Here is a 57,671-nt window from a genome sequence, read left to right on the forward strand (position 1 = left end):
TACCGCCGGATAGAGCGGCGGATGGGTATTCACCAGATAGATTCCATCGCCGGCTACGTGCGCTATATCCAGGCGAATCACCAGGAGCTGGAGCTTCTCTTCAAGGAGTTCCTCATTGGCGTGACCAGTTTTTTCCGGGACCCTGCCGCGTGGGAAAGCCTGAAGAACGAGGTGATTCCGGAGTTGCTGACCAGCCACCCGGAGGGGGGGGTGCTGCGGGCATGGTCGGCAGGGTGCTCCACCGGCGAGGAGGCCTATTCCTTGGCCATCATCTTCAAGGAAGTGCTGGAGCAGATCAAACCCAAGGCCCATTTCAGTCTACAAGTCTTTGCCACCGATCTGGACCGGGACGCCATAGACAAGGCCCGGCAGGGGCTCTTTCTTCCCAACATTGCCAGTGATGTTTCCGCCGAGCGGCTGAACCGTTATTTTGTCAAGGACGAGGACGGCTACAGGATCAAGAAGGAAATCCGCGAGATGGTCACGTTCGCCACCCAGAACGTTATCACCGATCCCCCCTTCACCAAGCTCGACATTCTCATCTGCCGCAATCTGTTGATCTATCTGGACGTTGAAATGCAAAAGAAACTCCTCCCCCTCTTCCATTATGTTCTCAACCCGGGAGGGGTGCTGTTTCTCGGCAGTGCCGAGACCCTCGGCGCCAGTGCCGAGCTCTTCACGGCCGTCAGTGCGAAATTGAGGCTTTTCAGGCGGGACAACGGCGTCAGCCGGACGAACCTGGTGTCGTTCCCCTCAACGTTCCCGCTTGCGACGCACCCCCACAAGGAACTCTCGCCCGTGAAACCCGAGATAAACGTCCAGGCCCTGGCCGACCAAATCCTGCTGCAAAAGCACTCGCCCCCCGCTGTTCTCGTGAACGAGGAAGGGGACATCGTCTACATCAGCGCCCGGATCGGCAGATATCTTGAGCCGCCGGTGGGGAAAGCGAACATTAACGTTTTCGCCATGGCCAGGGAGGGGTTGCGTCCCGAGTTGCTCGCCGCATTCCATAAGGCGATGCGGCAAAATGCGCCGGTTACCACGCGGAACATCAGGATCGGCACCAACGGAAGGACCCAAACCATCGACCTCATTGTTCAGAAGATGGAAGAACCGGAACTGCAGGGGATGGCCATGATTATTTTCAAGGACCTGGAAACCTGCCAGGAATCTGCCGTCAAGAAACGCGGCGTCAAGTCGTCGGATGCCGTGAGTGCGCGGATTGGCGAACTGGAACTGGAACTTCAGCAGACCCAGGAAAAACTTCGGATTACCCTGGAGGAGTTGCAGACCACACGGGAGGAGATGCAAACCTCACAGGAAGAGTTGAAAGCCTCGAATGAGGAGTTACAATCAATCAACGAGGAATTGCAGTCCACCAACGAAGAGTTGACCACCTCCAAGGAGGAGATGCAGTCCATGAACGAGGAACTGCAGACGGTGAACTCCGAGCAGCAGGCCAAGGTGGATGAGCTGTCGCACCTGAACGACGACATGCGGAACTTCCTCAACAGCACCGAGGTGGCCACCATCTTTCTGGACGGCAAGCTGAACATCCGCCGCTTCGCCAACGCCTCCAGCAAGCTGTTCAAGCTGATCCCAAGCGATGTGGGGCGTCCCCTCACCGACATCGTCAACGATCTCAGTTACCCGGAGCTGACCGACGATGCCGAAGCAGTGCTCCGGACGCTGGTTTATTCGGAAAAGCAGGTAACCACCAACGACGGACGCTGGTTCTCGGTCCGGATCATGCCGTACCGCACGGTGAGTGACGTGATCGACGGGGTGGTAATCACCATGACCGACATCACGCCATTCAAGAAGTTGGAAGAGGAGCTCAGGGATGAGATCAAAAGACTGCTGCGGGATCGGAAAGAAGCATGATGCCTCCCATGGCGCGCCTCAACCCGTGACGCTCCGCCGCGGCGCGGAGAAACGCCTCAAGGACCTGCCCCTTCAAGGCGCCCTCCCCAAGACGGAAGAGGACACCTTGAAGCTCCTCCACGAGTTGCAGGTTCACCAGATCGAACTGGAAATGCAGAATGAGGAGCTGCACCGGTCACAGGATGAGTTGCGAAGTTCCCGGGACCGCTATTCGCTCCTCTATGATTTTGCTCCGATTGGCTATTTCACCCTCTCCCGTAATGGAACGATCCTCTCCGCCAACCTGGCCGGGGCGAGTCTGCTCAATAGAGAGCGTTACCGGTTGATGGGGCAGAGCTTCGGCCGTTTTTTTGAGGGGCAGCATTACACGCTCTTCAAGGAATTGCTGTTCGAGGTGTTTTCAAACCACGATGAACCGCAGACGCTTGAGCTGCTGATGTCAAAAGAGCTGCGACAGCCGCTGTTCGTGCAGATAGAGGCGACCACTGTCGTCCCTGGCGACGAGTGCCTTCTTGCGGTGGTCAATATCACCCCCCGGAAACGGGCGGAGGATGAACTTCTCCGGGCCAAGGAGGAACTGGAGCAGCGTGTTCTGGATCGGACCGTGGAACTGGCCCGGTCGGTGGACCAGCAAAAGAAGGAAATGACCGGGCGGCTACAGGCAGTGGAAGAGCTCCGGGCCAAGGAACTGCTGTTGGTTCACCAGAGCAGGATGGCCGCCATGGGGGAGATGCTCGCCAATATCTCCCACCAATGGCGGCAATCGTTGAATGTCATGGGACTGTTGATTCAGCAATTGGGTCTGTTCAGCGAATCCGACTGCCTTGACAAGCAGATGGTCGACACTAACGTTGAGAGGGCGATGGGAATCCTCAATCACCTGTCCCAGACCATTGATGATTTCCGGACCCTTTCCGAACCGGACCGGGAAAAAATCCCGTTCTGGATAAACGAGGTCATTGAGAAGACGCTGCAGCTCGTTGGTGATTTCTTCAGGGATCAAGGCATTTCAATCCATTGCGATTTTGTCCAGGATTCGCGGGTGGCGGGGTTCCCCAATGAATTCAGCCAGGCATTGCTCAATCTCCTGTTGAATGCACGGGATGCGCTCGTTGAATCAAAGACGGGCGATAAATGGATACGAGTGAGTTCCCGGCCGGAGAATGGCAGGGCTGTTATTACGGTCACCGACAACGGCGGCGGGGTCGACAAGAATATTATCGACAAGATTTTCGATCCCTACTTCACCACCAAGGAACTCGGCAAGGGAAGCGGCATCGGGCTTTTCATGTCGAAGAACATCATCGAGAGAAGCATGGGAGGGCACTTGACCGTTCGCAATGTCGAGGGATGCGCCGAATTCAGGATCGAGGTCTGACATGGAACCGGCCCGCAATCCCACATCCATCAACATTCTCTTTGTGGAAGACGACCTGTATGCGAGAGAGTTGATTCCGCTCATGATCTCCAACAAATTCCCGGGGTTGCCATCAGCCTTGCCGATAATGGCGAATCAGGGTTGGAACTCTGCCGGGCCAATGAATTCGACATCGTCATAACCGATATCAACATGCCCGACATGGACGGCATCCGGATGGCCGAGGAGATCAGAGGCCTGAAACCGGGCATTAAAATCATCGTCATGTCCGGCCATAGCGAAAAGTGCTACTACGACCAGTTGCAGGATATCGGCGTCACCGACTATATCCTGAAACCGGTAGACACTAAACTCTTGTTCCTCACCCTCGGCAAATTCATTGACCAGGTCATGCTGAAACGTGATAGGCCAGTCGTGATCAACTAACCGGCACAATTCAGGAACCGGGGTTACCAGAGCCCCCATGGAGAAAAGAGGCACCGCAACCAACCGCCGGTGGCTCTTTTTTCATTTTCAGGACCGCCCCTCTTCAGTGAATCGCTCCCTTGCATTAACGCTCCCGTTTGTATAAAGTGGCCCTGTTGCATTTTTGCCACACCAAGGACTCCCCAGCAATGGTTGAAAACCATCACCAACAGCCAGGCATGATTTCACCCCAGGAGTACGAACGGAAAAAGCGGCGGCGGGAAGCGATCATCATCGCCATCTCCGTTCTGCTGATCCTCGTGCTGACCCGGGCCGAGATCCACCTCTCCCGCATCAGCTCCGAAGTCCCCATGGGGAGCAACATCCTCATCTTCGGCATCATCAACATCATCCTCCTCCTCATCATCCTCCTCAGCTACCTGATCTTCCGCAACGTGGCCAAGCTCCTCATGGAGCGACGAAGCAAGGCCATCGGCGCGAACCTTCAGACCAAGCTCGTCATCGCCTTCATGGGGCTGTCGCTGGTGCCGACGATGCTCCTCTTCGTTGTGTCTGCCACCTACGTGAACCAGAGCATCCGCAACTGGTTCAACACCCAGATCGAGAGTTCCCTGTCCGAATCCCTGGAGGTGGCCCAGACCTACTACAAAAATTCGGCCGCCAACGCCCTCTACTACGGCCGGCAGATCAGCACCACCATCCGGGACGAGCGGCTCCTGAACGAGGAAAACCTTCCCCGGCTCCGGGAGTTGGTCCGCCAGAAGCAGCAGGAGTACAACCTCGGCATCGTGGAGGTCTACTCCTCCCAGAACGAGGAGCTCGTGCGGTCGTCGAACCCCAGCGTCCCCCTGGGGGAATTCACGAACCCCTCCTCCGAGGACATCAAGGCAGGGCTCAACGGCAAGGAACTCACGCGGGTCAACACCGTGGGGAAGGCCGACCTGATCCGGGGCATCATGCCCATCTACTCCACCTACCGGGCCGACGAGGTGGTGGGGGTGGTGGTGGTGAACTACTTCGTCCCCTACTCCCTCGTGGAAAAGATGCGGGAGATCACCAAGTCCTACGAGGAGTTCCGCCAGCTCAAGATCCTCAAGAGCCCGATCCGCGCCGGGTACATCCTGACCCTCTTCCTCATCACCATGGTGATTGTCTTCCTGGCGGTCTGGTTCGGCATCTACCTGGCCAACAGCCTCACGACCCCCATCAAGGAACTGGCCGAGGCGACCCGCCAGGTGGCCGAGGGGAACCTGGACGTGCAGCTGGGGCAGCGCTCAAGCGACGAGTTCGGGATGCTCGTGGCCGCCTTCAACAAGATGACCGAGGACCTGCGGAACCACCAGCAGGCCCTGCGCCAGACCAACATAGAGCTTGTCCGGAGCAACCAGGAGCTGGACGAACGGCGCCGCTACATGGAGATCGTGCTGCGTAACGTGGCCGCCGGCGTCATATCCGTTGACAGCCACGGCGTGGTCACCACCATCAACAAGTCGGCGGAAGAGCTCCTTCAGGTCTCTGCCCGCGCCGTGGTGGGGAAGAACTTCCGGGAAGTCCTGAAGCACGACCAGATCGACACCATCAAAGGGCTCCTGCGGGACATGGTTACGGCGAAACAGGACTCCATCAGCCGCCAGGTGACGGTCCCGGTCCGCGACACCAGGGCGACGCTCCTCTTCAACCTGACGGTGCTGCGGGACGAAAGCGGCGAGTTCCTGGGAACGGTGGTGGTCTTCGACGACCTGACCCAACTCATCAAGGCCCAGCGGATGGCGGCCTGGCGCGAAGTGGCCCGGCGCATCGCCCACGAGATCAAAAACCCCCTGACGCCGATCCAGCTCTCGGCACAGCGGCTGAGAAAGCGCTATCTACCCCGCTTCGGCGACGAGGACACCGTCTTTGACGAATGCACCGCCATGATCGTCAAATCGGTGGACGAGCTGAAGACGCTCGTGGACGAGTTCTCCAGCTTCGCCCGGATGCCGGCCGCCAACCCGGCCCCCAACGACCTGAACGGGATCATCCGCGAGGCCCTCACCCTCTTCAGCCAGGGGCACAGGGCCATCTCGTTCGGCTTCCGGGAAGACCGCCGCCTCCCCCACCTGCAGCTCGACCGGGATCAGATCAAGCGGGTCCTCATCAACCTCCTGGACAACGCCGTGGCGGCCGTAGCCGAAGAGGGGGAGATCGAAATCGAAAGCCGCTTCGATCCCGTCCTGAAGATGGCGGTGATCACCGTGGCCGACACGGGACACGGCATCGCGCCCGAGGACAAGCCCCGCCTCTTCGAGCCCTACTTCTCCACCAAGAAGTCCGGGACCGGCCTGGGGCTCGCCATCGTCAGCACCATCATCGCCGACCACAACGGCTTCATCCGCGTGCGGGACAATGTGCCCCGCGGAACAAAATTCATCATCGAACTGCCGGTAGTGACCTAGAAACCTGAAAAATTTCTTGAGTGTTCACCCCGGTTCGACCCCCCTGCTTCGCTTGCGCTCGCTTCCCCCCTACAAGGTAGGGGGGATTGAGGGGGGTCTTTGCTTGCACGATGTCAAATCGACAGATTGAGGTTAAACCATGAACGAAACGATACTCGTCGTCGACGACGAACAGAACATCCGCACGGCCCTGGCCGGAATCCTCGAAGACGAGGGATACCGCCCCGTCTTCGCCAAGGATGGCCTCGAAGCCCTCGACATGGCCAAGAAAGAGAACCCCGACCTGGTGCTCCTCGACATCTGGATGCCGCGGCTCGACGGCCTGGAAACGCTTCAGGCCCTCAAGGAGTTCCACCCCCTCCTGACCGTGGTGATGATGTCGGGCCACGGCACCATCGAAACGGCGGTGAAGTCCACGAAGCTCGGGGCCTACGACTTCATCGAGAAGCCCCTCTCCCTGGAAAAGGTTCTCGTCACCGTGAAGAACGGCCTCGACGTGGGGCGCCTCAAGGCCGAGAACGACACCCTGCGCACCGTGGCCTTCAAGGGGCACGACATGGTGGGGAATACCCCGGCCATTCTCCAGCTCCAGGAGCAGGTGAGGCGCGTGGCCGCCACCAACGCCTCGGTCCTCATCACCGGCGAGAACGGCACCGGCAAGGAGCTGGTGGCCCGGGCCATCCACCACTGGAGCCCCCGCAAGGAGAAGCCCTTTGTGGAGATCAACTGCGCCGCCATCCCCGAGGAGCTCATCGAGAGCGAGCTTTTCGGCCATGAGAAGGGAGCCTTCACCGGCGCCGTGGCCCAGAAGAAGGGAAAATTCGACCTGGCCGACGGCGGCACCATCTTCCTGGACGAGATCGGCGACATGTCCCTGAAGACCCAGGCCAAGGTGCTCCGCATCCTCCAGGAGCGGAAATTCGAGCGGGTGGGGGGAACGAAGACCATCGAGGTGGACGTGCGGGTGGTGGCGGCCACCAACAAGGACCTCCCCGGAGAGATCCGCAGCGGCACCTTCCGCGAAGACCTTTTCTACCGCCTCAACGTGGTCCCCTTCACGGTTCCGCCGCTCAGGGAGCGCCGGGACGACATCCCGCTCCTGGTGAATCATTTCCTCGCCATCTTCGCCAAGCGGGAGGGGCAGGAGCGCAAGAAGGTGCTCCCGGAGACGGTGGAACTCCTCAAGGGGTACGACTGGCCCGGCAACGTGCGTGAGCTGCGCAACATCATCGAGCGCCTCGTCATCATGACGCCGGGAAAGGTCATCACCCCCGACCAGGTCCCCGACTCCATCGGCGGCGCGGCAGCCGGCCGCGAAGGGGAGCCGCAGCGCCCCGGAGCTCCCCTTGAGCTCAACTCCCTCAGGGAAGCCCGGGAGGGATTCGAGCGGGAATTCATCCTCCAGAAACTGGAGGAGAACGGCTGGAACATCTCCCGCACCGCCGAGGTTATCGAGCTGGAGCGGAGCAATCTCTACCGGAAGATGAAGAGCTACGGGATCGACGCCAGGAAATGAGCTCTGGGTGTCGCACAAAGAGAAAAGGGCCGTCTCCGCGGAAGGGGACGGCCCTTTTCTCTTGAATGAAAGCGTTTTTTTCTTACTTCTGCTGCAGCACGCAGTCGATGATGGCGTTGATCCGCCGGTTCATGGCACGTCCCTTCGGGTCGGAGTTGTACCCGATGGGGCGGGTATAGCCGTACCCCTTGGCGGAGAGGCGGGATCTCTCGATGCCGAACTTGTCGGCCAGATAGTTCACGACACTCTCGGCCCGGCGCTGGGAGAGCTTCATGTTGTAATCGTAGCTGCCAACGCGGTCGGTGTGCCCTTCGATCACTGCGGTTGTCGTGGGATTCTGTTTCATGAACTCGCCCACCTTGGCGATTTCATCATGGTACTGGGGCTTGATGTTGTACTTGTCGGTGTCGAACTGGATGTTGAGGCTCACACAGAGCCGGTCCGGAAGCTTGGCGATAACCTTGGGATCCTCCAGGGCGCAGTCGATGACCGCCTGGATCCTGCGATTCTTCTGTTTTCCCGCCTCGGTGGCGTTGGAGGTAAGGGGCTGGGTCTTCCCGTACCCCTTGGCGGAGAGGCGTGAACGGTCAATCCCAAAATCATCCACCAGGGAATTCACAACGGCTTCGGCCCGGCGCTGGGAGAGCTTCATGTTGTAGTCGTCGCTCCCCACGTCGTCGGTATACCCTTCGATGACCGTCGTAGTGTTTGGATACTGCTTCATGTAGTCGGCGACACGCTTCACCTCGTCCTTGTACTGGGGCCGGATGTCGGCCTTGTCGATGTCGAACTCGATCTTGAGATCGATGCAGTATTTCATGAGGTTAGGGCGCGGCTCGGCAGCCATGACTTCGGGAGGGGCCTCGGGTGCCGGGGCCGCTTCAGCCGGCGCAACCGCCGCAGGGACTACGGGAGCGACGGCCTTCGTCTCGCCGCCAAACAGGAAGCTGAGGCCGACGGTATATTCCCAGTTGCTGAGCGTCCGGCTCAGGTCGAGGATGTAGCGTCCATCGGTCCGCACCGCAAGCGCCTCGTTGATGAAATACTTGAGGCCGCCACCGGCCGTGACGATGCCGTCGGTACGGCTCTTTACCCCGGCGCCCTCACTGTCGATGGTGATTCCGCCGCCGCCAACGGCCAGAAACGGAACAAGATCCTTTTCCGGCATAAAGTGATAGAGCCCTTCAAGGCGGTAAGTCATGACGTCGACATCTGACTCGCGCTTTGTCTGCTCGGTGGGGGTGTACCCGAAGACCCCTTCGAGTCCACAGTTCCTGGTAAAGTTGTACCCTCCCCGGATACCGAAGGTGGGTCCAGTCTTGATGTGCTGCTCGCCATCAAAGGTGTATCCTCCCACGTAGGGAGTGATGGCAAACGAGCCCGGCTTCACCTCAGCCATCGCCGTCGTGGCAAGGGCAAGAGCCAAAAGTGCGCATCCTGCAGCCAATAGTCTCTTCATTGCGGAACCTCCTTGTTCTGTGTAAGGGCAGCCTCAAGTCAATCTCGGAAAACTATAGACCGGCATTGCCGCTTGTCAACGGATGCAAATGCGCGAAGCTCGTCATGAAAACGGTTGACAGGTCGCACCACGGCCGGGTTATATAGATGCACGCTCAAACCATGCGAAAATGCGAGGTGCCCGATGACCCTTCTCGACACGATCCTCGACGCCAACAAAAAGTTCGTCCGTCCCGGGGTATTTCCCCCCCTTCCCAAGAACCCGAAGAAGCAGTTCGCCATCTTCACCTGTATGGATACCCGGCTCGTGGACTTTCTTGAACCGGCCATGGGAATCAAGCGCGGCGACGCGAAGGTCATCAAGAACGCCGGCAACACCATCGTCGACCCCATGAGCGGCGGCGTGGTGAGGAGCCTCGTGGCGGCCATTTTCATGCTCGGCGTGGAGGAAATCTTCGTGATCGGGCACCAGGACTGCGGCATGGCCAACGTCGACGCCGAGGCCCTGAAAGAGCGGATGATTGCGCGGGGCGTGGACCCTGAGGTCATCGAAGCCCAGGTGCCGGACCTGGCCCAGTGGATGGGAGCCTTCTCCTGCCCCGAGGAGAATGTCGGGCGGGTGGTTTCCGTTCTCCGCCAGAACCCCCTCATCCCCAGGGACGTGCCGATTCACGGTCTCATCTTCTGCCCCAACGACGGTCACCTGGACGTGGTGGTGAGGGGCTACTGACCCCCCGAGGAGCGACATGACCCACGACTCCCTCTTCAGCACCGCCGAACTGGAAACGGTTCCCCTCTTCCGCTTCGTCCCCCTGGAGTGCATCGAGGGGATCCTGGCCCACTGCACGGCCCAGGAACTCCCCCGGGGCGAGCGGTTCGAACCTGCCGGCCCCCTCGACCGCAGTCTCTCGGTGCTCCTGTCGGGGCGCCTTGCCCTCCACTATGACGTTCGCGAGACCGACGATCCCCTCTTTCTGGAACCGGGGGACATCATCGGCGAGACGTTCGCCGCGGGAGAACCGGGCGTCCCGTGCCTGCTGGTGGCTGCCGAGCCCTGCCGCGTCCTGGTCATGGAGGAGGACCTCATCTGGTCCCTGGCCCAAGCATCCCACGCCGCCGCCTGCAACCTCCTCGGCATCCTCCTGCGGCGGCGGCACGACCCGAGCCGCGAGAGTTTTGCCGGAACGGCACGCGAGTACGCCCTCCACGACCAGAGCATCGTCGACCCCCTCACCGGCTTCCAGACCCGCCGCTGGCTGGAAGGGGTCCTGGAGCGCCAGGCAGGCCGCGCCGCCTCCAGCGGCAAGCCCCTCTCCCTCATGATGATCGACATCGACCACTTCCGCGCCTTCAACGAAGAGCACGGCCGCATCGGCGGAGACCGGGCGCTCCATGCCGTGGCCAAGGCCCTGCGCAACTATCTCCGTCCCACCGAGGTGGTGGCCCGCTACGGGGGCGACACCTTCGCCATCCTCCTCCCCGAAACCGGAGTCGCCACGGCCCGGATGATCGCCGAGCGCCTTCGCCAGCGGCTGACTAACACCGTCATCGACATCCATGACGGCCGCATGCTTCCCCCCCTCACCATTTCGGTGGGGGTCGCCGAAGCCGCCGCCGGCTCAGACAGCCTCGCCCTGCTCAGGGACGCCCTGGACGCCCTCGACGCCGCCAAGGCCTCGGGGGGGAATGCCGTTTCCGGCTGATTCGGCGACCGTCCCCGACACCTATGCTCTTCAGGCTCTTCCTCATCTTCAGCGTCGTCCCGGTCATCGAACTCTATCTTCTCATCAGGGTCGGGAGGATCATCGGCGCCCTCCCCACCGTGGCCCTCCTTCTCCTCATCAGCTTTGCCGGGGCGTGGCTCGTCCGGCACCAGGGATTCGCCATCCTCCGCACCATCCAGAGCGAGATGGCCGCAGGGCGGCTTCCGGCCGCCAGCCTCCTGGACGGCGCCGTCGTCCTTGTGGGGGGCATCCTGCTCCTTACCCCCGGCTTCTTCTCCGACTTTCTCGGCCTTTTTTTCCTCATCCCCGCCACCCGCGGAATAATCAAGCAGTTTTTGGGGCTCTGGCTCCAGAAGAAACTCGCCGGCGGCCAGGTCATCATCCGCCGCCACTGACCTGCCCCACTCCCGGCCCGCCCCCCGCCGTTGCATCACCCCCGGAATGCGGTACCCTTGATGATGCCGAACATACTTGCATCAAGGAGGATTCGCCCATGAAGGTACTCATTCCGTTCTATTCCATGTACGGCCACATCTACCGGATGGCCGAGGCCGTTGCCGAAGGGGTCCGCGAGGTCCCCGGCGCCGAAGCGGTGCTCCGCCGGGTTCCCGAAACCCTGCCGGACGAGGTGCTAACGAAGATGGGAGCCGTCGAGCCCCAGAAAGCCTTTGCCCACATCCCCGTCTGCACCGTGGACGAGTTGGCCGCCGCCGACGCCATCATCTTCGGCACCCCGACCCGCTTCGGCAACATGTGCGGCCAGATGCGCCAGTTCCTGGACGCCACCGGCGGCCTCTGGGTGAAGGGATCGCTTGTCGGCAAGGCGGGTGGCGTCTTCACCAGCTCCGCCACCCAGCACGGGGGTCAGGAGTCCACCGTCCTCACCTTCCACACCTTCCTCCTCCACCAGGGGATGGTGGTCGCGGGGCTTCCCTACGCCTTCGCCGGCCAGATGCGGATCGACGAGATCACCGGCGGCTCCCCCTACGGCGCCTCCACCATCGCCGGCGGCCAGGGAGAGCGGCTCCCCAGCGAAAACGAGCTGGCCGGCGCCCGCTACCAGGGGAAGTATATTGCGGAAATCGCGTCTAAGCTGAAAGGGTAGCCCCTCACCCGGCCTACGGCCACCCTCTCCCCGAGGGGAGAGGGTTTGTTGTCTCCCCTCGTCCTCGGGAGGGGCTGGGGGGTGAGGGGAAACATGGAGGTCCCCCATGACCTACATCCGCTGGTTCTCCGAAATCACCATCGACGACGTCCCCACTGTGGGAGGGAAAAACGCCTCCCTCGGGGAGATGTACCGGGAACTCCGCCCCCTGGGGGTGAAAATCCCCAACGGCTTCGCCGTCACGGCGGATGCCTACTGGTATCTGGTCCGCTCTGGCGGGGTGCTGGACGAGATGCGGCGGACCCTGGACAGGCTCCATAAGGAGGATGTGGACGACCTGGCCTTCCGGGGGCACCGATTGCGGGAGCTGATCTACGGCGCTCCCCTCCCCGCGGACCTGGCGGCGGAAATCAGGGATGCCTACCGCCGGCTCTGCATCGAATACGGCGAAAACTGCGACGTGGCGGTCCGCAGCTCCGCCACCGCCGAAGACCTCCCCACCGCCTCCTTCGCGGGGCAGCAGGAGACCTATCTGAACATCCGGGGCGAGGCACAGCTCCTGGACGCCTGCCGCCGCTGCTTTGCCTCCCTCTTCACCGACCGGGCCATCTCCTACCGCATCGACCAGGGGTTCGACCACTTCAAGGTGGGGCTCTCCATCGGCATCATGAAGATGGTCAGGTCGGACCGGGCCTCCAGCGGCGTCATCTTCACCCTCGACACCGAGACCGGCTTCCGGGACACGGTACTGGTCACCGGCGCCTGGGGCCTGGGGGAGAACGTGGTGCAGGGAGCGGTGAACCCCGACGAGTTCACGGTCTTCAAACCGACCCTCCGCCGGGGGTTCCGCCCCATTGTCCGGCGCAAGCTCGGCGAGAAAAAGATCAAGATGATCTACGGCACCGGCACCTCCAAGCACCTGACGAGGAACGTGGAGGTGCCCAAGGAGGAGCGGCGCCGCTACTGCCTGGCCGACGCAGAGGTGCTGGAGCTGGCCCGTCAGGCACTCCTCATCGAGGAGCACTACTCGAAGCGGGCCGGCCATGATGTGCCCATGGATATCGAATGGGCCAAGGACGGGGTTTCGGGAGAGATTTTCATCGTCCAGGCCCGCCCCGAGACGGTGGAGTCCCAGAAGCGTCTCGACTTCCTGGAAACGTATATTCTAGAGCGCAAGGGGGAAGTCCTTGTCACCGGCACCAGCGTCGGCGGGAAGATCGCCGCCGGCCCGGCCCGGATCATCACCGATGTCCACAAACTCCATGAATTCAACCCCGGCGAGGTCCTGGTGGCCGACACCACCACCCCCGACTGGGAGCCGGTCATGAAGACGGCCGCCGCCATCGTCACCAACAAGGGGGGGCGCACCTGCCACGCTGCCATCGTGAGCCGCGAACTGGGAATTCCGTCGGTGGTCGGTACCGGCGACGGCACCGGGCGGGTCGCCACGGGCCGTGAAATCACCGTATCCTGCGCCGAAGGGGACGTGGGACGCATCTACGACGGCGCGCTCCCCTTCCGGGTGGAGCGGGCGGACCTCTCGGGAATGCGCCGCCCCCGGACCAAGATCATGATGAACCTGGGGAACCCGGAGGAGGCCTTCTCCCTCTGCCGGATCCCCAACGACGGCGTGGGGCTCGCCCGGATGGAGTTCATCATCACCAACCACATCAAGGTCCACCCCATGGCCCTGGTACACCCGGAGCGGGTGGAGGACGAGGCCGCACGCCGCGAGATCGGGCGCCTCACCGCCGGCTACCCCGATCCGCCCGCCTACTTTGTGGAGAAGCTGGCCGAGGGGATCGGCGCCATCGCCGCCGCCTTCCACCCGAAGCCGGTCATCGTCCGGATGAGCGACTTCAAGACCAACGAGTATGCTTCACTCCTGGGGGGGCGGGCCTTCGAGCCCGACGAGGAGAACCCCATGATCGGTTTCCGGGGGGCGTCGCGCTACTACGACGAGCGCTACCGGGAGGGGTTCGCCCTGGAGTGCCGGGCGCTGAAACGGGTGCGGGACGAGATGGGGCTCGCGAACGTCATTCCCATGATTCCCTTCTGCCGGCGGATCGTGGAGGCGAAAAAGGTCCTGGCGGAGATGGCGGCAAACGGCCTCGTGCGGGGAGAAAACAGCCTCGAAGTCTACGTCATGTGTGAGATCCCCAACAACGTCATCATGATCGACGAATTTTCACAGCTCTTCGACGGCTTTTCCATCGGCTCCAACGACCTCACCCAGTTGACGCTCGGCATCGACCGGGATTCGGCGCTGGTGGCCCACGTCTTCGACGAGCGGGACCCGGGAGTCATGCGCCTCATCGCCAGCGTGGTGGAGGGGGCGCGGCGCAACCACCGTCACAGCGGCATCTGCGGCCAGGCCCCCAGCGACTACCCGGAGTTCGCCGCCTTCCTGGTCCGGGAGGGGATCGACTCCATCTCGCTGAATCCGGACTCGATCCTGAAGATCACTCTCAGGGTTTTGGAAATGGAGCAGGAACTGGAGAAGCCATGAACCGCAACTGGACCCTCATCGAGACCCTCCTTCCCCAGGATACCAACCCTGCGGGGCATATCTTCGGCGGGGTTATCATGGGGCTCATGGACAAGGCGGCGGCCATCACCGCCTGGCGCCACGCCCGCTGCGAGGTTGTGACCGCCGGAGCCGAGGAAATCGCCTTCATCCGGCCGGTGCTGGTGGAGGAGGTGGTCAAGGTGGAGGCCCGGGTGGTCTGCACCGGCCGCACCTCCATCGATGTGGCGGTAATGGTGGAAACGGAGAATGTCTTCACGGGTGAGAGCCACGAGGCGGCCCGGGGGTTTTTCACCATGGTGGCTCTTGACGACGAAGGAAAGCCGAGGGAGGTTCCTCCCTGGGAACCCGGCACCGACGAAGAGCGGCGCCACTGCGAGGCTGCCCGCAAGCGCCGGGCCAGGCGCCGGGAGAAGAAGTGAACCATGAGGATGCCATGGATCGATCACACCAGGGTTAAACGGCACGGATTGCTGCTGGAGCAGCCTGCCGACGACCCCGCTCCGTGCCGGAAGTGCGGCGGAGCCTGCTGCCGCGCCTTCCCCAGCGTATCCCTGTCCTGGGAAGAGTACGAAAGGCTCCGAGCCCTCGGAGCCAGCCGCCTTCATTTTTCTCTTGCCGGGCACCACCTGTTGATCATCGAAAACGGCTGCGAGTTTCTCGTTGCAGGTCGATGCACCATCTACGCGGACCGACCCGATGTCTGCCGCCGTTTCATCTGTACGACGGACTGAGGGATTACTGGTGCCGGCCGCCGACCATTCACGGCCATTGCATATCGTTTCAGGATTGTGTGACCGGAGCGTCCCTCTCGCCAGACTCCTCCTCCGGTTCGACAAACGGCTCGCCGAAGAGTTTCGCAACCTGCGCCCGGGCCTTGGCTTTGATCTCGGGGGTTATGTGGGAGGCCACCGTCACGAGGGCCGCGGCGATGACTGCCAGGTCGTCGGTGTAGCCGACGCCGGGGATGAGGTCGGGAATCGTATCGATGGGCGAGATGAAGTAACCGAGGGCGCCGAGAATGGCGGCCCGGGCCCATTTCGGCGTTGAAGGCGCCCGGAGGGTGTGGTAAAGAACCAGCACCTTCTCGATCAGCTCCCGCCCCGCTGTCCGGGCGAAACGGCCGATCTTGGCTTTGAGGCTGTCTTCGCTGTAGTGGATGGAATAGTCTTTGGCCATGGGTTTCCTCCAGTGGGGCGGAAGGGGTTGACGATAAGGTTCAGATACAGGATACCGGACCGGTGAGCAAGTGAAAAGCCGGACACCCTTTCCTATCGCACGAGCTGTGCTAGGATTGACCCTCAGACAAGGACAGCCCATGACGAGTAAGGAAAAGCCCTCCAACGGCACGCCGTCGACACTGCTCCCCCTCGGCCTCGAACGGCTGTACGGCTCCCCGACTCTCCTTTTCGCGGCCGTCGTCGTTTCCGTTTTCCTCTCGGATGCCATCGTAATGCTGTTGTTGAGCTGTTTTGACAAGCATTATGAAGATATCCATCACTTCCTCGACGCCGTCATGCTGGTGACGCTTCTCTTGCCGATCCTGTTTTTCCTCGTCTTCAAGCCACTCACCGTGCAGCTCGCCCAGCGCCGCCGTGCCGAAGAGGAACTGGCCGCCGAGCGGAACAAGCTCAGGGGAATCCTCGATGCCATTCCATCCAGTGTCTGCATCTTCAACCAGTCCAACGGGATCGAGTACGCCAACGCGGCCCTCATGAAAGATTTTGGCCCTATGGAGGGACTCACCTGCTTTGACTACTTCCATGACCGGAGCGACGCCTGTCCCAACTGCCGTTTCGATAAGGGCGACGCAGAGAATATCCCCCCCTGGGAGTGGCATTCGGATAAAACCGGCAAAACCTATGAGGTGTTTCAAACGCTGCTGAAAAACGCCGACGGCACCATCGAGCGGCTGGCCCTGATGCGCGACATTACCGCTCGGACGCAGACTGCGGATGAGCTGCGGGCCTCGAAGGAGAGGCTGCGGGCCCTGTCGGACCATCTTCAGCGGGCCCGGGAAGAGGAGCGCACAGCGATCAGCCGTGAGATTCACGACGAACTTGGACAGGTGCTGGCGTCGGTCCAACTGGGAGTTTCGTCATTGGCGGAGGAAAGCCCGGACAACCAGCACCTGACCGGGAAGATCGCTGAAATGGGGAGCCTCATCTCCGGAGCCATCAAAACCGTTCAGAGAATTTCCACCCAACTCCGCCCCACCATTCTCGACGAACTGGGGCTCGCCGATGCTATCGAATGGCTGGCCGCTGATTTGGAAAAACGGACGGGGATCGATTGCACCTGTGATATTCTCCTGAATGGAAGCACCTTCAGCAAAGACGTTGCAACGGCGATTTTCCGCATCTGCCAGGAAGCTCTGACCAACGTCATCCGTCACGCTCACGCCACGAAGGTGACGGTTTCCCTTGAAGAGAGGAAAGAGCGGCTTGTTCTAATAATCAGGGACAACGGCCGCGGCATAACAAGCGAGCAACTCCAGGGGAAGCGGTCTCTAGGCCTCATCGGCATTCGGGAGCGTGCCTACATGCTGGGGGGAGGGTCAGAATCTGCCGCTGGCTTCAGCAAGGGACCGTCGTCATCGCTCACATTCCGATCAAATCATCCGGAGGAAGCCCGTGATAAATGCCACACGAGTCATCATCGCCGACGATCACGCCATCTTTCGCGAGGGGTTGAAGCAGGTGATTGCCAAGACCGCCACCATGACAATCGCCGGCGAAGCTGCCGATGGGGCAGAACTGCTGGCCAGAATACGAAACGAAGAATTCGACGTGGTGATCCTCGACATCTCCCTTCCGGGGCGTAGCGGCCTCGAAATCCTCCCTGAAATAAAGACCATCAGGCCAAAGCTCCCGGTTCTCATCCTGAGCATGCACCCCGAAGAGCAGTACGCCCTGCGGGCGATGAAATCGGGAGCAGCCGGCTACCTGACAAAGGGGAGCTCCTCCCAGGAGTTGATTGAAGCGCTGCAAAAAGTCACCATGGGGAAGAAGTACATCAGCCCCTCCGTGGCGGAGATGCTGGTGAAAAATCTCGACAACAACGGAGAACGGCCGCTCCACGAACACCTTTCGAGCCGTGAATTCCAGGTGATGTGCAGGATCGCAGGAGGTGACACGCCGAAAAAGATCGCCGAAGACCTGATGGTCGGAATAAAAACGGTCAACACCTATCGCGCCCGTATCCTTCAAAAAATGGGAAAGAAGAGCAATGCCGACCTGACCCGCTATGCCCTTGAACACCACCTGCTCTAGCAAGGAGCCACCCAACCTCCTTCCTGACACCTCATTTCCCCCGCCAATCCATTATTTTTTTCTTATGCTGCCGGACCTCCCCCCTCTCCCGGCACCACCAGATTGAAATTATTAAGGTTTTTTCTGTAGTTAATTTACCTACGCAATCACAGCCAATTACCTACACAACAAACCGAATTGCACCTACAAGCCGCAATCTATCCATCCTATATACATAACACCAACATTATCCGAGGTATCTTCATGAGAACCATGAAGATGCCAATCATGCATTAGTCGCGATAAAGGACCAAAGGAATCGTAAGGAAGGGAGGAAAGAAAATGAAAAGACTATCTGTATTGGCAGTGGGGGTTTTCATGGCAATTTCTCTGGCTGCAGCGGCGAACGCCGCGCCAACGGGAGTTCCAGGCAAGGCAACCCCTCAGAAGGGAGTGAAGAACGCCAGGAAAGCCATGCAGGGCAAGATCGAGCGGGACAAAAAGGTGAACGAGGCACGGAAACGGGGCCAGGCAATGAAACGTCAGGCCCAAGGCGGGAATTGATCGGCAGTATTCGTTGCCGTGACTTTTGAAAATGAAGGTGGAGAAAGGAGGAGTTATGAACAGCCTGAAACTGATGATCATCACGTGCCTGGCACTGGTGGTGACCGTCGTCTGGGGGATCGGCCCGCCCGTGACCCAGGCGGCGCCGGCCAGCCCCACGGACGAAACGAAAGTTCCCCACTACTACGGCCCCTACCCGAACTGGGCGCTCAGCCCGCTTCCCGGCTTCGATATTGCGAGCATTACCGTCGATAGCGGCGGCACCGGTTACACCGCCCCCACCGTTACGATTTCGGATGCTGCCGGTACCGGGTCGGGCGCCACCGCGACGGCGGCCATTGACGGGACTGGCGCGATTACCGCGATCACCGTCGTCACCGCCGGTTCCGGCTACGTGGTGCCCGTCGTCACGATTTCCGATCCGGCAGGAACGGGCGCTGCAGCCACCGCTGTCCCCGGCACCACCGTCACGGGGGGCATGAAGAAGTTCGTGGACACCCTGCCGCTCCTCTGCGACCCCTCGGTGGCGGGAAGCTGCGCCGGTGCCGCGAACAACCTGGGACAGTACCTCCCCCTCGCGGTTCCCGACCAGACGACCTTTACCACGGCCAACGGCTATGGCCCGGACGCCGACTACTATGTCATCGCCCTCGTTCAGCACCGGGAGCAGATGAGCTCGTCGCTCCCGGCCAAGGGAACCCTGCAGCGCGTGTACGTGCAGCTCGAAACTCCGAAAAACGCATCGTGGAGCAAGCACGTAGCCCTCAAGAACGACATGCCCGACGGCACCTCCGTGCCGATCATGATGCCTGACGGCGTCACGCCGGTCTATGCGGTGGACGACCCCCACTACCTTGGCCCCGTCATCGCCGCTACCAAGGACAAGCCGGTCCGCATCGTCTTCTACAACCTCCTTCCCACTGGTAACGGCGGCAACCTGTTCCTCCCCGTCGACTCCACACTGATGGGTTCCGGCATGGGCCCCATGATGATGGGCCCCCCGGCGGATCAGAAAACGGTCATGGACGAGGTGCGCAACCCCGCGTGCAGCGAAGCAACCAAAGGGTCCGGCACCGATTGCTTCAAGGATAACCGGGCAACCCTCCACCTTCATGGCGGCATCACCCCCTGGATCAGCGACGGCACGCCGCATCAGTGGATCACGCCTGCCAGCGAGAACACCCCCTGGCCCCAGGGAGTCAGCGTCAGCTCCGTTCCCGATATGGACAACGTGCCGGGCGTCCCCAACTGCTCGGCCGCCAACGACGGCTGCATGACCTTCTACTACACCAACCAGCAGAGTGCCCGGCTCATGTTCTACCACGACCACGCCTGGGGCATTACCCGCCTCAACGTCTATGCCGGCGAGGCCGCGGGGTACCTGATCTCCGACGCCACCGAGCAGAAACTGGTCTCCAACGGCACAATCCCCGCCGACCAGATCCCGCTGGTCATCCAGGACCGGACCTTCGTCCCCAGCACGGCGCAGACGGCCGCCCTCGATCCCACCTGGGACTACGCCCGGTGGGGCAAGGAAGGCGATTTCTGGTACCACCATGTCTACATGCCGGCCCAGAATCCGGCTGACCCGGGCGGCATGAGCGGCTACGGACGCTGGATGTACGGCCCCTGGTTCTGGCCCCCTGCTACTCCGCCCTACGGGCCGATTCCCAACCCGTACTACAATGCAAACTGCAAACTGAACGACCCGACCACCTGGCAGTACCAGACCGACCCCTTCTGCGAGCCGCCGCTGATCCCCGGCACGCCGAACATCTCCGTCGGCATGGAGCAGTTCAACGACACGCCCATCGTCAACGGGACCGCGTATCCGACGACGACCGTCGAACCGAAGTCCTATCGCCTCCGGATCCTGAATGCGGCCAACGACCGGTTCATGAACCTCCACTGGTACGTGGCCGATGCCACCGGGACCGAGGTAGCCCTCAAGGCTGCTGAAGTGGCGGCTGCCCAACTGGACCCGAACGTCTTCCCGACGCCCGACACCACCCTGAGCCCCGTCGGGCCCAACTGGATCCAGATCGGTACCGAGGGGGGCTTCCTCCCTGCGCCGGTCGTGATCCCTCCCCAGCCGATCACCTGGATCACCGACCCCACCCGCTTTGACGTGGGGAACGTTGACCAGCACTCCCTGGCCCTGGCACCTGCCGAACGGGCAGACGTGATCGTCGACTTCTCGGCCTATGCGGGCAAGACCCTCATCCTGTACAACGACGCCCCTGCGGCATACCCGGCCCGGGTATCGAGCTACGACTACTACACGGGCGCCCCGAACCAGTGGCCTGTAAGCGCTCCCGCCATCATCCCCGGCTACGGTCCCAACACCCGCACCGTCATGCAGGTGAAAGTCGCTGCCTCGACTCCGGCAACAGCCTTCGACCTGACCAAGCTGGAAAATGCGTTCAAGCACCAGACTGACGGCTCGGGGGTCTTCGAGTCGGGCCAGCATCCGATCATCGTCGGGCAGGCATCCTACAACTCCGCCTACGGCACGAACTTCGCTTCCGCCAGTTGGTGCAATGTTGCCGGCCTCAACATCAATATCTGCGACGGGTTCGCCCGCATTGCCGACCAAGGGGGCGATCTGTTCGGCTTCAACACCCTGCTCGCTCCGACGGCCAAACTCCAGCTGCCAGTCGAGCCGAAGGCACTCCACGACGAGATGAATGCCGTGTCCTTCGACGAGTTCGGGAGGATGACGGCCAACATCGGCGTTGAAGCGGTACCGGCCACTCCAGGCCTCCAGAACGTCACCCTCTACCCCTATGTGAACCCGGGCACGGAGTTCATCGACGGCACCAACCTGCCCAAGGGGGTCACCGTCACGCCGATCGCCACCCAGGACGGCTCCCAGATCTGGAAGATCACCCACAACGGCGTCGACACGCACCCGATCCACTTCCACCTGTACGACGTGCAGCTGCTCAACCGGGTCACCTGGGACAACATCATCATCCCGCCCGACGCCAACGAGCTCGGTTGGAAGGATACCGTCCGGATCAGCCCCCTTGAGGACACCATCGTGGCCCTCAGGCCGGTTATCCCGGCGCTCCCCTTCGAGCTGCCGAACTCGATCCGCACCCTCAACCCGATGATGCCGGCCGGCGACACCACGATGTTCAACAACATCGATCCCCAGGGGAACCCGACGGCCAGTATCACCAACCAGCTGGTCAACTTCGGCTGGGAGTATGTGTACCACTGCCACATCCTGAGCCACGAGGAGATGGACATGATGCGGCCGGTGTCGGTGGCCCTGCCGCCGAAGCAGCCCGACGGGCTTACCTCCGCAATCACCGGGAACGGCAACAACCGCAAGGTGGCCCTCACCTGGAACGACAACTCCATCACCGAAACGGCCTTCGTGCTGCAAAAAACCACGGACGGCACGACCTGGACCACGGTGGGGACCAGTCCGTCGCCCCTCGACCAACTGAACACGACCGGGACGCGCACCCTCACCGATCCTGCGTCCTATAACGACAACACGGTCGCCGAGTACCGGATTATGGCCCAGAATACCGTCGGCTACGGGGCCGAATTCCCGAGCATGACCGTTTCGTCGGCATCGGCTCCGCTCATCGTCGGGACCATCCCCGTGGCGCCGACCACCCTGGCGGCCGCGCTCCAGGCCGGCCCGCGGATCAACCTGACCTGGCGGGACAATGCAACGAACGAGTCAGGATTCGTTATCGAGCGCTCCACCAACGGCGGCGCCTTTGTCCAGGTAGCCACGGCACCGGCCCGCGCCAGCACCGGCACCGTGACGTACGTCGACACCACGGCGGCCCCCGGCACCACCTATGGCTACCGTGTGGCGGCGGCAAACCTCGCCGGTCAATCCGCCTACTCGAATACGGCCACCGTAACCATCCCGGCTCTTCCCGGGACACCGTCGATCCTGACCACCACGGCGGCCCGCCAGGGAGGCAGCAACGAGCGGGTGACCGTGACCTGGACGAACGTCACTGGGGAGACCGGTTACACGATCCAGTGGAGCACCAACAACTTCTCCACCATCGCCGGTTCGGGCACCGCAGGAGCAAACATAACAACCTTCACGACCGGAAACATCGCACGGCAGGCCTGGCAGTTCCGGGTCGGCGCGTCCAACGCGGCCGGCACGGTATGGTCTGCGCCGGTCAATGTGGCAGCTGCTCCCTGACACGTGAAGCTGTCTGACATCCGGGGGGAACTTCACCCCCCGGATATTTTCGAAGCCAACCTCCTGTCCAGAAAACAGGGGCACCTGGCCAAACCATCCCAACCATAGAAACGCAAGAGGGCCTCTCCGGAGGCCCTTTCGCTTTATGGGGCAACGCCAACATCACCGGTCGGCTCGTCACGGCAGCACCCCCTTAAGACAAATACCGATTAGTTTCTTCTTGATTCACCTACTAAAAATGCAGCAACACCCCTATGAGCACAGAACAATGAAACAGCTATAATTCATCCGCAGCATTCGCCCACTGCGGAACAAGCCACTTCACAGAAAGGAGATCGACATGAAATTGACGAGAACCACGGTATTGGCGGGTGCATTCCTGCTGGGAGCCACCATGGCTCCCTCGGCGGCAGACCTGCCCCCCAAGGAGGCCCTTGGCAAGAAACTCTTCTTCGACACGGGTCTCTCCGTGAACGGCACCCAGTCGTGCGCCGCCTGCCACGCGCCGGAGGCGGGATTCACCGGACCGGATGCCGCCGCGAACGCTGGCGGGGCCGTCTACGAGGGGGCGCTTCCCAACCACTTCGGCAATCGCAAGCCTCCCACGTCGGCCTATGCCGGCGACAGCCCTATACTGCATCAGGATGCTTCGGGGAACTGGGTCGGCGGCATGTTCTGGGACGGGCGGGCCACGGGGAAAGTCCTCGGCGACCCGTTGGCAGAGCAGGCCCAGGGCCCCTATCTGAATCCGCTGGAGCAAGCCATCGCCAACGCCCAGGTTCTCTGCGCCAAGGTCAAAAAGGCCGACTACGCCGGCCTCTTCGAGGACGTGTGGGGCTCCGGCTCCCTCGACTGCGCCAGGGATGTGAACGGCGTGTACGAGAAAATCGGCCGCTCCGTGGCAGCCTACGAGAGAAGCCAGGAGGTGAACCCCTTCACCTCGAAGTTCGATCAGTTCTGGGATAATGCCAAAGCAGCCGGCAAGGACGTCGCCAGGATCAGGTGCGGCAGTGGCGGCATGGGCGGCGGTGGTGGCATGGGTGGCGCCATGGGATGTCCCGGCAGCGGAATGGACCCCAACCGGTGGACGCAATTCCGCAACCTGGGGCTCAATGACAACGAACTTCAGGGGCTGGCCGTCTTCAACGATCCTAACCGGGCGAACTGTTCAGCGTGCCACTCGCTTGAAGCCGGCAGTAACGGGTATCCGCTCTTCACCGACTTCGGTTACGACAACATCGGCACGCCAAAAAACCCGGCAAACCCCTTCTACTCCATGCCCCCGGCCTGGAACCCCGATGGGCAGAACTGGGTGGATTACGGCCTTGGGGGCTACCTGAAGAACGCCGGGTATCCGCTCGAGGTTTACGGTCCGCAGATGGGCACGCACAAGGTGCCGACGCTCCGCAACGTGGACCAGCGCCCTACCCCTGATTTTGTGAAGGCTTACGGCCACAACGGCTTCTTCAAGTCCCTGGAGGACATCGTCTTCTTCTACCACTGGCGTGCCATGATGGACGGTGGCATGTGCAACGGCGACGGGATGGGTGGAGGTGGCATGGGCGGAAACTGCGAAGCCATGTCCACCATGTTCCCCCCGCCGGAAGTGGAGCAGAACCGCGCCACGCTTGGCATGTTCCCCCGTCCCCAGGTTGACAACATCGTCCTCTTCCTGAAAACGCTCTCGGACGGCTATTTCACAAGATAGCAGCCTTCCTGATGCTGTCAAAAAAAAGGGCGACCCTCCCAGGTCGCCCTTTTTGCTGTTTTCCACCACCGGCATGCTGTTACCGCCGCCCTCCGCCAAAGAGAGACCCCAGCACCCCCCGGATGATCTGGCGTCCCACCTGGCTGCCGATGGCATGGGCCGCGCTCTTGGCAAAGGCCCCGAGCATCGTCCCCACCTGATTGGCCACTTCGCTTTTCCCCTCCTCTGGAGGGGGGGCTGCGGCTGCAGCGGCAGCGGCTGCCGCCTCGGCCTTGGCCTGGAGCGCCTCGTAGGCCGACTCCCGGTCCACCGTTTTCTCATAGAATCCGGCCAGGGGCGAGCGGGCGATGACCGCGGTCCGCTCGGCACCCGCGAGGGGGGCGAAGCGGCTTTGGGGCGGGCAGACCAGTGCCCGCTCCACCACGGTGGGAGCACCCTTCTCGTCCAGAACCGACACCAGGGCCTCCCCCACCTCCAGCTGGGTGATGACCTCCTCCACCGAAAAGGCGGGATTGGCCCGGAAGGTCTCGGCCGCGGCCCTCACCCCTTTCTGGTCCTTGGGGGTGAAGGCCCGCAGGGCATGCTGGACCCGGTTCCCCAGCTGCCCCAGCACCGTGTCGGGGAGGTCGACGGGGTTCTGGGTCACGAAGTAGATCCCCACCCCCTTGGAGCGGATGAGCCGCACCACCTGCTCGATCTTCTCCACCAGGGCCTTGGAGGCGTCGTCAAAGAGGAGGTGGGCCTCATCGAAGAAAAAGACCAGGTTCGGCTTCTCCGGGTCCCCGGCCTCGGGGAGCTGCTCGAAGAGCTCCGAGAGCATCCAGAGGAGGAAGGTGGCGTAGAGCTTGGGCGACTGCATGAGCTTGTCGGCGGCGAGGATGTTGATCACCCCCCGGCCATCGGAGTCGGTCTGCATGAAGTCCTGGAGGTTCAGGGCCGGCTCGCCAAAGAACTGCTCTGCCCCCTGCTCGCCCAGGGCCAGGAGGTTCCGCTGGATGGCGCCGATGCTGGCGGCGGAGATGTTGCCGTAGGCGGTCTGGAACTCGGCGGCGTTGTCCCCCACGTAGCGGACCATGGCCTGGAGGTCCTTGAAGTCGAGAAGGAGCAGGCCGTTGTCGTCGGCCACCTTGAAGATGACGTTGAGGACCCCGCTCTGGACGTCGTTCAGGTTCAGAAGCCGCGACAGGAGGAGCGGCCCCATCTCAGAGACCGTGGTCCGGACGGGATACCCCTGCTCCCCGAAGACGTCCCAGAAGACCACGGGGAAGCCGCCGTAGGCGAACCCCTCAAGCCCCATCTTCGCCACCCGCTCGGCCACCTTTGGGTTCTCGTCCCCCGGCAGGGCCACCCCCGACAGGTCACCCTTCACGTCGGCCATGAAGACCGGCACGCCGATGGCGCTGAACCGCTCGGCCAGCACCCGCAGGGTCACGGTCTTGCCCGTGCCGGTGGCGCCGGCCACGAGGCCGTGGCGGTTGGCCATCCGCGGCAGCAGGCAGACTTCCTTCTCCCCTTTGGCTATGAGCAGTGCTTCTGCTGCAGTACCCATGAATCTTCCTCCCTTTCCTTCATGACATCCTCTTGAATTGTTATCGCCGAATGGCTACCGACTATTCCCCGATGATCTTCACCAGCACCCGCTTGCGGCGCTTGCCGTCAAATTCCCCGTAGAATATCTGCTCCCACGGGCCCAGGTCCAGCTTGCCGTCGGTGACCGCAACCACCAACTCGCGGCCCATAATGGTCCGCTTGAGATGGGCGTCGGCGTTGTCCTCGTACCCGTTATGGCGGTAACGCGAATAGGGCTTCTCCGGGGCAAGCCCCTCCAGCCACACCTCGAAGTCGTGGTGGAGGCCGGGCTCGTCATCGTTGATGAAGACGCTGGCCGTGATGTGCATGGCATTGCACAGAAGCAGCCCTTCGCGGATGCCGCTCTCCCGCAGACACTCCGCAACGGTCCCCGTGATATTGATCAACTCCCTCCGTTGCCTGGTCTCGAACCAGAGTTCCTTGCGATAGGTTTTCATGTCGATGCTCCAGTGGCTTAACTACGCTCATCCTTTCCTTCAACCATAACGGTGCTCACCCGAGCACCCACCCATAGAGTTCCCGGTACGCCTCCGCCTCCCGCCCGGCCGAAAACCGCTCCTCCGCAAACCGGCGCCCCTGATCCCCGAGCCGCCGTCGTAGCGCACCGTCCCGCAGCAGTTCACGGGCTTTTTGGATGAACTCCCCCTCGTCCCGGTACAGAAGCCCCGTCTTCCCCTCCTTCACGATGGAACGGTTTCCCTCGATGTCCGCCGCCAGAACCGGCCGGCCGAAGGCCATGGCCTCCAGCACGCTGTTGGCCATCCCCCCCTCGAAGATGGAGGTATTGAGGACCACGTCGGCACGCCGGTAGATGGCGCCAATGGCGTCATGCCCCACCTCCCCCAGGTAGCGGGCGAAGGGATGGCGCGCCATCTCCGCCAGGACCGTTGCCCCATACGTTTCGTCGAGGACCGGGCCGGCCACCACAAGCCGGACGCGGGAATCCTCCCCGTGGAGTTCCGCCAGGGGAGCCAGCGAAAAGCCAGCGTTTTTGACCGGACGAAGCCCGGCAGGCAGAAAAAAGACGATTTCTCCGGCGTCAAAGCGCTTCTCTCCCCAGCAAAAATTCTCGCCGGGAAGCTCGACCCCCTGGGGAATGATCCGGGTCTTTGCCGCCAGACTCGGGTGGTGGCCTACCACGCGGTACTTGACGCTGGGGTCAAAGGCTACAATGGCGGCCGCATCACGCAGGACAGCGAGGGTTTCCTCCCGCCGATCGTCAGCAAGGGCTTCGTAGACGTCGGAACCGGTCAGGGTGACGATGTAGGGGATACCGACGACGCGGGCGATCTCCCGGGCCACCCGCCCCCCGAAATAGGCGTGGAAGCCGTGGATGGCGTCCGGCTTCATCCGCCTGATCTCCTCAAGGATTTGGGCCGCGGTCAGACAGTCGAGGGGGCAGACGGCCGCCTCGCACCCGGCAGTGGCAAGATGCGCTGCAATGCGCCTGACGGTAACGGCGTTCCCCCGCACCGGCGGGGCATAGTAGGGGGTGATGAGGGCAATTTTCATGGATGCGGGAGGCTCCTCTCGGAGCGAGGATAGTAGCCTGACTGCGCCTTCCGTTGCAAGGACAAAGCCCTTGCAGGGCTGCTCCGGCTCATGGTATTTTTCGTGGATATTTTACAGGGAATTCACCACATGAAAATAACCATTCTCGGCAGCGGCACCTCAACCGGCGTCCCCATGGTCGGCTGCCACTGTCCGGTCTGCTCGTCGAACGACCCGAAGGACAAACGGACCCGCTCCTCCATCATGATCGAGACGGCGGGGAAGTACATCCTCGTCGACACCACGCCGGACCTTCGGCGCCAGGCCCTGCGCCAGCGGATTCCCCACATTGACGCCGTGCTCTTCACCCATCCTCACGCCGACCATGTGAACGGCATCGACGACCTGCGCGGTTTTCACTTCATCCACCGCCGGGTGATCCCCTGCCACGCCAGCCGCACAACCATGGAAATGGTGCTCAAGAGCTTCTCCTACATCTTCCGGGGACAGGAGGTGGCCGGCTACTCCCCCCTCATGGAAGCCCACATCGTGAACGAACCGTTCGCCCTTTTCGGCCAGACCATCGTCCCGATCCATCTCTACCACGGCTCCATGCCCGCCACCGGCTACCGGATCGACGGCGCCGCCTACCTCACCGACTGCAGCCGCATCCCCGCGTCGTCGCTATCGCTCCTGGCCGGCCTGGACATCCTCATCATGGACGCCCTCCGCTACACTCCCCACGAGAACCACTTCAACATCGAGGGGGCTCTCAGGATCGTGGAACAACTGAAGCCGAAGCGGGCCATCCTTACCCACCTGACCCACGAGGTGGCCCATGGGGACGAGTCGCGGCTCCCCGAAGGCGTTGAGTTTGCATACGACGGCATGGAGATTGCTTTGTAGACGGAGCTGACAAAACCAGCGGCATAAGGTTCCCATGAACAAAGACATCCGCCTCCACGGACATATCGACGATCGAATCGAGTATTACGCCATTGTGGCGGGCGAGGATGCCCACCGGCGCTACTTCTTCAACGCCGCCGAGAGCAACGGGGCGCAACTCCGCTTCTTCTCCCCCGGCAACGAGTTCGTCATCGGCCGCGGCGGCATCAGACACGCAGGCAACGGCGGTTCCTTCTGCGAGTATATGTTCGGCGTGGACCAGCCCATGACCGACCTGGCCAAGGGGGATGTCATCAACCGGCTCGTCGTCTACGGCGCCCGTTCCGGCGACGAGGGAGGGACGCTCCACTTCAGCGAACAGACCGGCGGGGAGTTGGGCTTCGACAAAATTTTCTTCGACGGCAACGCGGTGGCGAACTACTTCTTTTTCCTCGCCTCGGAACGCCTCGGCACGAGCCTCCGCCAACAGCAGACAGCCATGGTCCGCGCCGTCGGCAAGGCCCTCAAGCGCTCTCCGGCCGTGGGAGCCCATGACGAGAACACCCTCATCGACGAGGTGCTCGGGCTCCTGAACGACCCCGGCGCCCTCTTCTTTCTCTTCAAGCTGGTGAACATCCATCACCGGGAATATTACGACACCTTCCGCAGCCTCTACTTTGCCAGCAAGAAAATCTCCGACGAGGATTTCGCCGGGCTTTCGGCCATTGCCGAGCGTCACAACATCGACCGCTACCAGCAGGAGCGGATCAGGATCGATGTCATGTACAAGCATCCGGCCAATCGGCGGATCGTTGACGAATACAAGAACATCCTCATCGGCTGCCACCTCAAGGGGGAGATCAGCGCCCTGGAAAACGCCCGGCTCACTCGCCTCAAGACCCTGTCGGTGCGAAACAAGATCCCCGGCGCCCTCTTTTACGCCCTCGACGACATGCTGAAAAAAGACAAGAAGATCGGGGGGACCGAGGAGCACGAGTCCATCGCCGAGACCCGCCAGATCCTCGAAGGGCTCTTCCTGCGGGAACGGGATATCGAGAGCGCCATCGACCGGGAGGACATGGTGAGGCTCCTCTTCGCCAAAAAGCGCGCCGCCGAAGTCCGGGACCACACCTTCGAGGAGATCCTCCTCGACGCCAGCAAGGGGTGCGATGAGAGGATCCGCGACGGGGGAAACCTGTCGCTCCTGGAGGGGTTCTCCCACATCATCACCTATTTCGACCGGTTCGACGCCACGTCCCAGGCGGTGAACCAGCTCGCGTTCATGGAAACCGTGCGCATCTCCGAGGAGATGATCCGGAGCCTCCTGGGAAACCGGAGTGCCTTCGAGGAACTGCGGCCGGGGCTCTTCACCGAGATCTTCATTGACGGGATACTGGAGAACAAGTATCTGGGCCGCTACGGACGGAGGAAGGTTACGGCGCTCGTGGCGGGGCTGCGGCTTATCGAGGAGAACCGGCTCACCGTGGCGGCGCTACTGGACGAATTGCTGGCCATCGACCGTGAGGAACGGCTCGCCATCGCCCTCCTGAACCATGTGCGGGACCGGATCAGGAACTTCTACTCCAACTACGCCACCCGGGACGACCAGGCGACCATGAAACGCGAGGTGACCGAGGATCTGCGGAAACGGAAAATCATAACCGACACCATCCCCGCGCGGCTTTTTGACGAAACCATCGTTACCATCAAGAAGGAGGCGGTCTACCTCCACAGCCTCCTCCCCCAGATCATCGGCAAGAAGGACAGCGTCCTGCGGGAGGATTTCCTGGAAAACTCGGGCCTGGACCGCTTCTACGTGGAGGAACTGGAGCGGGAATACTTCGAGCTGAACCGGCTCGACCTGGAACAACTCTACCAGATACGCAAAGGGCTCAGTTAAGCCGGGACCAGGTCCCCGATTTTCTTGACTTCCCCTCCCCCCTTCCCCTACACTGCCCCTGAGTACATTTTCTACACTCAGAGGCGCCAATGACCAATCTCAGCACCCAGCTCAACGCACTCCGCGACCGCATCGCCGACTATGGCAAGGAAAACCTGGAGGAGATGCTCCATGCCGTTGCCGAGGGAATCCGCCTCGTCTCGGGCCAGGACCGTATCCGCATCTACCTGGAGGACCTGACCCGCGGAGTCCTCTCCTGCGTCTACGCCTCGGGCCCTCTGGCAGATGAGATCCGTGCGGTAAGCTTTCCCATCATTTCCCGGGAGGCCACGGTCTCCAGCGTATTCGTCAGCCAGTACCCGGCTGAGTTCCGCCATGACCCGGCCGGCCCGAGCACCTTCGACAACGGCTTTGCCGAGCGATTCGCCGTGGGTGTCTCCTCGCTCCTGCCGGTGGTGAGCCAGGGAAAGTCCATCGGCGTGGCCTGCATCGACCGCTTCCAGCCGGCGGAACTCCTCAGGGGGAAGGATAAGGCTCTCTTGGGCGAGTTCATCACCTCCGTGGCCGACCGGATCGACTCCGCCCGCATCTACCACCAGCAACTCCTGCTGGCCAGGCGGGTTGACGAGTACAAAAAACGCGAGGCCGCCTCCTTCATGGTCCAGTCGGCGGTGCGCCTCATCGACAAGCTGGTGCTCGCCTCGGTGCTCGTGCCGGTCATGGGCGACGACGGCACGGCGCGGCTCGCCATCCTGGCCAGCCATTCGGAAGACCCCCGGTTCAAGTCCCGCTACGATGAACAGGGAGAGATCGCGCTCCAGCGGGGCACCTCTCTCATCTCCCGCTTCATCGACGACAACGCCGTCATCACCGACGAACGGCTCCTGCGCCCCCTCTTCATCCCCGATCTCACCCAGCACTCCCTCCAGAAGAAGGCCCTCACCGAAGAGATGGCGCTCCGTTCCCTCTACGTGGTCCCCCGCTACGAGCCGTCCAGCCGCAAGGTCATCTGCCTCGTGAACTACTTCACCGTGGAGCTCTACCGCTTCTCCGACTTCGAGATGGGGCTCCTCCAGACCCACGCCGAGATGGCCGAGCGGGCGGTGAACGAGATCGGCGGCGAGCACCTGGAGATCCGGGTTCTGGCCGAGATCACCGAACTCCTCCAGGAACGCACCGAGGAACTGCAACCCTTCCTCACCAAGGTCCTCTCCAAGGCGACGGAGCTCATCGGCGCCGATACCGGGAGCATCGCCATCGTGGAGGAGCGGGAAGGGGGCAAGTGGCTCCTGGTGGAGGACGAGGAAGGGACCATCGTCGGCGCCAAGAACAAGGAGTGGATGAAGAAGCACATCCCCCCCTTCCGGATCGGCGGGGCCGAACTCCCCCCGGAGGAGCGGAGCCTCACGGGGTACGTCGCCTGGTCGAAACAGCCCAAAATCATCGCCCGCGTGGCAGAGGAGCAGCAGGGCGAGGGGTTCCACCGCTCCATGCACGAGCAGATCCAGAGCGAGATCGCCGTCCCCATCGTCTGCGACGACGAGGTGATCGCCGTTGCCTGCCTCAACTCCCTGAAGCCCGCCTGGTTCACCGAGGAGCACAAGCGGATCCTCCAGATCATCGACCGGCTCACTGCCCGGCACATCTCGGACCTGAAGCGGATCGAGCGGCTCCAGAACGAGGTAACGCGGCTCAAGTCCGACGTGGCCTACAAGGACCCCCAGATCTCCTCCTACCGCCTCGGCAACATCATCGGCAACAGCCGCAAGGCCCAGGAGATCGTCGACTTCATCGAGACCGTGTCGGTTCCCCTCTTCAACCGGATCACCCTCTGGTCCAAGAACGTCCTCCAGGAGGCCACCATCGGCCTCCCCTCCATCCTGGTCCTGGGGCAGACCGGCGCCGGCAAGGAATTCTTCTTCAACAACCTCTACAACAAGCTGAACGAGATGTACCAGGAGAAGCTCAACCCCAACGGCCAGCTGCCGGTGAAAAAGACCAACATCGCCGCCTACAGCGGGGATCTCACCTACTCGGAGCTCTTCGGCCACAAGAAAGGGGCCTTCACCGGCGCCTACAGCGACCGGAAGGGGATTCTGGAAGACGCGGCGGGGGGAATCGTCTTCCTGGACGAGATCGGCGACGCCGACCCCAAGACCCAGGTGCAACTCCTGCGCTTTCTCGACAACGGCGGGTTCGTGCGCCTGGGGGACAACCAGGACCGGTTCAGCCGGGTGCTCCTCGTGGCAGCCACCAACAAGGACCTGACCGAGGAGATCCGGCGGGGGAACTTCCGGGAGGACCTCTACCACCGCCTCTCTGAGCTGTCGGTGCGGGTGCCGTCCCTGAACGACCGGCGGGAGGACATCCCCGACCTGGCCACCCACTTCCTCGGCAAGCTCTACCGCACCTATCGCGGCGACGAGCCCAAGGAGGATACCCCCACCCTCGCCTACGACGCCAAGCAGATCCTGATGAACCACCACTACCACGGCAACATCCGGGAACTGCGGAGCATCCTGCTGCGGGCGCTCTTCTTCCGGAAAGGGAAAATGCTTACCGCCGACGACATCCGCCGCGCACTGGCCGCCGGCATGCGGGAGCTTCCCCCTGCCAACGCCGCCCAGGAGCTCAACGAACGGCTGTCAGTGGACATCATGCAGCAGATCGCCAACGGCGAGACCTTCTGGGAGGCGGTCTACGAGCCCTACTCCGCGAACGCCATCTCCCGGGACGTGGTACGGCTCGTCATCGAGCGGGCAAAGGATGCGGCGGGCAAGGCCATGCCCCAGGTGGCCCGTTACCTGAAAGCGGTGAACGGCGACGAAGAGGAGAACGACGAGGAACGGCGAAAATTTTTCAAGTTCAAGAATTTCCTCTATAAGACGGTGAAGCTGAGCTGATCAATCCGAGTTATCCAGAAACCTTTTCCCCCAGTTCCTGAGCGAGTTTGCAGCACATATAACCACCTTGAATGATTGACAGGTGAGCAGCTGAAGGTAAACTTGATGCGGACTCGGCAACACATCGCTCCAGGGGAAGGAGAAGGGATCATGAGAAAACTGTATCAAATTTTGAAGGTCATGCTCTGCATCGGACTGATAACAACTTTTATGGGATGCGCAGCCACACAAAAACAACAAAGCACCGGACAGTATATCGATGACTCTGTCATCACAACCAAGGTAAAGGCCGCAATCCTAGAAGAACCAACGCTGAAAACGCTGCAGATCAGTGTGAAGACTTACAACGGAACGGTCCAGTTGAGCGGTTTTGTCGATTCGGCCCAGAGCGTGAAAAAAGCAGGAGAAGTTGCCGGGAGCGTTGAGGGTGTCAACGCGGTGAAGAATGACCTGACTGTGAAATAGCTGAGGTAGTCTGGTGAATTTACGACCAGCTCAGACTGTTTTACATCCTGGCGCATGAATGCGAAAAGGCTGCAATGGCAATCACCATGCAGCCTTTTCTCGAGACGGTGTCGACCCGGCACGAGCCGGATGTTTCCGGTAGGGCAAACCTACCTCAGGTGCTACAGCAAAGTTTTCGGACCGCTGTTTCGACCTGCGCCTCCTTTCGAACATCGAATGCCTGCTCTGGTTATCTCTTCGGCCGTCGCGGCAAAAACTTGAGAGAAAAAATGGAATCAGCGCCGGCGCCGAAGGTGGGTCGCAAACTCCTCCCGTGTCAGTTCTTTCTTCCTTACCAGATGCTCGACCTGACGGCTCAGCGCCGTCCTCTCCCCCTCCTTCATGGCATCCTTGACCAGCACAAAGAAGGGAACGTTGCGCACCTGGGGAAAGAGGCGGAAGCGTTCCATGAGCTCGAACGCCGACATGTCGGGAAGCATTACGCAGCAGAAAACCATGAAGGGGCGGCCGATGGTGGCAAGGGCAACCGCCTCTTTGCCGGTGTACGCGTTAACCACATCGAAGCCGAGGGACGTTAGCGCCTTGGCCAGATGCTCCTCTCCCCGCTTCGACACCACCATCACCTGCAGGTCCCAGGTCTCGGCATCCTCCGTGAGCCCCAGCACCGCCAATTTCGTCATGAGGTAGTCGGGATCGACGGGAAGGGTGAAAAATCCGACGGCGGGAAAAATCCCTCCCACCTTCCCCTCCTGGCTGAGATAGACCGGCAGTATCGGTACGTCACGGGTGGCTGCGTTATTCTTGATGTCGAGCAGAATTCCCCACCCGTCCCTGGAGAACGGCGAGAGATCGAGAACCACCCCGAGGGGCCTGTCATCGGCAAAGTCATCCATCCCGTGGCAGGTCACCCGGTATCCCGCATAGGTCAGGTAATCGCGCACCTTCGCCGAACGCTCCTCATCACATCCCAACCCCATCAGCCAAATTTCGGGCTGCCGTTGCGTATCACTCATGGAATCCCCCGGACTGTGTGCTGCAATTGTTAATGAGTAAAATAACAAATTTTCACCCATTCGCAAGGGGATAGGGCCAGAATCTCCCAAATATTGAAAACCAGAGCCCCTTGTGTTAGCGTTTCAGGGACACGACGACAGACACACCAGGGAGGACATGACAATGCCGAACACAGTCTATTTCGCCGACATGCGGGCCGGCCACAAGGAAAACCTCTTCGACAAGATCGGCAAGCTCATGATCCTGGCCGGGGTCAGGGAGCGGGTCTCCACCGGGGATCTTGTGGCAGTCAAGGTCCACTTCGGCGAGCGGGGAAACCACACCTTCATCCGCCCAATCTTCATCAGGCGGATGGTGGAGGAAATCAAGGGATGCGGCGGCAAACCTTTTCTCACCGATTCGTCCACCCTCTATCCCGGCGAGCGGAAGGAGGCGGTTTCGGCCCTGACCTGCGCCATCGAGAACGGCTTCGCTTACGCGGTGGCCGGTGCCCCCCTCATTATGTGTGACGGCCTCCGGGGAAACTCGGGGATCCCGGTAGAGGTGAATGGTGAGATTCTGAAGAAAGTCCCGATAGCTTCCGCCATCGCCGAGGCGGACGCCATGGTGGCGGTCTCCCACTTCAAGTGCCACGAGCTGACCGGCTTCGGTGGCGCCCTCAAGAACCTTGGCATGGGGTGCTCGACCCGCCAGGGAAAGATGACCCAGCACTCCACCGTGGCCCCGAAGATCGCCGAGAAGTACTGCACCGGCTGCGGCCTCTGCCTCAAGGCCTGCGCCCACGACGCCATCGCCATCATCGAGGGGAAGGCACGGCTCGATCCCAACCACTGCGCCGGCTGTAGCCGCTGCATCACCGTCTGCCCCACCAAGGCGATCCAGATCCAGTGGAACGAAGCCGCCGATCTCGTCATGAAGAAGATGGCCGAATTCGCCAAGGGCGCCATAGTGGGAAAAGAGAAGAAGACCCTCTTCATCAACTTCATCACCCAGGTCTCCCCCGCCTGCGACTGCTACGGCCATGCCGACGCCCCCATCGTGAACGACATCGGCATCTGCGCCTCCACCGACCCGGTGGCCCTTGATCAGGCCTGTGCTGACCTCGTCAACGACGCCCAGGGCAACCAGAACACGGCCCTGGAAAGCGGCCACGAGCCCGGTGGAGACAAGTTCCGCGGCGTTCACCCGGATATCGACTGGGAGGTGCAGTTGGAGCATGCCGAGAAGATCGGCATGGGGACGCGGGAGTATGAGTTGGCGAGGGTGTAGAAAGAACGCGAACTCCCAACGAAAAAAGCAGCCCGACAAGGCTGCTTTTTTCGTCATGGGCTCAGTGACTCCCCTACCCCTTGGACCACGCCAGCTCCGGCAGCGGCAGCGACAACGCCGCTCCCTCGTCATTCCGCTCTCCGGCCTCCACGAGCTTCCAGCAATCGGTGCGGGTGAGAAGTTCGGTGACGAACCGGTGATTCATGTCGTGGCCGCTCCTGGTTGCCTTCACGTGACCGAGTATCGGACAGCCGATCATCGCCAGGTCACCCACGGTGTCGAGGATCTTGTGGCGGACGAACTCGTCTTCGAAACGCAGTCCCTCGGGATTCAGGACCCCTTGGTCACCGATGACGACGGCGTTCTCCAGGGAGCCCCCCCGGGCGAGGCCGTTGGCCTTGAGCATCTCCACCTCGGCCAGGAAACCGAAGGTGCGGGCCGACGCAAACGCTGCGGCAAACTCCTCCCCGTCGAACCGCATGGTCAGATGTTGGCTCGCCACGGCAGGATGGTTGAAGCGCATGTCGAAGGACACCTTGAACCGGCGGGACGGCATGATGGTGACTTTCTTGTCGCCGTCCGCAACAGAAACCGGCTTCTTCACCACCAGGTACTTCCTGGGCCGCGAGAGTTTCTTCGCGCCGGCCCGGCGGATGGCCGCCACAAAGGGGGCAGCGCTCCCGTCCATGATCGGCACCTCGGCGCCGTCAATGTCGACGTGGGCGTTGTCCACGCCGCAGGAGGCAAGGGCCGCCATGAGGTGCTCCACCGTGGAGACCACGGCGCCGTTCCTCCCTATGGTGGTGCAGAGGCGGGTGTTGACCACGTTGGTGGCAATCGCCTCGATGGACACGGCAGGGGAAAGGTCGATCCGGTGGAAGACGATGCCGGTTCCGGCCTCGGCGGGGCGCAGGGTGACGGTGGTTTCCCGGCCCGAGTGGACCCCGATGCCGGTGAGGGTTACTTTGTCTTTCAGAGTCTGTTGCATCGCCATGGTGGGCTCCTGGTTTGTCAGTATGCTTACTTTCTTTTCACTGAGCAACTACCGGGCCAACCATCACACAAAACATATAATCAATTATTTAGGATAGTTACAGACAGGGGATACTATTCAAGGTGGGGCACCGGCGCTGCGGGTGTGGTACGGGCGCCACAATCATTGTTGCATTAATGCGACAGCAAGGATGTCGCTACAGCCTTCCGGAGCGGATGATGGCGATGACCCACCAGAGGCCGATGAAGCCGGCGATGGTGTATCCCATGAAGGCGAAGATGGGAAATTCGAAGATCTTTGGCCCCTTGTCGGTCTGCATGATGATGGATGAACCGACGATAAGGGCCGCGATGATGAGGCTGGATGAGAGGCGGTTGATGGACTTGTCGAAGTCCCTGAGGGCCCTGTCGAGCCCCCGGTGCTCCAGGTCGATCTTGAACTTGTTGCGGTTGATCCGATTGAGGAACTCCTTCAGATCCTTGGGAAGATTGCGGAACAGGGTCACGTAGGAGGTGATGTGGGAGCCCATTTCGCGCACGAGGTGTTCCGGTGAATAACGATCCCACATGGCTTTTTTCATGAAGGGACGCAGGTGCTCCACCATGTCGAAGGCTGGGTCCAGCTCCCGCCCCATCCCTTCGATGGCCACGAGGGCCTTGGCCAGGAGCATGAGGTCGGGTTGGAAGCGGATGTGGTAGGTGGTGATCACCTCCAGGAACTCAAGGAGCATCCGCCCCACCTCGATCTGCTGAAGCGGCACCTCGTAGTAGCTGTCGATGAGCCCCGACAGGTCCCGCCTCAAGGCCCGGGTGTCGAGGGTGTCGGTAATGTCCCCCGAGTAGAGGAGAAGCGAGATCACCTCGTCCACGTCACGCTGCACGATGGCCAGGAGGATGTCGGTCAGGTACCCCTTGAGCTGGGCGTCGAGGCGCCCCACCATCCCGTAGTCCAGGAGACAGATGACGTTGTCGGGGAGGATCAGGACGTTGCCCGGATGGGGGTCGCCGTGGAAGAAGCCGTGGGTGAGGACCATCTTGAGGAAGGCGTCGGCTCCCCGCCGGGCGATGAGTTTGCGGTCGAGCCCCGCCGCATCCAGGGCCCCTGTGTCCGAGACCTTGATCCCGTTGACGTGCTCCATGGTCAGGACCCCGCCGGCAGTCTGATCCCAGTAGACCGTGGGGAAATGGAGGGTCGGGTCGCCGGCGAAGTTCTCGGCGAACTTCTCGATGGTATGGGCCTCCCGGGAGAAATCCATCTCGCGGCGGATGGTCCGGGCGAACTCCTTCACGAGCCCCACGGGGTCGTAGAGGTCGCTTCCGGGGAGGTGCCGCTCGGCCAGGAGCGCGAGCCCCATCATGGCGTCAATGTCGGTCTCCACGAGCCCCACAACGCCGGGGCGACGGACCTTGATGACCACCTCCTCGCCGGAGACGAGCCGGGCCCGGTGAACCTGGGCGATGGAGGCGGCGGCCAGGGGCTCGGGATCGATGAAAGCATAGCACTCGGACGGCTCCCGCCCCAGGTGCTTGCGGATCTGGTCCTCCACCGCCTCGAAGGGGAACGACGGGACCTGGTCCTGGAGCTTGGAGAACTCCAGGATGAAGCTGCGGGGGATGACGTCGGGGCGGGTGGAGAGGATCTGGCCCAGCTTCACAAAGGTGGGTCCCAGCTCCTCCAGGGCAAGGCGCATCCGCTCGGCCGGCGAGAGGAGGGCAAGCTCCGACTCCGGCCTGCGGAAGAGCTTGCGCCCCCGGGCCACGAACTGGGAGAGCCCCATGAGTTCCAGCGCATGGTCGAAGCCGAACTTGAAAAGGACCCTGACGATCTGCCGGTAGCGCCGCAGGCTCCGGATATTGCGGTTAAGCTGGATGAACGTCAGCATTCAGTGCCGGGTTCGGTGCAGGTGGAGAGCTTCGCCTCCAGGGCATCCACCCGCTTCACGAGGCGGTCGTACTCTTCCCGGGGAACGAGGCCGAGCCGCTCGATGGCCCCCTTCACCTCCTGGTCCGCCATCTCGGAGACCCGCTCACGGGCATCCTTGGCCATGTTCTGGAGCTTCTCCACGAGTGCCTTCCCCTCGTCTTCCCCCACCTTGTACTTCTCCTTCAGGTCAGACACCAACTCCTCGGCCTTTTTCTGGGATAGGGACACAACCCCCAGGCCGGTCAGAACCGCTTTCTCGATGAGCTCGATCATGGTCGAATCCTCCTTTAGTCAGTCATCACACGGTTAAAACGTAGCAGGAATGGCAAAAAAGACAAGCCCAAGTTCGACAGGCTCCTATATCTCAAGGTCGAGATCAGGCTGATGGAGTCTCCCCTCACGGTCGTCGAAGGGAATCGAGAGGAGTCGGCCGGCACCGCACTTAACGGCGAAGGAGTCGAGAAATCGCTGGTTCACGCGCCGCTCGGTGGCTACGGTGGCAAGCACCACTGCTTCGGCCAGGGCACGGGCGTCGGCCTCCCGGAAGACGATGGGGGCAACGCACGAAGGGACGCCGACGGAGCGGCCGAAGGCGGGGGAACGGAGGGTCAGGAGGCGGCCTGCCCTGAGAAGCGACGCGGACTTGGCGGCAAATGCGGGGATAAAGACGAGGGGAGATTTCTCTCCGCGCCCCGGCGAGAGCTGGGAAACTGAGCCCGCCAGGGCCAGATACTCCCGAAGGGTGGTCACCTCGCCACCGACCGTGGCCGCCCGGAAGGGGAATACCCAGAAGGGAAGCCGCAGCATCTCCCGCCGCGCGGCCGGCGGAGCGTCCAGGTCGGGGCCTGCCACATGGACAACCTCCCGCGGCACCAGTTCTTCCCCCACCAGTTCCCGGTAGGAGCCGCACGGCGTGCAGGGATAGATGACGTCCTCACCGCCCGCTTCAAGGGTGGCGCCGCAGGCCGGGCAGCGGAGAGGGATGACGCGAAGGTCGTGCCGGTCAGCCAAGCTCCACCTCCCCCTGCCGCTCCACGAGAGTGAAGAACCAGGTCCCAAGCCGCTCCGGCGAAAGCCCGCCGTTGGCGGCCAGCCACCCCAGGAACCCCACGGCGGCGGCAGCGCCGAGAAGCTGATGGAGTGTGAAGGCGAACACAAGAAGCGTCACCGTGATGAGGGGGCGCAGGAGCGTCAGGCGAGTGCTCCCCGGAAGCCGCCCCGCCAGTACCCGGCCGTTCACCCCGTCGATGGTGACGGGATAGAGACGGTCGTCACGGGCGAAGGTGAGGCTCCAGACCGGGTACGAGATGAGGGCGAGGCACTCGCCACAGAGGGAGAAGCGCCCCGTGGAGCGGATCACCCCGTTTCCCCCGCCCCTGGCCCTGGCCTGGGCCACCGCCTCCCGCCGCACCTCGTCGGGGTCCTTCACCGGATCGAACACCGTCCCCCGGCCGGAGACAAGGGCGAAATCCATCCCCCGGAGGGGAAGAACGGCACCGACCACGGCGATCCCCCGCAGGCCGAAGCGTGACACATCGCAGGCCGGAGAGCTGTAGTCCACCGCCACCATGACGCTCTCGGTGGCGCACTGGCTGGGGCCCCGCACCTCCCGCACCGTCTTCATGCCGTTCTCGTCGTACTCTTCCTCCCGCGTCACCGTCTCCCGCTCGGTCCAGAGCCAGCCGGCAGCGTGGCCCCGCAACCGCCAGAAGGGGAGGAAGCAGAGCTCGCCCCCCTCGAACCGGAGCCGCTCCACCACGTCCGGGTCGCCGCCGGCCGCGGCCACGGCCCGACGGGCATTGGCCCGGGCCTGAGCCAGGTCGATTCGCTCCTCGATCCAGAAGCGGGCAATCCCCGCCTCCCCCGAAACGGCAAGAGAGGTGCCGCAGGAGGGGCACCGGGCGTTGCGGTCACCCTCCCGGAAGGAGAAAGGGCTGGCACACTGGGGGCAGGAAATGGTGACGGTCTGCTGCTCGGCCATTCAGGCCTCCCGCCGGAGAAACGCCGTGAAGGAAAAATACGCCATTCCGAAGATGACAGCAAAGGCAACGGCCCGATGGAGATGATTCTTCACCGCCAGACCCACGATAATGAGCAATAGGGCATACCCCGCCACCAGTACCGCGTGGCGCAGCGGAAGCGTAGCAGCGCTCCGCGGCAGGGGATCCAGGAGATACGCCCGGCGGTCCACCGCCGAGACCACGGCCCGGCAATCGCTGCCATTGACACGGAAGGTGAGGAGGTAGAGGGGAAGATGGACGAGGGACAGAGAGGCGGGCTCCTTCCCGGCCCCGTTCGCCAGGGCCTCGGCCACGGGGATGTCGGGAGGGGTGAAATCACTTCCCTTCGGCACGTAGAGGAGATCACCCCCGGGGAGAACCAGGGATGTCACCCCGAACCACGGGTGCCGCAGGGCCGGGACGAGACGCGTTCCTCCGCCGGAGCGGGAGAGCCAGAAGGGGGCCACGAGATGCTCGCACCCGAGCCGCTCCACCGGCGAATCATTCCTCTCACCCTCCAGAGTGGAGGCGAGGGTGCTCCATGCCAGCCGGTCATCCCGGTTGTGGGCCAGGTAATATTCGGCAATCCCCCTTCCCTCTTCCGCCACAAAGGAGGAGGTGCAGAAGGGGCAGTGGTGGAAGCGGGTCTCGGTGCGGGCCTCGACCGGGGCGCCGCATTGGGGGCAGGATACGGTCACCGGCTATCCTCCGGCGGGCCGTCCGCACCCGGGGCAGAACCGGGAATCCGCCGGCAACTCCTTGCCGCAGCCGGCGCAGAAGCCGGGTCCCGCGGCAGCGCCGCACTGGTGGCAGAACCTGGCCCCGGCCACAAGCGGCGTTGCACACCGGGGACACCCTCCTCCCGCAGGAGCCGGCGCCGGTTTCGCCCCCCCGCCTCCCATGGCGCTTGCCACCATGCCGGGCAGGATCATGCCGAGACCGGCCCCAAGGCCGAGCCCCATCCCCTGGGCGGCCTCGCCGCCCCCTTCCGCCGAGGCCGCCTTCTCCAGGCTCTGGGCCGCCTTGAACTTCAGATAGCGGTCCACGTCCCCGGCCGCCTCCATGGAGCTTCGCTCGTCTATGACCTTCTGGACCTCCGGCGGCGGTGTAATCGCATTCACGTAGAGCTCGGCCAACTCGATGCCGAAACCACCGAAATCCGTTGCGAGCCTTCCTTTCAGGGCGCCAGCCATCTCGTCGTAGCGGGCCGGGAGGTCGAGGACCGTATCGATGGTCTCCCCCAGGTAGTCGTTCAGCCGCGCCACGATGATATCCCGGAAGAACTCCTCCAGCTCGACGCTCGTGTAGAGTCCCCGGGTCCCCACCAGGGCGTTCACGAGAAGCTCGGGATCCACAACCCGCAGGGTGTAGGTGCCGAAGGCCCGCAGGCGCACCATGCCGAAGCGGCTGTCCCGGAACGCCACCGGCTCCTTGGTCCCCCAGCGGAGATCGGTAAAGGTGTGCATCCCCACGAAGCAGGCTTCGCAGCGGAAGGGTGAGGTGAACCCCCAGGGGAGCGACAGGAGCTTCGTGAGGATCGGGAGGTTGGCGCTCGTGAGGGTATGGCGGCCCGGGCCGAAGCAGTCGGCGGCCTTGCCGTCCTTGAAGAAGACTGCCCGTTGGCTCTCCCGCACCACCAGCTGGGCACCGAACTTGATCTCTGCCGACCCCTGGGGAGGTATGCGGCGGACCATCTCCCGGCCGCTGTCGTCGAACCACTCGATTACTTCGAGAAAGACCGCATTCATGTCGTTAATTGCCACGGGGACCTCCATCGAGAACTATTATTCAAACAGCCGTCTTCTGATTGATGCAGCTGTAGCACGTATCGGAGATCAGGGGCAAAACTTGAGATATTTTAACAAAAGATGGTCATTTCCTCAGGAGCCAGAGGATAAGAGAGAGAATCACCGAGATGAGGATGCTCGTGGCGAGGGGGAAGTAGAAGGTGAAGTTGTCGCGCTTCACGTAGATATCGCCGGGAAGCCGGCCGAGCCAGGGAATCTTGCCGGCGAAGGTGAGGACGACTCCGATGGCGGCAATGATGAGCCCGAACACGATGAGCGATTTGCCGAGCCCCTGCATCACTTCGCCCCTTCCCGCGGATGGTACCGTTCCTTCTCGCTGTAGATGCAGCCGCAGTACTGCTGCCGGTAGAGCCCCAGCTCCTTGGAGAGGCGGATCCCCTCCTGCCACCCCCGCCGGTAGTCGTCGTAGTAAAAAGCCACGCCGTGGCGCTCGGCGGCCCGCTCGGCGCAGTCGCGGATGGCGTCGTGCTTCTGGTACCGGCTGTAGAGGAGGGTCGAGGTGAAGGCGTCGAAGCCCCCTGCGGCAGCGGCGGCCGCCACGGCATCGAGGCGCGAGAAGTAGCAGTAAAAGCAGCGTTCCTCCGGGTTCTGCGCCACAGCGGCCAGGAACTCCTCCAGCCGGTACTCGTCGCGCCAGATCACATCGAGCCCCACCTTTTCCGCATACTCCTGCACTGTGTCGCGACGGTGGGCGTACTCCTGATAGGGATGGATATTGTGGTTGAACCAGTAGCCTGTCACCGCCGCGCCCCGGTCCCGGAGTTGTGCCACCGGATAGGCGGCGCACGGCCCGCAGCACATATGGAGGAGGATTTTCATGCCTGAACCCTTCGGAATCACAAAGTAACGGAATTCTTCGCCGATAGTACCTCAAGTGGCGCCGAAGGCTCAAGCGTTCATATGGGAGCTTGCGGCCCCACAGGAGGTATCATTAAATTTTTGTTACCCTGGTCACTCACTCATTGATTGATTAACGTTTTGATATTTGGTATTTTACTCCGCGTTTCCAAAACGAACATGTTTCCGAGAGGGCAAACTTCGGGCAACCGGAGGACGCAAAGCCACGGGTCCTGACTCCATGGTCAGGATAGCCGGGTTGTCGAAGAGCAACGCCCGCCTTCCATAGGTGCGGGGGTCTGTTTCTGAGGTAGGAAGCAAACTCACCCCATGGAGGTGGCGCATGCGCTGCACGAAACGAGTTTGTGGAAAGATCACCCTTCACCTTGGTACCCTCGGCATCCTCTGCCTCGCAGCGGGAATGGCCGGTGCCGCCCCCACTCCCCAGAAGTTCGTAGCCGATGAGTTGATCGTCCAGTTCAAGGCCGGCGTCCACAAGGCCAATTCCGACAGTGTCCTCAAGGGGGCCGGCGCCCAGGAAGCCGAGGATATCCCCCAGCTGCGGGTGAAGAGGATCAAGGTACCTGCCGCGGCCCGCACAAAGGTGAAGGCCGCCCTCGCCAAGAATCCCCAGGTGTCCTTTGTGGAAGAGAACTATCTGGCTGAACCGACAGCGATTCCCAACGATACCTCCTACGCCTCCCAGTGGCATCTCCCCAAGATTGCCGCACCGGCGGGATGGGACATCTCCACCGGTTCCAGTTCCGTTGACATCGCCATCCTGGACTCTGGCGTCGACCCCAGCCACCCGGACCTGGCCGGCAAGCTTCTCCCCGGTTTCAACTTTGTTCTCAACAACGCCGATACCCACGATGTCACCGGCCACGGGACAAAGGTCGCAGGCTCGGCCGCGGCCATGGGCAACAACGGCGCCGGGGTTGCCGGCGTGGCCTGGAAGAACCAGGTCATGCCCCTGGTGATCGCGGACTCCACCGGCTACGCCACCTACTCGCGCATGGCCAGCGCCATCACCTACGCCGCCGATCATGGCGTCAGGATCATCAATCTCAGCTACGGCGGCTCCACCAGCTCCTCGACCCTCCAGAATGCCGTGAACTACGCCTGGAACAAAGGCGCTATCGTCTTCGCCTCGGCAGCCAACTACAACACGAGCACCCCCTACTATCCGGCCGCCTGCACCAACGCGGTGTCGGTGTCGGCCACCGACGCCAATAATGCCAAGGCGAGCTTCTCCAACTACGGCCCTACCATCGATATCGCGGCCCCCGGCGTCTCCATCCTCACCACCGCCAACGGCGGCGGCTATGCAAGCGTGAGCGGGACATCCTTCTCCTCTCCCATCGCGGCGGGGCTCGGCGCGCTGATCCTCTCCGTCAACCCGACCCTGACCAGCGCCCAGGTGGTGGACATCATCACCAGCAATGCCGACGACATCGGCACCCCGGGCTTCGATCAGTACTTCGGTTACGGAAGAATCAATGTCCTCAAGAGCCTCACGGCTGCCCAGAATGCGGTGCCGGTCAGCGACGCCACCGCTCCGACCGCATCGATCACCTCCCCCACGAGTTCCAGCACCGTGAAAGGAAATGCGTCGGTGGCGGTTGCGGCATCCGATAACGTCGGCGTGGCCAAGGTGGAGCTCCGCATCAACGGCGCCCTCTTCGCCACGGCAACCACCGCTCCCTACGCCTTCTCGTGGGACACTACCGCCACGGCGGACGGCTCCTACTCCCTTGAGGCCGTGGCCTTTGACGCCGCGGGTAACACGGGATGGTCAGGCAGTGTTTTCGTCGTGGTCGCCAACGCGGCCACAGCCGTCACCACTCCCCCCCCCGTTACCACCACGACCGCGGCCGACACCATCGCCCCGACCGTTGCCATCAGATCTCCCGTCAACGGAGCGACAATCGGGACCAAGACCACCGTTTCCATCGCTGCCGGCGATAACGTGGCGATCAGCAGGATAGAGCTCCTTTTTGACGGCAACCTTGTCACGGCGGTGAGCGGACGGGGCACCCTCTCCTACACCATGAACACCCGCAAAGTCGTCGGTGGCACCCACACCATTCTAGCCAGGGCCTTCGATGCCGCGGGAAATATGAGCACCTCCACCATATCGGTCCTCAAATAACATCCAATCAGGAAAGAGGGGGTAGCGGCGCTCCCCCCTCTTTTGTCCTGAAACTCCAAACACAACCGATTCAACCATTCGCGTGAATTCATCATCCAGGCTGCTATACTTGTAATCGAAGCATCCCAACTCTTCATTGCAGGTACTGCACCATGAACTCAAGGACTCCACAACTCCCCCCCCATGTGGATCTGCAGCCGGTTCTGCGCAGCATTCCCCTGTTTGCCCCCCTTCCCCCCGACGATATCGAAAGCCTGAGCAGACTCATCGACATACGGGTCTTTCCCAAGAACCGCACTATCCTCCATGAGGCCGACACCGCCAACTACATGTACCTCGTCCTTGCGGGAAAGGTGCGGGTGGTGCAGCAGGGAGCCGACGGCTCGGAGCAGGTCCTGGCCATTCATCGCAAGGGAGCGTTTTTCGGCGAAATGGCACTTCTTGACGGCCGCACGTCACCGGCGACCCTCATGGCCCATGAAGATGCCACCGTCGGCCTCATTGCCCGCACCACCTTCGAGAGCCAGATTCTCACCAATGACCGGGTGCTGCGCCAGATCATCAGCGTGCTCTGCGGACGGCTGCGCGAATCGTGGTTCCTCATGAAGCTGACCCGCTTTCCCTCTGCAGAGCAGAAGATCCGGGGCGTTCTCAAGTATCTCGGCACCCAGTACGGCGTCGACGACTCGCGGGGGAAAATTCTCACTATCAAGCTCACCCACCAGACCGTCGCCAGCTATGCATCGGTGTCCCGTGAGACAGCGAGCCGCATTCTGGGCCGTTTCTCCCGAAACGGAGAGATCGAGTTGCTCGCCAGTCGGAGAATGCTCCTGAAACCTCTCCTTTTTCACAACCCGCCTTATTTGTGATCGGCATCACACTTTTTCGTCTCAAGTTTTAATGGTTACTGCCGACAAGTATTCCAGATAACAAGAAAAGTTTCCGAAAGGGCAAACTTCGGGTAACCGGGGGACGCAAAGCCACGGGTCCTGACTCCATGGTCAGGATAGCCGGGTTGTCGAAGAGCAACGCCCGCCTTCCATAGGTGCGGGGGTCTGTTTCTGAGGTAGGAAGCAAACTCACCCCATGGAGGTGGCGCATGCGCTGCACGAAACGAGTTTGTGGAAAGATCACCCTTCACCTTGGTACCCTTGGCATCCTCTGCCTCGCAGCGGGAATGGCCGGTGCCGCCCCCACTCCCCAGAAGTTCGTAGCCGATGAGTTGATCGTCCAGTTCAAGGCCGGCGTCCACAAGGCCAATTCCGACAGTGTCCTCAAGGGGGCCGGCGCCCAGGAAGCCGAGGATATCCCCCAGCTGCGGGTGAAGAGGATCAAGGTACCTGCCGCGGCCCGCACAAAGGTGAAGGCCGCCCTCGCCAAGAATCCCCAGGTGTCCTTTGTGGAAGAGAACTATCTGGCTGAACCGACAGCGATCCCCAACGATACCTCCTACGCCTCCCAGTGGCATCTCCCCAAGATTGCCGCACCGGCGGGATGGGACATCTCCACCGGTTCCAGTTCCGTTGACATCGCCATCCTGGACTCTGGCGTCGACCCCAGCCACCCGGACCTTGCCGGCAAGCTTCTCCCCGGTTTCAACTTTGTTCTCAACAACGCCGATACCCACGATGTCACCGGCCACGGGACAAAGGTCGCAGGCTCGGCCGCGGCCATGGGCAACAACGGCGCCGGGGTTGCCGGCGTGGCCTGGAAGAACCAGGTCATGCCCCTGGTGATCGCGGACTCCACCGGCTACGCCACCTACTCGCGCATGGCCAGCGCCATCACCTACGCCGCCGATCATGGCGTCAGGATCATCAACCTCAGCTACGGCGGCTCCACCAGCTCCTCGACCCTCCAGAATGCCGTGAACTACGCCTGGAACAAAGGCGCTATCGTCTTCGCCTCGGCAGCCAACTACAACACGAGCACCCCCTACTATCCGGCCGCCTGCACCAACGCGGTGTCGGTGTCGGCCACCGACGCCAATGATGCCAAGGCGAGCTTCTCCAACTACGGCCCTACCATCGATATCGCGGCCCCCGGCGTCTCCATCCTCACCACCGCCAACGGCGGCGGCTATGCAAGCGTGAGCGGGACATCCTTCTCCTCTCCCATCGCGGCGGGGCTCGGCGCGCTGATCCTCTCCGTCAACCCGACCCTGACCAGCGCCCAGGTGGTGGACATCATCACCAGCAATGCCGACGACATCGGCACCCCGGGCTTCGATCAGTACTTCGGCTACGGAAGAATCAATGTCCTCAAGAGCCTCACGGCCGCCCAGAGTGCGGTGCCGATAAGCGACGCCACTGCTCCGACCGCATCGATCACCTCCCCCACGAGTTCCAGCACCGTGAAAGGAAATGCGGCGGTGGCGGTGGCGGCATCCGATAACGTCGGCGTGGCCAAGGTGGAGCTCCGCATCAACGGCGCCCTCTTCGCCACGGCAACCACCGCTCCCTACGCCTTCTCGTGGGACACTACCACCACGGTGGACGGCTCCTACTCCCTTGAGGCCGTGGCCTTTGACGCCGCGGGTAACATGGGGCAATCAAGCGCTGTTTCAGTCAAGGTTTCAAACACTGTGGACACCATCGCCCCAACCGTCGCCATCACCTCCCCGGCCAACGGTGCAACGATCGGCACCAGTGCAACCATCTCCATCGCCGCCAGTGACAATGTGGGAGTAAGCCGCATCGAGATCTACATCGACGGCAAGCTGGCAACCAGCAAAACCGGCGTCTCCAGCCTGTCTTACATCTGGAACACGAGGAAGATTGCTGCCGGAGCCCATACCATACTGTCCAAGGCCTTCGATGCCGCCGGCAACGCCGCAACCGCTTCCATTACTGTCTACAAGTAGCACCGCTTCTTCCACGATCCCGCACAAAGGGGACGGCAACTGGCCGTCCCCTTTCTCATTTATCCGCCGGACGCACAAAGGGGAAACGGCGCTTGCCGTCTCCCCTTCGTCCCATCCATTGCTGACTGTATGCTGTTGCGTTACTTCATCCGTCTCCTGCCGTAGAGTGCCAGGCCGATCAGGCCGGTGCCGAGGAGCATGATTGTGCCCGGCTCGGGAACAACTTCCTGCTGGCCACCGCCGCCATCATCAGACTTCCATGTCACGTCATGCGATCCGGGATTATTTTCCCAGTTGGTTACGATTCTGGCATTATTGCCGCCGCCTTGCTCAGCCGTTTCAAGAGCCATAACATCGAAGTGTACCCAGTCATAGCCGGTAACCGTGATGCCGGAAAAAGTCATGATCTGGCCATCAGCAGCACCCGTTTCAAGAGCGAAATCAGGAACGGCACCGGCGATCTTGGAGAAGTTACCGATATCATAGAAAAGGAAATCGGCGACATTGGCCTGGACGGGAGCATGATTATTCGGGAAGAAACTGTCTGTTAGAGAGGATGTGATAAACGTAGCGCCGGGTATCGTGAGTGTCCCAGTGTCACCATCGGGCACGGAAACAACCAGGATGGCACCCTTTCCGTTAAAGATCGACGGCAGGCTGTCGAACGACGACCAGTCAAGCCCACCGTCGAATTTCCCCCCGAGGCTCAAAACGTTGTTGTTCTGATACACACCAGCAACGTAGAGGGTACCGCCTGTGGTGATTGCCGTATCGTTTTCGGTAGGGTTAGTCGTACTGGCCTGATAGTTCGCATAGGTGCCCTCACCTGGACCACCCGGCGCCCCCAGTTGGAGGACCGGTACAGCCTGTGCAGATGCCGCCATACCAAGAACGAGTAGTGATGCCATAAGTAACTTTTTCATATAAACCTCCCTGTACAGAAGAAGTTCGCTTCAAATAGTATTCAAGAGGAATGCAAGCAATCATCATACCACTCACAACTCAGTGTAATTATTGACAACTATCTAAATAGGCCACCGCATACGTAAAGAATACCGACAGATCAACCCAGACGTAAAGACACGCAAGCCAATAATTTCGTAATGTTACAGGGATTATCCATGCGTATGAAAAACCGACACAATTCTGAGAATTGGAAATTATTCCAACAAGTTCCTTCACCATGCGTCCGTTACTAATTAGAATCTCAGAAATTTGTTACGGGAGGAATTGCATAGACAACGCCGAGTCTAAAATATCAACGCCTCTCGGGCCAGCCGGACGGAAACCTTGCGCTTGGCGGCCAGGGCATACCGGCTGATGGCATCCAGTGCCTCGATGAGGGAGGGGACATCGCGGCGGACGTGGAGGAGGAGGTAGTCGATGACGTCGGCGGGGAGGACGATCTGGCGGTCTGCGGCAAGTTTTTTCATGATGAGGCGGCGGGAGTCGTCGTCGGAGATGTCGACCCGGGCCACGAGCCCCCAGAGGAGGCGGGAGATGAGGTGGTCGTCAATGGTGGGAAGTTCCCTGGGTGGGTAGAGGCCGGTGATGGCGATGGGGCGTCCGGCCTGGTAGAAGTCGTTGAAGAGCTGCCAGAGCTCGACCCGCACCGCCTGCTGGTCAGGGATGAGGTGGAGGTCGTCAACCAGCAGTGCCGGAGCGTCGCGGAACCGCTCGGCCAGCTTCGACACCGCCTCGGCCGGGTATTCACCGCCATACACCTCGTCCACATCCTTGAAGGAGATGCAGGGAACCGACGAGAGCCCCGCCCGTGCGCTGAAGTGTGCTCCAATCGCCATGAGAAGGTGGGTCTTCCCTGATCCGGAGGGGCCGTGGAGGTAGAGGAGGTTCTCCGCCCCCTCATCGTCCGTTAGCCGCCGGACAAAGCGGTAGGCGGTTTCGTTGCCGGAGCAGATGACAAAATTGTCGAGGGAATACTTCGGATTTACGGGAAAGTCGAAGACAAGTTGCATGGGTCGGACGCTAGAAAAGGTTTCCCTGGGACGATGACGGCGGAGCGATGCGGCCGAAGTGCTCGTAGGCCGCCCTGGTCGCCACCCGTCCGCGGGGGGTGCGGTTGATGAAGCCGTGCTGGATGAGGAACGGTTCGTAGACGTCCTCGATGGTGTCCCGCTCCTCGCCGATGGCTGCTGCGATGGTGTCGAGCCCCACGGGACCGCCGCCGAACTTGTCGATGATGGTGAGCATGATGGTCCGGTCCATATGGTCGAACCCCTTCTCGTCGATTTCCAGGAGCTTCAGGGATTCGTCCACCACGGTTGCGGTGATGACACCGTCGGCCCGCACCTGGGCGAAGTCCCGCACCCGGCGCAGCAGACGGTTGGCGATGCGGGGGGTGCCGCGGCTCCGGCGGGCCAGCTCCCGGGCACCCTCCGGCTCGATGCCGATGTTCAGAATACGGGCGGAACGGGTGACGATGGTGGTGAGCTCATCATCGGTGTAGAACTCCAGGCGGGAGATGACACCGAAGCGGTCCCGAAGCGGCGAGGAAAGGAGCCCGGCCCTCGTGGTGGCCCCAACGAGGGTGAACTTCGGGAGATCCAGCTTGATGGTCCGGGCGCTGGGCCCCTGGCCGATGATTATGTCGAGCTGGTAGTCCTCCATGGCCGGATAGAGGATCTCCTCCACCACATGGGAGAGACGGTGGATCTCGTCGATGAAGAGGACGTCGTGGGGCTCAAGATTCGTGAGGATCGCAGCCAGGTCGCCGGGGCGCTCGATGACCGGGCCGGAGGTGGACTTGATGTTCACCCCCATTTCGCAGGCGATGATGTTGGCCAGCGTCGTCTTTCCCAGACCCGGCGGGCCATAGAGGAGGACGTGGTCCAGGGCCTCGCCCCGCTTCCGCGCCGCATCGATGAAGACCCGCAGGTTTCCCTTGGCCTTCTCCTGGCCAATATAATCGTCCAGCGCCCGGGGGCGCAGGGACGATTCGATCAGGTCGTCTTCGGTTATGTCGGGGGTAACGAGTCGGGTCATAAAACCTTGTAGGGGCGCCGCATGCTGAGCCCTGTCGAGGAATGGGCGCAGCATGCGACGCCCATTCGATTATTTCATCAGAATCTTCAACGCCTGCCGGAGGACCATCTCGGTGGAGGCGCCGGGCTCGATGGCCATCTCCGCCAGCACCTTTCGGACCACCGCCTCCTTGTAGCCCAGGTTTACGAGGGCGGAAGCCACATCATCGGCCACTTCGGGGGGGGCCTCGCTGGGGGCCGTCTCCTTTGTCGAGGGAGCTACATCCATCTTCCGCACCTTCTCCTTCAACTCCAGCACGAGGCGTTCGGCGGTTTTCTTCCCGATGCCGGGAATCGACGAGAGCCGGACTAAATTCCCCTGGACGATGGCGGCTGCCAGCTCGTCGGGTTGGATGTTGGAGAGGATGTCCCGGGCCATCTTGGGGCCGATGCCGGAAACGGAGATGAGAACCTGGAAGAACTCCTTCTCGGTCACGGTCCGGAACCCGAAGAGGCTGATGGCGTCTTCCTTGACGTGGGTGTAAATGGAAAGGGAAACCGTCTTCCCCTCATCGGGGAGCTCGTAGTAGGTGGAGAAGGGGATCTGGACCCGGTAGCCGACACCGTTCACGTCGATGATGATGGCGTCGGGGGACTTGTGGGCGAGCATGCCGGTGAGACGGGCTATCATCTGATGCTCCGGAGGATGGATTTCATGCCGGCCGAATTGGCGTGACAGACCGCCACGGCCAATGCGTCGGACGCGTCGGCCTGGGCGATCTCGGGAAGGTTGAGGAGGGACTTGACCATCTGCTGCACCTGCTCCTTGCGGGCATGGCCGTAGCCGACAACCGCCTGCTTGACCTGCATGGCCGTGTACTCGCTGACCGTGAGCCCCGCGTTCACCCCGGCCACGATGGCGGCCCCACGGGCCTGCCCCAGCTTCAGGGCGCTCTGGGCGTTGTGGGCGAGGAACACCTGCTCCACGGCCATGGCGTCGGGACGGTATTCTGCGATGACCCGGCAGAGGCCTTCGAATATCCTGTGGAGGCGGAGCGCGAACTCCTTGTGGCTGTCGGTGTAGATGGCACCGTTGTCCACATGGACGAGGCGGTTGCCGACCTTCTCGATGATGCCGTAGCCGGTGATGCGCGACCCGGGGTCGATGCCAAGGACTCTCATGACAAACTGCAGAATTCAGAATCCAGAAGTCAGAATTCAGAAATTAAAAAGATTTCCTCCTGACCCCTGACCCCTGACTCCTGACTCCTTATATATTTGCTCTTGCACAAAAAGAAGGGGAGCCGAGCTCCCCGTCGTTGCTTACATCAGCTTTTCCATTTCTTCTGTCGAAATATCGAAGTTCGCATAGACGTTCTGAACGTCGTCGTTGTCCTCAAGCCGGTCCATGAGCTTCAGCATATTCTCGGCGTTCTTGCCGTCCAGCTTCACCATGGTCTGGGGAATCATGGTTATCTCGGCGGACTCATGGGCGAATCCGGCCTTCTCCAGGGCATCACGCACCTCGATGAAGGAGGTCGGGTCGGTCAGCACTTCGTATTGCTCCTCCTCGTCGGCCACGTCCTCGGCTCCCGCCTCCAGGGCCACCTCGAAGAGCTTCTCGAAATCGGCATCCTTGCTGACGACGATGAGCCCCTTCTTGTCGAACATCCAGGAGACGCAGCCGGTCTCACCCATGTTGCCGTTGCATTTGGTGAAGGTGCTCCGCACGTCACCCACGGTCCGGTTGCGGTTGTCGGTCATGCACTCCACGAGGACCGCCACGCCGCCGGGGCCGTACCCCTCGTAGACGATCTCCTCGTAGTTGACCCCCTCAAGCTCGCCGGTCCCCTTCTTGATGGCCCGCTCGATGTTGTCCTTGGGCATGTTCTCGGCCTTGGCCTTGTCAACGGCACTTCGCAGACGGGGGTTTCCGTTGGGATCTCCACCACCCAGCTTCGCGGCTACGGTGATCTCCTTGATAATCTTGGTGAAGATTTTCCCCCGCTTGGCGTCAGCGGCACCTTTCTTATGCCTGATTGTGCTCCATTTATTATGTCCCGACATGCGACTGCTCCTTCTGCTAAACTGTGGGCCGGCGCCCGAAATCGGCAGATAGTAGCATGGGAAAATCTTGGTTGTAAAGGTTGAAAGTTTATGTAAAATGGGCCATCAGACTGCACGACGCCCCACCCACAACGACTCGCGAGGTACGCCCATGACTCGTCCCGCCACTGTTCACGGTTCCGCCTCCACCCGTACCGGCAGACTCGTTCGTCTCATGGCGGCCTCTGCCCTTCTCACCGCCGCCTGCGCCACCATCACCCCCGCCACCACCCCGGACCCGAACAGACTCCCTCCCGTACTCGCCCAGGACGAGATCATTCGGCCCTATACTAAAATAGGTACCGTCGAGGTGAGCCGTGAGCGCCTGGGATCCATCGACGACCTTAAGAATGAGGCGGATGAATGGGCCTACGACGCCCTGGGAGCCGAAGCCGCCAAGCTGGGGGCCGATGCCATCATCCTCCCCGAAGTCCAAGCGAAAAAAGGGTCATACCTCTTCTTCCCCTCAACCTCCATCAAAGCAAAGGGGATAGCGATCAGATTCAACTGACCGCCACCCCTTCCGCCCGCCCTTATTATCTTTTCCTATCCTTACTCCCACTCGCCCTTTAAAATCCATTCAAACCCCAGTACACCCGCCATAGAATCAACAGCACAATCAAACGCACCCCGACAAACCCAGGCATCACAATAAACCACGTTCTACAAAGCAAACAAAACGGCGCTCCTGCGTCTATATATGGTAACTTCTGTTTTTAACTCACCGGATTTACGTATTATTTTTTTAAATTTAATTTTTTTATTGAAATTGATGTTGACGCAAGTAAAACGTCGTGCTAAAAAATAATCACACAATATAACGTTGTTTATAAAACAGCCTTGCACACACCATTCTTGAGGGAAGGTAACGATGACCAGGGAAAAGAGCTCATACGCGGTACAAACCGTTGAAAAGGCCCTGGATATTCTCGAGACACTCACCGAGGAAAGCCGGCACGCCACCCTTCCCTACCTTGCGGAGAGGCTTGATCTCTCCCGCAACAAGGCTTTCCGTCTTCTGGCAACCCTCGAGAGCAAGGGGCTCGTGGAGCGTGACGATGCCAGCGGCATCTACCGCCTCGGGATTTCGTCGGTGGAACTGGCCCAGAGGCTCCTCAACAGCACGAGTCTCATCCGGCACTCCCACCCGGTCATGGAGAAGCTGGCGCGCAAGCATGACGAGGCGGTCTACATCGCGGTCCTCAAGGGAGAGGAGGTCCTCTTTCTCGACATGGTCGACTGCGATCAGGCCATCAAAACGGCTCCCCTTGTCGGCAAGCGCTTCCCCTTCTTCACCAACGCGGCAGGCAAGGCCATCAAGTCGCTGGAGTCGGCGGACCTCCTGGAAAAATTCTTCAAGAAGCGGAGAAATGGCGGCGCCCCTGATCCGGCACTTCTCCAAACTGAATTGACGGCGATTCGGGAGCACGGTTTTGCCGTCGATTTTGACGGGCTCGGCGAAGGAATCGTCACGGTCGCCGTGGCGGTGAGGGATTACGCCGGCAAGGTCATCGGCGCCCTTACCATGCTCGGGCCGTCGTTCAGACTGATGACCTCGCGGCTGGAGAACGAGATCATCCCCTCCCTCCGGGAGGGAGCCGAGATGCTTTCCCTGAAGTTCGGCTACGCAAAACTCTAAGACCAGAGGAGTAACGGGACCAACTATTCGACGAAAGGAGGGGAGACACGACGGATACGGAAGTTGAAACAGAATCGGAGCGGGACGCCGCTCCATGGATGTGTGATTATTTTGGAGAAAGGAGTAACAAACCATGGCTGAAAGACAGTACGACTGGGGCGCAATCGCCAAGAATCCCAAGTTCGTCGAACTCCACCGCAAGAAGACTACGTTTCTCGTCGGATGGTGGGTATTTTCCACCGTCTTCTACTTCCTCCTCCCGATTGGTGCCGCATACGCCCCCGGCCTCTTCAAGATCAAGATCCTGGGCCGAATCAACTTCGGCTACCTCTTCGCCCTCTCCCAGTTCTTCGTTTCCTGGGGGATCGCCATGTACTACGCCCATGTGGCCAACAAAGACTTCGACCGGCTCACCCGTGAGCTGGTGGATGAGCTCAAATAAGGAAGGAGGACTGAGATGAAAAAACTGCTTGCTGGTATAACTCTGGCCCTCTCCCTGGGCTCGTTCGCCGCCTTTGCCGAGGAGCCTGCCAAGGCCCCGGCGACCCCGGGCGCTCCGGCCGCCGTAACCGCACCGGCAGCCACCACCCCTGCCCCGGCAGCCACTGCGCCCGCGGCAGCCACCACCGCCGCCAAGGCAGCTACTCCGGCACCGGCCCCTGAGGGCAAGAAGCTCAAGGCCAACCCGATGGTCACCATCCCGATCTTCCTGATCATCATCGCCGTGACCATGGCCGTCGTCGTCTGGTCGGCCAAGCGGACCAAGTCGGCTGCCGACTTCTACACCGCGGGCGGCGGCATCACCGGCACCCAGAACGGCTGGGCCATCGCCGGCGACTACATGTCGGCCGCTTCCTTCCTGGGGATTTCCGGCATGATCTCCCTCTACGGCTATGACGGCTTCATGTACTCCGTCGGCTGGCTCGTGGCCTACATCACGGTGCTCCTCATCGTGGCCGAACCGTGCCGCAACGCCGGCAAGTACACCCTGGGGGACATCCTCTCCTTCCGCACCGAGCCGAAGCTCGTCCGGGCCGTCTGCGCCCTCTCCGTCGTGGCCGTCTCCACCTTCTATCTCACCGCCCAGATGGTCGGCGCCGGGAAACTGATGCAGCTCCTCCTCGGCATCCCCTACAAGTTCGCCATCATCGGCGTCGGCATCCTCATGGTCGGCTACGTGGTTTTCGGCGGCATGACCGCCACCACCTGGGTCCAGATCATCAAGGCCGGTCTCCTCATGACCGGTGCCGCGGTCCTCTCCGTCCTGGTGGGCATCAAGTCCGGCATGAACCCGTTCCAGTTCTTCAACGACATCGTCACCAGCCCCAACATCCAGGAGCACGTCCAGAAGGTTGTTCTGAAGGATCCCGTGGCCGTGGCCGGCTTCGATTACGGGCAGCGGTTCCTTGAGCCGGGCCTCTTCCTCAAGAACCCCCTTGACCAGATCTCCCTCGGCATGGCTCTCGTGCTCGGCACCGCCGGCATGCCCCACATCCTGATGCGCTTCTTCACCGTCCCCACAGCCCAGGCGGCCCGCAAGTCCGTTATCGTGGCCATGTTCATCATCGGCTCCTTCTACATCCTGACTACGCTCCTCGGCTTTGGCGCTGCCATCCACGTGACTCCGCAGGGGATCACCGCCGTGGATAAAGGCGGGAACATGGCCGCCATGATGCTCGCGCAGAAACTGGGCGGCGACATCTCTCCGTTCCTGGGCGACCTGCTCCTGGCCTTCCTCTGCGCCGTTGCCTTCGCCACCATCCTCGCCGTCGTGTCGGGCCTCGTTCTGGCCGCTTCGGCTGCCATCGCCCACGACATCTACGTGAACGTCATCAAGGACGGCCACGCCGACCAGCACGAGCAGGTTATGGCCGCCCGGATCACCTCCCTCTGCGTCGGCGCCATGGGCATCGTCATCGGTATCGCCGCCGAGAAGCAGAACGTCGCCCACCTGGTGGCCCTGGCCTTTGCCGTTGCCTCCTCGGGCAACCTGCCGGTCGTCGTCATGTCCCTCTTCTGGCGGAAGTTCAATACCGCCGGCGTCGTGTCGGGCCTCGTGGTCGGCACCATCGCCTCCATCGCCCTGGTGATGGTCTCCCCCAACATGACCTATCCGAAGAAGATTGCCGCCGACGCCAAGAAGGTGGTAGTCAAGCTCGAAGAGAAGCAGGCCACCGGCGCGCTCCTCTCCGAGAAGGAAATGAAGGATCTCGACAAGGCCAAGGCCGACTACGAGAAGAACAAGGATGGCAAGTCCATGCTCGGCCTCGACAAGCCCCTCATCGACCTGAAGAACCCTGGCATCATCTCCATCCCGCTCGGCTTCATCGCCGCCATCATCGGTTGCCTCGCCTTCCCGAGCCGCCGCTCCGAGGAGATGTTCGACGAGATCTACGTCCGCCAGAACACCGGCATCGGCATGGCCAAGGCCATCGACCACTAGAAAACGAGTCGCACAGTTCAGAGTCTGCTATCGGGGGAAGGGAAACCTTCCCCCTTCTTTTTGTTTCACGCCGTCCTCCTACAGCCCCTCCCCAGCCGGTTCCACCGCGCACAAAACACCAGACCGCCTGCATGGCATAGCCACCAATATCAAACGTTCGTTATATTCCATGGCCGGCCTCGACCCACCCAAAATCAACACAAAAATAGACAACAAGTTCATTATTTATTGGTTTTTTCTCTCTAT

At 61.6% G+C, this 57,671-nt stretch carries 49 protein-coding genes, 1 pseudogene and 2 riboswitches (1 of these 52 cut by a window edge); of the genes and pseudogenes, 29 read left to right on the top strand and 21 right to left on the bottom strand.

Features of this window, described 5'->3' with window-relative positions:
* From KI811_RS02550 to KI811_RS02570, 5 genes are all read left to right on the top strand, one after another.
* Positions 1-1,884: the 3' portion of a chemotaxis protein CheB gene (locus tag KI811_RS02550; protein ID WP_214184919.1), read on the top strand. Its footprint begins 780 nt before the window's first position; 1,884 of the gene's 2,664 nt are visible here — the last part of the coding sequence; the start codon falls outside the window, past its left edge; it ends in the stop codon at positions 1,882-1,884.
* The gene (locus KI811_RS02555) at positions 1,844-3,262 is read left to right on the top strand and encodes a PAS domain-containing sensor histidine kinase (protein WP_214184920.1); all 1,419 of its coding nucleotides are present in this window, start codon (positions 1,844-1,846) and stop codon (positions 3,260-3,262) included. Before KI811_RS02550 ends, KI811_RS02555 begins: the two co-directional genes overlap by 41 nt.
* A gap of 141 nt (positions 3,263-3,403) precedes the next feature.
* Positions 3,404-3,688, top strand: a complete 285-nt coding sequence (locus KI811_RS02560) for a response regulator (RefSeq protein WP_246551229.1) — start codon at positions 3,404-3,406, stop codon at positions 3,686-3,688.
* A gap of 188 nt (positions 3,689-3,876) precedes the next feature.
* Positions 3,877-6,123, top strand: a complete 2,247-nt coding sequence (locus KI811_RS02565; RefSeq protein ID WP_214184921.1) for a sensor histidine kinase — start codon at positions 3,877-3,879, stop codon at positions 6,121-6,123.
* Between the two features lie 139 nt (positions 6,124-6,262).
* Positions 6,263-7,639 (top strand): sigma-54-dependent transcriptional regulator, encoded by a 1,377-nt coding sequence (locus KI811_RS02570; protein ID WP_214184922.1) that lies wholly within the window; start codon positions 6,263-6,265, stop codon positions 7,637-7,639.
* Positions 7,640-7,721: 82 nt separating this feature from the next.
* Here KI811_RS02570 and KI811_RS02575 read toward each other — a convergent pair whose 3' ends face one another.
* A complete protein-coding gene (locus KI811_RS02575; RefSeq protein WP_214184923.1) occupies positions 7,722-9,098 on the bottom strand; it encodes an OmpA family protein in 1,377 nt (458 codons plus the stop codon).
* 183 nt (positions 9,099-9,281) lie between these two features.
* On the opposite strand from KI811_RS02575, the gene KI811_RS02580 reads away from it, so the two are divergent.
* The 7 genes from KI811_RS02580 (at position 9,282) to KI811_RS02610 (ending at position 15,187) form a co-directional block, all read left to right on the top strand.
* Positions 9,282-9,827 carry a beta-class carbonic anhydrase gene (locus KI811_RS02580; RefSeq protein ID WP_214184924.1) on the top strand — a complete coding sequence of 182 codons (546 nt, stop codon included), beginning with the start codon at positions 9,282-9,284 and terminating at the stop codon, positions 9,825-9,827.
* 16 nt (positions 9,828-9,843) lie between these two features.
* A complete protein-coding gene (locus tag KI811_RS02585) occupies positions 9,844-10,800 on the top strand; it encodes a GGDEF domain-containing protein (RefSeq protein ID WP_214184925.1) in 957 nt (318 codons plus the stop codon).
* A 23-nt stretch (positions 10,801-10,823) separates the two neighbouring features.
* Positions 10,824-11,216 carry an FxsA family protein gene (locus KI811_RS02590; protein ID WP_214184926.1) on the top strand — a complete coding sequence of 131 codons (393 nt, stop codon included), beginning with the start codon at positions 10,824-10,826 and terminating at the stop codon, positions 11,214-11,216.
* 98 nt (positions 11,217-11,314) lie between these two features.
* Positions 11,315-11,926, top strand: a complete 612-nt coding sequence (gene wrbA, locus KI811_RS02595) for an NAD(P)H:quinone oxidoreductase (protein ID WP_214184927.1) — start codon at positions 11,315-11,317, stop codon at positions 11,924-11,926.
* 106 nt (positions 11,927-12,032) lie between these two features.
* The gene (gene ppsA, locus KI811_RS02600) at positions 12,033-14,435 is read left to right on the top strand and encodes a phosphoenolpyruvate synthase (protein WP_214184928.1); all 2,403 of its coding nucleotides are present in this window, start codon (positions 12,033-12,035) and stop codon (positions 14,433-14,435) included.
* A complete protein-coding gene (locus KI811_RS02605; RefSeq protein WP_214184929.1) occupies positions 14,432-14,875 on the top strand; it encodes an acyl-CoA thioesterase in 444 nt (147 codons plus the stop codon). Before ppsA ends, KI811_RS02605 begins: the two co-directional genes overlap by 4 nt.
* Before the next feature lie 3 nt (positions 14,876-14,878).
* The gene (locus tag KI811_RS02610) at positions 14,879-15,187 is read left to right on the top strand and encodes a YkgJ family cysteine cluster protein (protein ID WP_214184930.1); all 309 of its coding nucleotides are present in this window, start codon (positions 14,879-14,881) and stop codon (positions 15,185-15,187) included.
* Positions 15,188-15,236: 49 nt separating this feature from the next.
* Here the strand turns inward: KI811_RS02610 and KI811_RS02615 are convergent, their stop codons facing one another.
* Complete coding sequence (locus KI811_RS02615) at positions 15,237-15,632, bottom strand: YkvA family protein (protein WP_214184931.1); 396 nt, start codon at positions 15,630-15,632, stop codon at positions 15,237-15,239.
* A 742-nt stretch (positions 15,633-16,374) separates the two neighbouring features.
* Here KI811_RS02615 and KI811_RS18500 point away from each other — a divergent pair.
* The 5 genes and pseudogenes from KI811_RS18500 to KI811_RS02635 all read left to right on the top strand — a co-directional run.
* Positions 16,375-16,992: pseudogene (locus KI811_RS18500) on the top strand (sensor histidine kinase); the annotation flags it as partial.
* A gap of 160 nt (positions 16,993-17,152) precedes the next feature.
* Entirely contained in the window at positions 17,153-17,725 is a 573-nt protein-coding gene (locus KI811_RS18505) for a response regulator (protein WP_281876245.1), read from the top strand.
* 321 nt (positions 17,726-18,046) lie between these two features.
* Positions 18,047-18,268: a hypothetical protein gene (locus KI811_RS02625; protein WP_214184933.1), complete on the top strand. Its 222-nt coding sequence runs from the start codon at positions 18,047-18,049 to the stop codon at positions 18,266-18,268.
* 55 nt (positions 18,269-18,323) lie between these two features.
* Positions 18,324-22,454 carry a multicopper oxidase domain-containing protein gene (locus KI811_RS02630; protein WP_246551231.1) on the top strand — a complete coding sequence of 1,377 codons (4,131 nt, stop codon included), beginning with the start codon at positions 18,324-18,326 and terminating at the stop codon, positions 22,452-22,454.
* 340 nt (positions 22,455-22,794) lie between these two features.
* The gene (locus tag KI811_RS02635) at positions 22,795-24,162 is read left to right on the top strand and encodes a cytochrome-c peroxidase (RefSeq protein WP_214184934.1); all 1,368 of its coding nucleotides are present in this window, start codon (positions 22,795-22,797) and stop codon (positions 24,160-24,162) included.
* Positions 24,163-24,241: 79 nt separating this feature from the next.
* Here KI811_RS02635 and KI811_RS02640 read toward each other — a convergent pair whose 3' ends face one another.
* The 3 genes from KI811_RS02640 to KI811_RS02650 all read right to left on the bottom strand — a co-directional run bounded on the left by KI811_RS02640 (position 24,242) and on the right by KI811_RS02650 (position 27,264).
* Entirely contained in the window at positions 24,242-25,711 is a 1,470-nt protein-coding gene (locus KI811_RS02640; RefSeq protein ID WP_214184935.1) for a helicase HerA-like domain-containing protein, read from the bottom strand.
* A 61-nt stretch (positions 25,712-25,772) separates the two neighbouring features.
* Positions 25,773-26,189, bottom strand: a complete 417-nt coding sequence (locus KI811_RS02645; protein ID WP_214184936.1) for a secondary thiamine-phosphate synthase enzyme YjbQ — start codon at positions 26,187-26,189, stop codon at positions 25,773-25,775.
* Between the two features lie 55 nt (positions 26,190-26,244).
* Positions 26,245-27,264, bottom strand: coding sequence for a GPMC system family 4 glycosyltransferase (locus KI811_RS02650; RefSeq protein WP_214184937.1), 1,020 nt, complete (start codon positions 27,262-27,264; stop codon positions 26,245-26,247).
* A gap of 129 nt (positions 27,265-27,393) precedes the next feature.
* Between KI811_RS02650 and KI811_RS02655 the strand changes: the two genes are divergently transcribed.
* The 4 genes from KI811_RS02655 to KI811_RS02670 all read left to right on the top strand — a co-directional run bounded on the left by KI811_RS02655 (position 27,394) and on the right by KI811_RS02670 (position 33,396).
* Positions 27,394-28,149, top strand: coding sequence for a GPMC system MBL fold metallohydrolase (locus tag KI811_RS02655; RefSeq protein WP_214184938.1), 756 nt, complete (start codon positions 27,394-27,396; stop codon positions 28,147-28,149).
* A gap of 34 nt (positions 28,150-28,183) precedes the next feature.
* The gene (locus tag KI811_RS02660) at positions 28,184-30,028 is read left to right on the top strand and encodes a TIGR04442 family protein (RefSeq protein WP_214184939.1); all 1,845 of its coding nucleotides are present in this window, start codon (positions 28,184-28,186) and stop codon (positions 30,026-30,028) included.
* Between the two features lie 89 nt (positions 30,029-30,117).
* Positions 30,118-32,931 carry a GPMC system transcriptional regulator gene (locus KI811_RS02665; protein ID WP_214184940.1) on the top strand — a complete coding sequence of 938 codons (2,814 nt, stop codon included), beginning with the start codon at positions 30,118-30,120 and terminating at the stop codon, positions 32,929-32,931.
* Between the two features lie 150 nt (positions 32,932-33,081).
* Positions 33,082-33,396 carry a BON domain-containing protein gene (locus KI811_RS02670; RefSeq protein ID WP_214184941.1) on the top strand — a complete coding sequence of 105 codons (315 nt, stop codon included), beginning with the start codon at positions 33,082-33,084 and terminating at the stop codon, positions 33,394-33,396.
* Between the two features lie 275 nt (positions 33,397-33,671).
* On the opposite strand, the gene KI811_RS02675 is transcribed toward KI811_RS02670, so the two are convergent.
* Positions 33,672-34,409: a response regulator gene (locus tag KI811_RS02675; RefSeq protein WP_214184942.1), complete on the bottom strand. Its 738-nt coding sequence runs from the start codon at positions 34,407-34,409 to the stop codon at positions 33,672-33,674.
* 163 nt (positions 34,410-34,572) lie between these two features.
* On the opposite strand from KI811_RS02675, the gene KI811_RS02680 reads away from it, so the two are divergent.
* Complete coding sequence (locus tag KI811_RS02680) at positions 34,573-35,679, top strand: DUF362 domain-containing protein (protein ID WP_214184943.1); 1,107 nt, start codon at positions 34,573-34,575, stop codon at positions 35,677-35,679.
* A 73-nt stretch (positions 35,680-35,752) separates the two neighbouring features.
* Here the strand turns inward: KI811_RS02680 and lpxC are convergent, their stop codons facing one another.
* The 9 genes from lpxC to KI811_RS02725 form a co-directional block, all read right to left on the bottom strand.
* Positions 35,753-36,673 (bottom strand): UDP-3-O-acyl-N-acetylglucosamine deacetylase, encoded by a 921-nt coding sequence (gene lpxC, locus KI811_RS02685; RefSeq protein ID WP_214184944.1) that lies wholly within the window; start codon positions 36,671-36,673, stop codon positions 35,753-35,755.
* Positions 36,674-36,869: 196 nt separating this feature from the next.
* Positions 36,870-38,555, bottom strand: coding sequence for an ABC1 kinase family protein (locus KI811_RS02690; protein ID WP_214184945.1), 1,686 nt, complete (start codon positions 38,553-38,555; stop codon positions 36,870-36,872).
* Positions 38,549-38,869: a phasin family protein gene (locus KI811_RS02695; RefSeq protein WP_214184946.1), complete on the bottom strand. Its 321-nt coding sequence runs from the start codon at positions 38,867-38,869 to the stop codon at positions 38,549-38,551. Before KI811_RS02695 ends, KI811_RS02690 begins: the two co-directional genes overlap by 7 nt.
* Positions 38,870-38,953: 84 nt before the next feature.
* Positions 38,954-39,607, bottom strand: coding sequence for a hypothetical protein (locus tag KI811_RS02700; protein WP_214184947.1), 654 nt, complete (start codon positions 39,605-39,607; stop codon positions 38,954-38,956).
* Entirely contained in the window at positions 39,600-40,577 is a 978-nt protein-coding gene (locus tag KI811_RS02705; protein WP_214184948.1) for a TFIIB-type zinc ribbon-containing protein, read from the bottom strand. Before KI811_RS02705 ends, KI811_RS02700 begins: the two co-directional genes overlap by 8 nt.
* A complete protein-coding gene (locus tag KI811_RS02710; RefSeq protein WP_214184949.1) occupies positions 40,578-41,294 on the bottom strand; it encodes a DNA gyrase inhibitor YacG in 717 nt (238 codons plus the stop codon).
* 3 nt (positions 41,295-41,297) lie between these two features.
* Complete coding sequence (locus tag KI811_RS02715) at positions 41,298-42,359, bottom strand: SPFH domain-containing protein (RefSeq protein ID WP_214184950.1); 1,062 nt, start codon at positions 42,357-42,359, stop codon at positions 41,298-41,300.
* 109 nt (positions 42,360-42,468) lie between these two features.
* The gene (locus KI811_RS02720) at positions 42,469-42,681 is read right to left on the bottom strand and encodes a DUF2905 domain-containing protein (protein ID WP_214185126.1); all 213 of its coding nucleotides are present in this window, start codon (positions 42,679-42,681) and stop codon (positions 42,469-42,471) included.
* Positions 42,681-43,223, bottom strand: a complete 543-nt coding sequence (locus tag KI811_RS02725) for an epoxyqueuosine reductase QueH (RefSeq protein WP_214184951.1) — start codon at positions 43,221-43,223, stop codon at positions 42,681-42,683. The genes KI811_RS02720 and KI811_RS02725 overlap by 1 nt, the downstream gene beginning before the upstream one ends.
* A gap of 201 nt (positions 43,224-43,424) precedes the next feature.
* Positions 43,425-43,508: riboswitch (cyclic di-GMP riboswitch) on the top strand.
* Between the two features lie 76 nt (positions 43,509-43,584).
* On the opposite strand from KI811_RS02725, the gene KI811_RS02730 reads away from it, so the two are divergent.
* The 3 genes from KI811_RS02730 to KI811_RS02740 all read left to right on the top strand — a co-directional run bounded on the left by KI811_RS02730 (position 43,585) and on the right by KI811_RS02740 (position 48,256).
* Entirely contained in the window at positions 43,585-45,393 is a 1,809-nt protein-coding gene (locus tag KI811_RS02730) for a S8 family serine peptidase (RefSeq protein ID WP_214184952.1), read from the top strand.
* 152 nt (positions 45,394-45,545) lie between these two features.
* Complete coding sequence (locus KI811_RS02735; protein ID WP_214184953.1) at positions 45,546-46,262, top strand: Crp/Fnr family transcriptional regulator; 717 nt, start codon at positions 45,546-45,548, stop codon at positions 46,260-46,262.
* Between the two features lie 70 nt (positions 46,263-46,332).
* Positions 46,333-46,416: riboswitch (cyclic di-GMP riboswitch) on the top strand.
* 76 nt (positions 46,417-46,492) lie between these two features.
* Entirely contained in the window at positions 46,493-48,256 is a 1,764-nt protein-coding gene (locus KI811_RS02740) for a S8 family serine peptidase (RefSeq protein WP_214184954.1), read from the top strand.
* Positions 48,257-48,396: 140 nt separating this feature from the next.
* Here KI811_RS02740 and KI811_RS18510 read toward each other — a convergent pair whose 3' ends face one another.
* The 6 genes from KI811_RS18510 to KI811_RS02770 all read right to left on the bottom strand — a co-directional run bounded on the left by KI811_RS18510 (position 48,397) and on the right by KI811_RS02770 (position 53,304).
* Positions 48,397-49,179 (bottom strand): choice-of-anchor N protein, encoded by a 783-nt coding sequence (locus KI811_RS18510; RefSeq protein WP_246551233.1) that lies wholly within the window; start codon positions 49,177-49,179, stop codon positions 48,397-48,399.
* A 327-nt stretch (positions 49,180-49,506) separates the two neighbouring features.
* On the bottom strand, positions 49,507-50,232 hold the full coding sequence (locus KI811_RS02750; RefSeq protein ID WP_214184955.1) for a DnaA/Hda family protein: 726 nt from the start codon (positions 50,230-50,232) through the stop codon (positions 49,507-49,509).
* A gap of 10 nt (positions 50,233-50,242) precedes the next feature.
* Positions 50,243-51,259, bottom strand: a complete 1,017-nt coding sequence (gene ruvB, locus KI811_RS02755) for a Holliday junction branch migration DNA helicase RuvB (protein ID WP_214184956.1) — start codon at positions 51,257-51,259, stop codon at positions 50,243-50,245.
* 69 nt (positions 51,260-51,328) lie between these two features.
* A complete protein-coding gene (gene ruvA, locus KI811_RS02760) occupies positions 51,329-51,928 on the bottom strand; it encodes a Holliday junction branch migration protein RuvA (RefSeq protein ID WP_214184957.1) in 600 nt (199 codons plus the stop codon).
* Complete coding sequence (gene ruvC / locus KI811_RS02765) at positions 51,925-52,419, bottom strand: crossover junction endodeoxyribonuclease RuvC (RefSeq protein ID WP_214184958.1); 495 nt, start codon at positions 52,417-52,419, stop codon at positions 51,925-51,927. Before ruvC ends, ruvA begins: the two co-directional genes overlap by 4 nt.
* A 141-nt stretch (positions 52,420-52,560) precedes the next feature.
* Positions 52,561-53,304 carry a YebC/PmpR family DNA-binding transcriptional regulator gene (locus tag KI811_RS02770; RefSeq protein ID WP_214184959.1) on the bottom strand — a complete coding sequence of 248 codons (744 nt, stop codon included), beginning with the start codon at positions 53,302-53,304 and terminating at the stop codon, positions 52,561-52,563.
* Positions 53,305-53,455: 151 nt separating this feature from the next.
* Between KI811_RS02770 and KI811_RS02775 the strand changes: the two genes are divergently transcribed.
* From KI811_RS02775 to KI811_RS02790, 4 genes are all read left to right on the top strand, one after another.
* Entirely contained in the window at positions 53,456-53,854 is a 399-nt protein-coding gene (locus KI811_RS02775) for a hypothetical protein (protein WP_214184960.1), read from the top strand.
* 360 nt (positions 53,855-54,214) lie between these two features.
* Entirely contained in the window at positions 54,215-54,982 is a 768-nt protein-coding gene (locus KI811_RS02780) for an IclR family transcriptional regulator (RefSeq protein ID WP_214184961.1), read from the top strand.
* A gap of 133 nt (positions 54,983-55,115) precedes the next feature.
* The gene (locus KI811_RS02785; protein WP_214184962.1) at positions 55,116-55,424 is read left to right on the top strand and encodes a DUF485 domain-containing protein; all 309 of its coding nucleotides are present in this window, start codon (positions 55,116-55,118) and stop codon (positions 55,422-55,424) included.
* 15 nt (positions 55,425-55,439) lie between these two features.
* Positions 55,440-57,425, top strand: a complete 1,986-nt coding sequence (locus KI811_RS02790) for a solute symporter family protein (RefSeq protein ID WP_214184963.1) — start codon at positions 55,440-55,442, stop codon at positions 57,423-57,425.
* The last annotated feature ends 246 nt before the right edge of the window (positions 57,426-57,671 follow it).

The sequence above is a fragment of the Geobacter hydrogenophilus genome (assembly GCF_018501225.1).
Taxonomy (GTDB): domain Bacteria; phylum Desulfobacterota; class Desulfuromonadia; order Geobacterales; family Geobacteraceae; genus Geobacter; species Geobacter hydrogenophilus.

Bases quoted from the DNA above. Each gene is read 5' to 3' on its own strand.
- KI811_RS02780 (WP_214184961.1), top strand. From the start codon at position 54,215: ATGACCAGGGAAAAGAGCTCATACGCGGTACAAACCGTTGAAAAGGCC.
- KI811_RS02750 (WP_214184955.1), bottom strand. From the start codon at position 50,232: ATGCAACTTGTCTTCGACTTTCCCGTAAATCCGAAGTATTCCCTCGAC.
- KI811_RS02775 (WP_214184960.1), top strand. From the start codon at position 53,456: ATGACTCGTCCCGCCACTGTTCACGGTTCCGCCTCCACCCGTACCGGC.
- KI811_RS02725 (WP_214184951.1), bottom strand. From the start codon at position 43,223: ATGAAAATCCTCCTCCATATGTGCTGCGGGCCGTGCGCCGCCTATCCG.
- KI811_RS02650 (WP_214184937.1), bottom strand. From the start codon at position 27,264: ATGAAAATTGCCCTCATCACCCCCTACTATGCCCCGCCGGTGCGGGGG.
- ruvB (WP_214184956.1), bottom strand. From the start codon at position 51,259: ATGACCCGACTCGTTACCCCCGACATAACCGAAGACGACCTGATCGAA.
- KI811_RS02655 (WP_214184938.1), top strand. From the start codon at position 27,394: ATGAAAATAACCATTCTCGGCAGCGGCACCTCAACCGGCGTCCCCATG.
- KI811_RS02735 (WP_214184953.1), top strand. From the start codon at position 45,546: ATGAACTCAAGGACTCCACAACTCCCCCCCCATGTGGATCTGCAGCCG.
- KI811_RS18510 (WP_246551233.1), bottom strand. From the start codon at position 49,179: ATGAAAAAGTTACTTATGGCATCACTACTCGTTCTTGGTATGGCGGCA.
- KI811_RS02670 (WP_214184941.1), top strand. From the start codon at position 33,082: ATGAGAAAACTGTATCAAATTTTGAAGGTCATGCTCTGCATCGGACTG.
- KI811_RS02625 (WP_214184933.1), top strand. From the start codon at position 18,047: ATGAAAAGACTATCTGTATTGGCAGTGGGGGTTTTCATGGCAATTTCT.
- KI811_RS02575 (WP_214184923.1), bottom strand. From the start codon at position 9,098: ATGAAGAGACTATTGGCTGCAGGATGCGCACTTTTGGCTCTTGCCCTT.
- KI811_RS02610 (WP_214184930.1), top strand. From the start codon at position 14,879: ATGAGGATGCCATGGATCGATCACACCAGGGTTAAACGGCACGGATTG.
- KI811_RS02570 (WP_214184922.1), top strand. From the start codon at position 6,263: ATGAACGAAACGATACTCGTCGTCGACGACGAACAGAACATCCGCACG.
- KI811_RS02675 (WP_214184942.1), bottom strand. From the start codon at position 34,409: ATGAGTGATACGCAACGGCAGCCCGAAATTTGGCTGATGGGGTTGGGA.
- KI811_RS02705 (WP_214184948.1), bottom strand. From the start codon at position 40,577: ATGGCCGAGCAGCAGACCGTCACCATTTCCTGCCCCCAGTGTGCCAGC.
- KI811_RS02635 (WP_214184934.1), top strand. From the start codon at position 22,795: ATGAAATTGACGAGAACCACGGTATTGGCGGGTGCATTCCTGCTGGGA.
- KI811_RS02555 (WP_214184920.1), top strand. From the start codon at position 1,844: ATGAGATCAAAAGACTGCTGCGGGATCGGAAAGAAGCATGATGCCTCC.
- KI811_RS02785 (WP_214184962.1), top strand. From the start codon at position 55,116: ATGGCTGAAAGACAGTACGACTGGGGCGCAATCGCCAAGAATCCCAAG.
- KI811_RS02605 (WP_214184929.1), top strand. From the start codon at position 14,432: ATGAACCGCAACTGGACCCTCATCGAGACCCTCCTTCCCCAGGATACC.
- ruvA (WP_214184957.1), bottom strand. From the start codon at position 51,928: ATGATAGCCCGTCTCACCGGCATGCTCGCCCACAAGTCCCCCGACGCC.
- KI811_RS02770 (WP_214184959.1), bottom strand. From the start codon at position 53,304: ATGTCGGGACATAATAAATGGAGCACAATCAGGCATAAGAAAGGTGCC.
- KI811_RS02640 (WP_214184935.1), bottom strand. From the start codon at position 25,711: ATGGGTACTGCAGCAGAAGCACTGCTCATAGCCAAAGGGGAGAAGGAA.
- KI811_RS02740 (WP_214184954.1), top strand. From the start codon at position 46,493: ATGCGCTGCACGAAACGAGTTTGTGGAAAGATCACCCTTCACCTTGGT.
- KI811_RS02565 (WP_214184921.1), top strand. From the start codon at position 3,877: ATGGTTGAAAACCATCACCAACAGCCAGGCATGATTTCACCCCAGGAG.
- KI811_RS02665 (WP_214184940.1), top strand. From the start codon at position 30,118: ATGACCAATCTCAGCACCCAGCTCAACGCACTCCGCGACCGCATCGCC.
- KI811_RS02615 (WP_214184931.1), bottom strand. From the start codon at position 15,632: ATGGCCAAAGACTATTCCATCCACTACAGCGAAGACAGCCTCAAAGCC.
- KI811_RS02690 (WP_214184945.1), bottom strand. From the start codon at position 38,555: ATGCTGACGTTCATCCAGCTTAACCGCAATATCCGGAGCCTGCGGCGC.
- wrbA (WP_214184927.1), top strand. From the start codon at position 11,315: ATGAAGGTACTCATTCCGTTCTATTCCATGTACGGCCACATCTACCGG.
- KI811_RS02590 (WP_214184926.1), top strand. From the start codon at position 10,824: ATGCTCTTCAGGCTCTTCCTCATCTTCAGCGTCGTCCCGGTCATCGAA.
- KI811_RS02790 (WP_214184963.1), top strand. From the start codon at position 55,440: ATGAAAAAACTGCTTGCTGGTATAACTCTGGCCCTCTCCCTGGGCTCG.
- lpxC (WP_214184944.1), bottom strand. From the start codon at position 36,673: ATGGCGATGCAACAGACTCTGAAAGACAAAGTAACCCTCACCGGCATC.
- KI811_RS02660 (WP_214184939.1), top strand. From the start codon at position 28,184: ATGAACAAAGACATCCGCCTCCACGGACATATCGACGATCGAATCGAG.
- KI811_RS02730 (WP_214184952.1), top strand. From the start codon at position 43,585: ATGCGCTGCACGAAACGAGTTTGTGGAAAGATCACCCTTCACCTTGGT.
- KI811_RS02630 (WP_246551231.1), top strand. From the start codon at position 18,324: ATGAACAGCCTGAAACTGATGATCATCACGTGCCTGGCACTGGTGGTG.
- KI811_RS02645 (WP_214184936.1), bottom strand. From the start codon at position 26,189: ATGAAAACCTATCGCAAGGAACTCTGGTTCGAGACCAGGCAACGGAGG.
- KI811_RS02680 (WP_214184943.1), top strand. From the start codon at position 34,573: ATGCCGAACACAGTCTATTTCGCCGACATGCGGGCCGGCCACAAGGAA.
- ppsA (WP_214184928.1), top strand. From the start codon at position 12,033: ATGACCTACATCCGCTGGTTCTCCGAAATCACCATCGACGACGTCCCC.
- KI811_RS02585 (WP_214184925.1), top strand. From the start codon at position 9,844: ATGACCCACGACTCCCTCTTCAGCACCGCCGAACTGGAAACGGTTCCC.
- KI811_RS02720 (WP_214185126.1), bottom strand. From the start codon at position 42,681: ATGCAGGGGCTCGGCAAATCGCTCATCGTGTTCGGGCTCATCATTGCC.
- KI811_RS02580 (WP_214184924.1), top strand. From the start codon at position 9,282: ATGACCCTTCTCGACACGATCCTCGACGCCAACAAAAAGTTCGTCCGT.
- KI811_RS02695 (WP_214184946.1), bottom strand. From the start codon at position 38,869: ATGATCGAGCTCATCGAGAAAGCGGTTCTGACCGGCCTGGGGGTTGTG.
- ruvC (WP_214184958.1), bottom strand. From the start codon at position 52,419: ATGAGAGTCCTTGGCATCGACCCCGGGTCGCGCATCACCGGCTACGGC.